This window comes from Actinopolyspora sp. BKK2 (assembly GCF_011291845.1).
Classification (GTDB): Bacteria; Actinomycetota; Actinomycetes; order Mycobacteriales; family Pseudonocardiaceae; genus Actinopolyspora; species Actinopolyspora saharensis.
Map to the genome: position 1 here is coordinate 115,343 of NZ_JAANTE010000011.1, position 57,271 is coordinate 172,613.

General features: G+C 69.5%; 51 protein-coding genes, 5 tRNA genes and 1 other RNA gene (2 of these 57 cut by a window edge). 25 read left to right on the plus strand and 32 right to left on the minus strand.

The genetic code is table 11. From position 1 onward, the window contains the following. The 6 genes from G9Q41_RS19490 to G9Q41_RS19515 all read right to left on the minus strand — a co-directional run. Positions 1 to 1,305 carry the 5' portion of a catalase gene (locus G9Q41_RS19490; RefSeq protein ID WP_092524772.1) on the minus strand. The gene continues 141 nt to the left of window position 1, outside the view, so the window shows 1,305 of its 1,446 coding nt (coding positions 1-1,305); the start codon lies at positions 1,303 to 1,305; its stop codon lies beyond the left edge, outside the window. Positions 1,306 to 1,341: 36 nt separating this feature from the next. Continuing rightward, positions 1,342 to 1,797, minus strand: a complete 456-nt coding sequence (locus G9Q41_RS19495) for a Fur family transcriptional regulator (protein WP_092524774.1) — start codon at positions 1,795 to 1,797, stop codon at positions 1,342 to 1,344. A gap of 278 nt (positions 1,798 to 2,075) precedes the next feature. After that, complete coding sequence (locus G9Q41_RS19500; protein WP_165633759.1) at positions 2,076 to 3,476, minus strand: gluconate:H+ symporter; 1,401 nt, start codon at positions 3,474 to 3,476, stop codon at positions 2,076 to 2,078. 316 nt (positions 3,477 to 3,792) lie between these two features. Continuing rightward, complete coding sequence (locus G9Q41_RS19505; RefSeq protein WP_165633731.1) at positions 3,793 to 5,286, minus strand: gluconokinase; 1,494 nt, start codon at positions 5,284 to 5,286, stop codon at positions 3,793 to 3,795. 307 nt (positions 5,287 to 5,593) lie between these two features. After that, positions 5,594 to 6,673 (minus strand): aspartate-semialdehyde dehydrogenase, encoded by a 1,080-nt coding sequence (locus G9Q41_RS19510; RefSeq protein WP_092524780.1) that lies wholly within the window; start codon positions 6,671 to 6,673, stop codon positions 5,594 to 5,596. Beyond that, complete coding sequence (locus G9Q41_RS19515; protein ID WP_092524783.1) at positions 6,674 to 7,939, minus strand: aspartate kinase; 1,266 nt, start codon at positions 7,937 to 7,939, stop codon at positions 6,674 to 6,676. Positions 7,940 to 8,243: 304 nt separating this feature from the next. On the opposite strand from G9Q41_RS19515, the gene G9Q41_RS19520 reads away from it, so the two are divergent. Both G9Q41_RS19520 and G9Q41_RS19525 read left to right on the plus strand, forming a co-directional pair. Further along, positions 8,244 to 9,485, plus strand: coding sequence for a hypothetical protein (locus G9Q41_RS19520; RefSeq protein ID WP_242687678.1), 1,242 nt, complete (start codon positions 8,244 to 8,246; stop codon positions 9,483 to 9,485). A 581-nt stretch (positions 9,486 to 10,066) separates the two neighbouring features. Continuing rightward, positions 10,067 to 10,654, plus strand: coding sequence for a nitroreductase family protein (locus tag G9Q41_RS19525; RefSeq protein ID WP_165633732.1), 588 nt, complete (start codon positions 10,067 to 10,069; stop codon positions 10,652 to 10,654). A gap of 99 nt (positions 10,655 to 10,753) precedes the next feature. On the opposite strand, the gene G9Q41_RS19530 is transcribed toward G9Q41_RS19525, so the two are convergent. After that, positions 10,754 to 11,149 carry a hypothetical protein gene (locus G9Q41_RS19530; RefSeq protein WP_092524787.1) on the minus strand — a complete coding sequence of 132 codons (396 nt, stop codon included), beginning with the start codon at positions 11,147 to 11,149 and terminating at the stop codon, positions 10,754 to 10,756. A 414-nt stretch (positions 11,150 to 11,563) separates the two neighbouring features. Further along, positions 11,564 to 11,851 carry a hypothetical protein gene (locus G9Q41_RS19535; RefSeq protein WP_092524789.1) on the minus strand — a complete coding sequence of 96 codons (288 nt, stop codon included), beginning with the start codon at positions 11,849 to 11,851 and terminating at the stop codon, positions 11,564 to 11,566. A gap of 271 nt (positions 11,852 to 12,122) precedes the next feature. Between G9Q41_RS19535 and leuA the strand changes: the two genes are divergently transcribed. Beyond that, a complete protein-coding gene (gene leuA / locus G9Q41_RS19540) occupies positions 12,123 to 13,946 on the plus strand; it encodes a 2-isopropylmalate synthase (RefSeq protein ID WP_165633761.1) in 1,824 nt (607 codons plus the stop codon). A 249-nt stretch (positions 13,947 to 14,195) separates the two neighbouring features. Beyond that, positions 14,196 to 14,429, plus strand: a complete 234-nt coding sequence (locus G9Q41_RS19545) for a hypothetical protein (protein WP_092524791.1) — start codon at positions 14,196 to 14,198, stop codon at positions 14,427 to 14,429. A gap of 27 nt (positions 14,430 to 14,456) precedes the next feature. Here G9Q41_RS19545 and G9Q41_RS19550 read toward each other — a convergent pair whose 3' ends face one another. From G9Q41_RS19550 to ffs, 10 genes are all read right to left on the minus strand, one after another. Further along, entirely contained in the window at positions 14,457 to 15,557 is a 1,101-nt protein-coding gene (locus G9Q41_RS19550; RefSeq protein ID WP_242687679.1) for an ABC transporter ATP-binding protein, read from the minus strand. Continuing rightward, positions 15,550 to 16,551: an ABC transporter ATP-binding protein gene (locus G9Q41_RS19555; RefSeq protein WP_165633762.1), complete on the minus strand. Its 1,002-nt coding sequence runs from the start codon at positions 16,549 to 16,551 to the stop codon at positions 15,550 to 15,552. Before G9Q41_RS19555 ends, G9Q41_RS19550 begins: the two co-directional genes overlap by 8 nt. 5 nt (positions 16,552 to 16,556) lie before the next feature. Further along, positions 16,557 to 17,510, minus strand: a complete 954-nt coding sequence (locus G9Q41_RS19560; RefSeq protein WP_092524793.1) for an ABC transporter permease — start codon at positions 17,508 to 17,510, stop codon at positions 16,557 to 16,559. Positions 17,511 to 17,627: 117 nt separating this feature from the next. Further along, positions 17,628 to 18,638 carry an ABC transporter permease gene (locus G9Q41_RS19565; protein WP_092524795.1) on the minus strand — a complete coding sequence of 337 codons (1,011 nt, stop codon included), beginning with the start codon at positions 18,636 to 18,638 and terminating at the stop codon, positions 17,628 to 17,630. 51 nt (positions 18,639 to 18,689) lie between these two features. After that, positions 18,690 to 20,375 (minus strand): ABC transporter substrate-binding protein, encoded by a 1,686-nt coding sequence (locus tag G9Q41_RS19570; protein WP_092524797.1) that lies wholly within the window; start codon positions 20,373 to 20,375, stop codon positions 18,690 to 18,692. A gap of 507 nt (positions 20,376 to 20,882) precedes the next feature. Continuing rightward, positions 20,883 to 21,464, minus strand: a complete 582-nt coding sequence (locus tag G9Q41_RS19575) for a hypothetical protein (protein WP_207631493.1) — start codon at positions 21,462 to 21,464, stop codon at positions 20,883 to 20,885. A 143-nt stretch (positions 21,465 to 21,607) separates the two neighbouring features. Then, the gene (gene recR, locus G9Q41_RS19580; protein WP_092524799.1) at positions 21,608 to 22,204 is read right to left on the minus strand and encodes a recombination mediator RecR; all 597 of its coding nucleotides are present in this window, start codon (positions 22,202 to 22,204) and stop codon (positions 21,608 to 21,610) included. 10 nt (positions 22,205 to 22,214) lie between these two features. After that, positions 22,215 to 22,547 carry a YbaB/EbfC family nucleoid-associated protein gene (locus G9Q41_RS19585; protein WP_092524801.1) on the minus strand — a complete coding sequence of 111 codons (333 nt, stop codon included), beginning with the start codon at positions 22,545 to 22,547 and terminating at the stop codon, positions 22,215 to 22,217. 168 nt (positions 22,548 to 22,715) lie between these two features. Further along, a complete protein-coding gene (locus tag G9Q41_RS19590) occupies positions 22,716 to 25,079 on the minus strand; it encodes a DNA polymerase III subunit gamma and tau (RefSeq protein ID WP_165633733.1) in 2,364 nt (787 codons plus the stop codon). A gap of 132 nt (positions 25,080 to 25,211) precedes the next feature. After that, positions 25,212 to 25,308, minus strand: an RNA gene (gene ffs, locus G9Q41_RS19595) — signal recognition particle sRNA small type. Positions 25,309 to 25,497: 189 nt separating this feature from the next. Here ffs and G9Q41_RS19600 point away from each other — a divergent pair. From G9Q41_RS19600 to G9Q41_RS19610, 3 genes are all read left to right on the plus strand, one after another. After that, positions 25,498 to 25,583: transfer RNA gene (locus G9Q41_RS19600), tRNA-Ser, on the plus strand. 379 nt (positions 25,584 to 25,962) lie between these two features. Beyond that, on the plus strand, positions 25,963 to 26,427 hold the full coding sequence (locus G9Q41_RS19605) for a hypothetical protein (RefSeq protein WP_165633734.1): 465 nt from the start codon (positions 25,963 to 25,965) through the stop codon (positions 26,425 to 26,427). A 17-nt stretch (positions 26,428 to 26,444) separates the two neighbouring features. Then, on the plus strand, positions 26,445 to 27,038 hold the full coding sequence (locus G9Q41_RS19610) for a hypothetical protein (protein ID WP_092524808.1): 594 nt from the start codon (positions 26,445 to 26,447) through the stop codon (positions 27,036 to 27,038). Between the two features lie 66 nt (positions 27,039 to 27,104). On the opposite strand, the gene G9Q41_RS19615 is transcribed toward G9Q41_RS19610, so the two are convergent. The 4 genes from G9Q41_RS19615 to G9Q41_RS19630 form a co-directional block, all read right to left on the minus strand. Then, a tRNA-Ser gene (locus tag G9Q41_RS19615) sits at positions 27,105 to 27,189 on the minus strand. Positions 27,190 to 27,310: 121 nt separating this feature from the next. Next, positions 27,311 to 27,562, minus strand: coding sequence for a CsbD family protein (locus G9Q41_RS19620; RefSeq protein ID WP_092524810.1), 252 nt, complete (start codon positions 27,560 to 27,562; stop codon positions 27,311 to 27,313). 72 nt (positions 27,563 to 27,634) lie between these two features. Beyond that, complete coding sequence (locus G9Q41_RS19625) at positions 27,635 to 28,072, minus strand: nucleoside deaminase (RefSeq protein WP_207631562.1); 438 nt, start codon at positions 28,070 to 28,072, stop codon at positions 27,635 to 27,637. Positions 28,073 to 28,158: 86 nt separating this feature from the next. Further along, a complete protein-coding gene (locus tag G9Q41_RS19630; protein WP_092524812.1) occupies positions 28,159 to 28,641 on the minus strand; it encodes a tRNA adenosine deaminase-associated protein in 483 nt (160 codons plus the stop codon). A 129-nt stretch (positions 28,642 to 28,770) separates the two neighbouring features. Here G9Q41_RS19630 and G9Q41_RS19635 point away from each other — a divergent pair, with 129 nt between their 5' ends. From G9Q41_RS19635 to G9Q41_RS19675, 9 genes are all read left to right on the plus strand, one after another. Further along, positions 28,771 to 29,748, plus strand: coding sequence for a prephenate dehydrogenase (locus G9Q41_RS19635; protein WP_165633735.1), 978 nt, complete (start codon positions 28,771 to 28,773; stop codon positions 29,746 to 29,748). Between the two features lie 129 nt (positions 29,749 to 29,877). Continuing rightward, a complete protein-coding gene (locus tag G9Q41_RS19640; RefSeq protein ID WP_165633736.1) occupies positions 29,878 to 31,077 on the plus strand; it encodes a thiolase family protein in 1,200 nt (399 codons plus the stop codon). Positions 31,078 to 31,358: 281 nt separating this feature from the next. Next, complete coding sequence (locus tag G9Q41_RS19645) at positions 31,359 to 31,613, plus strand: hypothetical protein (protein ID WP_165633737.1); 255 nt, start codon at positions 31,359 to 31,361, stop codon at positions 31,611 to 31,613. 543 nt (positions 31,614 to 32,156) lie between these two features. Continuing rightward, the gene (locus G9Q41_RS19650; RefSeq protein WP_092524820.1) at positions 32,157 to 32,972 is read left to right on the plus strand and encodes a hypothetical protein; all 816 of its coding nucleotides are present in this window, start codon (positions 32,157 to 32,159) and stop codon (positions 32,970 to 32,972) included. A gap of 284 nt (positions 32,973 to 33,256) precedes the next feature. Next, on the plus strand, positions 33,257 to 34,471 hold the full coding sequence (locus G9Q41_RS19655; protein ID WP_207631497.1) for a helix-turn-helix domain-containing protein: 1,215 nt from the start codon (positions 33,257 to 33,259) through the stop codon (positions 34,469 to 34,471). A gap of 275 nt (positions 34,472 to 34,746) precedes the next feature. Next, a complete protein-coding gene (locus G9Q41_RS19660; protein WP_092524824.1) occupies positions 34,747 to 34,974 on the plus strand; it encodes a hypothetical protein in 228 nt (75 codons plus the stop codon). Positions 34,975 to 35,260: 286 nt separating this feature from the next. Then, positions 35,261 to 35,548 (plus strand): putative ATP-grasp-modified RiPP, encoded by a 288-nt coding sequence (gene tgmA / locus G9Q41_RS22105; RefSeq protein ID WP_165633738.1) that lies wholly within the window; start codon positions 35,261 to 35,263, stop codon positions 35,546 to 35,548. Position 35,549: 1 nt separating this feature from the next. Then, the gene (gene tgmB / locus G9Q41_RS19670; protein WP_165633739.1) at positions 35,550 to 36,515 is read left to right on the plus strand and encodes an ATP-grasp ribosomal peptide maturase; all 966 of its coding nucleotides are present in this window, start codon (positions 35,550 to 35,552) and stop codon (positions 36,513 to 36,515) included. After that, complete coding sequence (locus G9Q41_RS19675; RefSeq protein WP_165633740.1) at positions 36,512 to 37,639, plus strand: methyltransferase domain-containing protein; 1,128 nt, start codon at positions 36,512 to 36,514, stop codon at positions 37,637 to 37,639. The genes tgmB and G9Q41_RS19675 overlap by 4 nt, the downstream gene beginning before the upstream one ends. Positions 37,640 to 37,972: 333 nt before the next feature. Here the strand turns inward: G9Q41_RS19675 and G9Q41_RS19680 are convergent. The 4 genes from G9Q41_RS19680 to G9Q41_RS19695 form a co-directional block, all read right to left on the minus strand. Continuing rightward, positions 37,973 to 38,045 (minus strand) — tRNA-Arg (locus G9Q41_RS19680). A gap of 39 nt (positions 38,046 to 38,084) precedes the next feature. Beyond that, positions 38,085 to 38,172, minus strand: a tRNA-Ser gene (locus tag G9Q41_RS19685). A gap of 113 nt (positions 38,173 to 38,285) precedes the next feature. Then, positions 38,286 to 40,280: an acetoacetate--CoA ligase gene (locus G9Q41_RS19690; protein ID WP_165633741.1), complete on the minus strand. Its 1,995-nt coding sequence runs from the start codon at positions 40,278 to 40,280 to the stop codon at positions 38,286 to 38,288. Between the two features lie 162 nt (positions 40,281 to 40,442). Beyond that, positions 40,443 to 41,147: a dienelactone hydrolase family protein gene (locus G9Q41_RS19695; RefSeq protein ID WP_092524834.1), complete on the minus strand. Its 705-nt coding sequence runs from the start codon at positions 41,145 to 41,147 to the stop codon at positions 40,443 to 40,445. A 308-nt stretch (positions 41,148 to 41,455) separates the two neighbouring features. On the opposite strand from G9Q41_RS19695, the gene hisC reads away from it, so the two are divergent. Continuing rightward, the gene (gene hisC, locus G9Q41_RS19700; protein WP_092524836.1) at positions 41,456 to 42,508 is read left to right on the plus strand and encodes a histidinol-phosphate transaminase; all 1,053 of its coding nucleotides are present in this window, start codon (positions 41,456 to 41,458) and stop codon (positions 42,506 to 42,508) included. Positions 42,509 to 42,524: 16 nt separating this feature from the next. On the opposite strand, the gene G9Q41_RS19705 is transcribed toward hisC, so the two are convergent. The 5 genes from G9Q41_RS19705 to G9Q41_RS19725 all read right to left on the minus strand — a co-directional run bounded on the left by G9Q41_RS19705 (position 42,525) and on the right by G9Q41_RS19725 (position 46,510). Beyond that, positions 42,525 to 43,361, minus strand: a complete 837-nt coding sequence (locus G9Q41_RS19705; RefSeq protein ID WP_207631500.1) for a methyl-accepting chemotaxis protein — start codon at positions 43,359 to 43,361, stop codon at positions 42,525 to 42,527. Positions 43,362 to 43,591: 230 nt separating this feature from the next. Then, positions 43,592 to 44,101, minus strand: a complete 510-nt coding sequence (locus G9Q41_RS19710) for a hypothetical protein (protein ID WP_347567618.1) — start codon at positions 44,099 to 44,101, stop codon at positions 43,592 to 43,594. A gap of 73 nt (positions 44,102 to 44,174) precedes the next feature. After that, the gene (locus G9Q41_RS19715; RefSeq protein WP_165633742.1) at positions 44,175 to 45,014 is read right to left on the minus strand and encodes a L,D-transpeptidase; all 840 of its coding nucleotides are present in this window, start codon (positions 45,012 to 45,014) and stop codon (positions 44,175 to 44,177) included. Between the two features lie 507 nt (positions 45,015 to 45,521). After that, positions 45,522 to 46,139, minus strand: coding sequence for an NPCBM/NEW2 domain-containing protein (locus G9Q41_RS22780; protein WP_165638176.1), 618 nt, complete (start codon positions 46,137 to 46,139; stop codon positions 45,522 to 45,524). A 286-nt stretch (positions 46,140 to 46,425) separates the two neighbouring features. Further along, positions 46,426 to 46,510 (minus strand) — tRNA-Ser (locus G9Q41_RS19725). A 318-nt stretch (positions 46,511 to 46,828) separates the two neighbouring features. On the opposite strand from G9Q41_RS19725, the gene G9Q41_RS19730 reads away from it, so the two are divergent. Together G9Q41_RS19730 and G9Q41_RS19735 are read left to right on the plus strand one after the other, a co-directional pair. Next, positions 46,829 to 47,812: an ABC transporter ATP-binding protein gene (locus tag G9Q41_RS19730; protein ID WP_092524844.1), complete on the plus strand. Its 984-nt coding sequence runs from the start codon at positions 46,829 to 46,831 to the stop codon at positions 47,810 to 47,812. Then, positions 47,809 to 48,591 carry an ABC transporter permease gene (locus G9Q41_RS19735; protein WP_092524846.1) on the plus strand — a complete coding sequence of 261 codons (783 nt, stop codon included), beginning with the start codon at positions 47,809 to 47,811 and terminating at the stop codon, positions 48,589 to 48,591. The genes G9Q41_RS19730 and G9Q41_RS19735 overlap by 4 nt, the downstream gene beginning before the upstream one ends. A 293-nt stretch (positions 48,592 to 48,884) precedes the next feature. On the opposite strand, the gene G9Q41_RS19740 is transcribed toward G9Q41_RS19735, so the two are convergent. Beyond that, entirely contained in the window at positions 48,885 to 50,411 is a 1,527-nt protein-coding gene (locus G9Q41_RS19740; protein WP_165633744.1) for a M28 family metallopeptidase, read from the minus strand. 292 nt (positions 50,412 to 50,703) lie between these two features. Between G9Q41_RS19740 and G9Q41_RS19745 the strand changes: the two genes are divergently transcribed. From G9Q41_RS19745 to G9Q41_RS19770, 6 genes are all read left to right on the plus strand, one after another. After that, on the plus strand, positions 50,704 to 51,684 hold the full coding sequence (locus tag G9Q41_RS19745; protein WP_092524851.1) for an NAD(P)H-quinone oxidoreductase: 981 nt from the start codon (positions 50,704 to 50,706) through the stop codon (positions 51,682 to 51,684). A gap of 388 nt (positions 51,685 to 52,072) precedes the next feature. After that, positions 52,073 to 52,654 carry a bacterial proteasome activator family protein gene (locus G9Q41_RS19750; RefSeq protein ID WP_165633745.1) on the plus strand — a complete coding sequence of 194 codons (582 nt, stop codon included), beginning with the start codon at positions 52,073 to 52,075 and terminating at the stop codon, positions 52,652 to 52,654. A 150-nt stretch (positions 52,655 to 52,804) separates the two neighbouring features. After that, on the plus strand, positions 52,805 to 53,656 hold the full coding sequence (locus G9Q41_RS19755; RefSeq protein ID WP_092524855.1) for an ABC transporter permease: 852 nt from the start codon (positions 52,805 to 52,807) through the stop codon (positions 53,654 to 53,656). A 15-nt stretch (positions 53,657 to 53,671) separates the two neighbouring features. After that, positions 53,672 to 54,499 (plus strand): ABC transporter ATP-binding protein, encoded by an 828-nt coding sequence (locus G9Q41_RS19760; protein ID WP_092524857.1) that lies wholly within the window; start codon positions 53,672 to 53,674, stop codon positions 54,497 to 54,499. After that, positions 54,499 to 55,428: a glycosyltransferase family 2 protein gene (locus tag G9Q41_RS19765; RefSeq protein ID WP_092524859.1), complete on the plus strand. Its 930-nt coding sequence runs from the start codon at positions 54,499 to 54,501 to the stop codon at positions 55,426 to 55,428. Before G9Q41_RS19760 ends, G9Q41_RS19765 begins: the two co-directional genes overlap by 1 nt. Before the next feature lie 588 nt (positions 55,429 to 56,016). Further along, positions 56,017 to 57,271, plus strand: partial view of an arabinosyltransferase domain-containing protein gene (locus tag G9Q41_RS19770; RefSeq protein WP_242687680.1) — the 5' portion only. 1,958 nt of this gene lie beyond the right edge of the window; 1,255 of the gene's 3,213 nt are visible here — the first part of the coding sequence; the start codon lies at positions 56,017 to 56,019; its stop codon lies off the right edge, out of view.

The window sequence follows — 57,271 nt, forward strand, 5'->3', positions numbered from 1 at the left end:
CTCCTCGCTGAAGACCTCGCGGACCATGGTCCCGGCCTGGCCGAAGTCGTCGTCCTCGGCGTGCTTCTCGTAGGCCGTGCGGACGACCTCCTGCTCGAGCCCCTGAGCGGAGTCCTCGCTGCCGTTGCGCGTGTCGGCGTGCGGGCCTCCGTAGGAGTTCGGCGCGTACACCGGGTCCTGCCCGTAGCTGTACCGCATCGGGCCGTCCTTGGCGTAGGAGTTCACCTGTGCGGTGGGCCGGTTGACCGGCAGGTCCATGTAGTTCGGGCCGATGCGGTAGCGGTGGGCGTCCGGGTAGGAGAACAGCCGACCCTGCAGCATCTTGTCCGGCGAGGTGCCGGTGCCCGGGACCAGGTTGGACGGCTCGAAGGCGGCCTGCTCGATCTGCGCGAAGTAGTTCTCCGGGTTGCGGTTGAGCACGAACCGGCCGACCTTGATCAGCGGGTAGTCGCCGTGCGGCCACACCTTGGTCAGGTCGAACGGGTTGAACCGGTACTCAGCGGCCTCCTCGAGCGGCATGACCTGCACGTACAGCGTCCAGCTCGGGTTGTTGCCGGACTTGATGCTGGACCACAGGTCACGGATGTGGGCGTCGCTGTCCTCACCGGCCAGCCGGTCGGCCTCCTCCTGGGTGAGGAAGTCGTGCCCCTGGTCGGTCTTGAAGTGGTACTTGACCCAGAACTTCTCGCCCTTGGCGTTCTCCCACAGGTAGGTGTGGGAGCCGTAGAGGTTCATGTTCCGCCAGGTCTTCGGGATGCCCCGGTCACCCATCAGCCAGGTGACCTGGTGGGCCGACTCGGGGCACTGGCTCCAGAAGTCCCACTGCATGTCGTGGTCGCGCAGGTGGTTGTCCGCGCGGCGCTTCTGGGAGCGGATGAAGTCGGGGAACTTGATCGCGTCCCTGATGAAGAACACCGGGGTGTTGTTGCCCACGAGGTCGAAGTTGCCCTCGGAGGTGTAGAACTTGATGGCCGTGCCGCGCGGGTCGCGCCAGGTGTCGGGGGACCCCAGCTCACCCGCGACCGAGGAGAACCGGATCAGCGTCTCGGTCTTGACGCCGGGCTGGAACAGCGCAGCCTTGGTGTACTGGCTCACGTCCTCGGTGGTCTCGAAGAAGCCGAATGCGCCACCACCCTTGGCGTGCACCACGCGCTCGGGAACCCGCTCCCGGTTGAACTGCGCGTTCTTCTCGATCATGTAGTGGTCCTGCAGCAGCACCGGACCGTTGGGACCTGCCGTCAGCGAGTGGTCGTCGCTGGCCACCGGAATGCCGGCGTTGGTCGTCGTGGGTCGTGGCGAACTCACGATCGTTCCTCCTCGTGGTGGTTTGGCGTCCGTCGATCACTCCGCGGCGGACTTGCAATCGGGGCACTGACCCCAGAACACGATCTCCGCTTCGTCGATGGAGTACCCGGAGGTCGACGAAGGCGTCAGGCACGGCGCCGCGCCCTGGACGCAGTCGACGTCCTCGGTCCTACCGCAAGCACGACACACCAGGTGATGATGGTTGTCGGCTGTGCGGGACTCGAAACGCGCCGGATGACCGGCCGGTTCGATCCTGCGCAACAACCCTGCGGCCGTGCACGCGTGCAGCACGTCGTAAACGGCCTGGGTGGACACCGAGCCGAGGTGCTGTCGCACGGCATCGGCCACCTGGTCGGCGGTCGAGTGCGGGTTGTCCGACAGCCAGTCGAGCACGGCCGTGCGCGGCGCGGTCGCCCGCAGTCCGGACGCACGCAACCTCTCACGTGCGCTGCTCGCTGCGGAATGACCGCTGGATCTCGTGCTGGGTGCCATAGCTCTGCCAGTATGCCACGCACAGATTGGAATAAGTCAAGAAAACACGCGAGAGGTCCACTCGGACGTGATCGATGCTTCGCGCGGAGCACTCCGCCGAGTGAGCGAGTTCACCCGGACCCGGCGCGCGGAGCGCGGCGACCGCGCCGCATCGGGATCACGCGGCCCCGCCGGCACCGAAACGACGGGCGCGCCGCGGTGCTCACCGCGACGCGCCCGTGAAGTGATCCTCCCGACTCCGGCCCGCTTCCGGGAGGAGCCCCGGAAGCGGGCGAGCCTCACAGAACCAGGGACAGCCCCCAGGAGATCAGGAACCCGACCACACCGATCAACGTCTCCATGACGGTCCAGGTCTTGAGCGTGGTCGGCACGTCCATGCCGAGCAGCCTGCCCACCAGCCAGAAGCCGGAGTCGTTGACGTGGGACAGCACCGTCGACCCCGAGGCGATGGCGATGACGATCAGGCACAGGTCGACCGAGGTCACCCCGGAGGCCGCGGTCACGGCGGGAGCGATGAAACCGGCGGAGGTGGTCAGCGCGACGGTCGCCGAACCCTGCGCCACGCGCATCACCACGGCGATCAGGAAGGCGGCGACGATCAGCGGAATCCCCGCGTCGTTGAGCCCCTCGGCCAGCGCGTTGCCCACGCCGGCCTCGCCCAGCACGGCGCCGAACATGCCACCGGCACCGGTGATCAGGATGACGGCGGCGATCGTCGAGAGACTGGACGTGAGCTCGCTCTCGATCTCCTTGCCGCTCATGCCGCGCTTGAGGCCGAGCACGACCGAGGCGGCCAGCACCGCGATGGCCAGGGCCACCGGGCTCTGCCCGATGAGGATTGCGGCCTGCACCGCCTGGGACCCGGAGTCGACCACGTCCTCGGAGACCAGCGTGTCGAGGCCGGTGCGCAGGAAGATCAGCACCAGCGGCAGCAGGAGCAGGCCGATGACGGTCTTCATGCTCGGCCTGGGCTTGTCCGAGGCGGCGTCCTGCCCCGAGGCGGTGGAGTCCTCCGGGATGGACAGGAAGACCCGACTGCCGTTCCAGACGCCGAAGAGGTAACCGGAGATGAACCAGGTCGGGATACCGACGACGAGTCCGACCAGCAGCAGCAGACCGGTGTTGGCCCCGATCAGCCCCGCGGCCGAGACCGGACCGGGGTGCGGAGGGACGAAGGCGTGCATGACGGCGAAGGCACCGACCACCGGCAGCGCGTAGCGCAGCACCGAGCCGCCGAGCCTGCGGGCGACCGTGAACACGATCGGCAGGAAGATGACCACGCCGGCGTCGAGGAAGATCGGGAAGCCGAACAGCAGCGCGGCGATCCCGAGCGCGAGCGGTGCCCGCCGTTCACCGAACCGGCGTACCAGCGCCTCGGCCAGCACCGAGGCGCCGCCGGATATCTCCAGCATCCGACCGAGCATCGCGCCGAAGCCGACTATCAGGGCGACTTCGGCGAGCGTCCCCCCGAGCCCGTCGTTGAGGGTGCTCATCACCTGGTCGAGCGGGATCCCCAGCACCAGCGCCGTGGCGATGCTGACAGCCAGCAACGCGATCATCGGCTGCATCTTGAGGAAGACGATCATCAGCAACAGCACCGCGACGGCCCCCGCCGCCACGGCGAGCGTGACTCCCGCCCCCAACGTGGACTCGGCGGCAGGCTCGGCCGCCGCGATCACTCCTTGCAAGAATCTGCCCCTCTATCACCACCGGGCATCACCCAAATGGATGCCGAACACGGGGGATCCTCACAAGGCGAACCCATTGACCGCCAGAGCTCTGTATCGCTTCAGTCATACTTTTTTTCATTGACGTTCACATTGTTGACACAGAGCACTGCCAGTTGCTACCCGAGAGTAATCACATGCCCGGGAAACCGGGACTCCCGCCGGATCGCCGAAGACGCCCCCGACGCGACGGAGCTTGGCGCCCGGACGGGGGGTTCGACGCCACGCGCCGGAACACCCCCACCCCGAGGCCACCCGCCCGGAGGGGTCAGTCGGCGCGCGGGGCCAGCTCGCTCACCGCACGGTGCAGCCGCTCGAGCCCACCGCGCTGCTTCCGCAGCATCCGCGCCGCCTCGTGATCCGGGGGAACCGTCCGGCTGGGGCGCACCAGATCCGCCGCCTCCTCCAGCGAGTCCAACTCACCGAGAGCACGCCAGGCCACCAGCACGGCCCCCAGCGCGGAGCCCCCGCTGTCGTCGGCCAGCTCGAGCTCGATCCCCAGCGCGGCGGCTATGGCCTCGGCCCAGACCCGGCTGCGGAAACCACCGCCGGTGGCCCGGACCGCGCGAACCTCGGCTCCGGTCTCGACCACCGCGTCCCGCACGAGCGCGAGCTGCTGGGCAACTCCCTCCAGCAGGGCACGAGTGATGTCGGCCCGGCCGTGCACGCGGCGCAGCCCGATCAGCGAACCGGTCAGTCCCGGCTCCCACCACGGGGCCCGCTCGCCCATCAGATAAGGCAGCGCCACCAGCCCGCGCGCCCCGGCGGGGACCTGCAGGGCCTCGTCCATCAGGTCGGCCACGTCCACGCCGAACGCCTCTGAGGCCCACTGGCCGACGACGGCACCGTTGCTCACGGCACCTCCCGAGACCCACAGACCGTCCGCCAGGTAGTAGCAGAACGTGCGGCAGCGCTCGTCCACTCCCGGGGAGTCCCGCACCACGCGCAACGCCCCGCTGGTCCCGAGGGACAAACCGGCCACCCCGGTGTTGACCGCGCCGACCCCGAGATTGCCCAGCGGTCCGTCCCCCGCGCCGAGCACCACCGGAAGCCCCTCCGGCAGACCGGTGGCGCGGGCGGCCTCCGCCGCCAGGGGCAGGACATCGGTCGGGGCCTTGATCTCCGGGAGCTGCTGCCTGCTCACCCCGGCCGTGGACAACGCCTCGTCGTGCCAGTCCAGCGTGGCCATCTCCTGCAGCCCGCTGCCCGAGGCCAGGGACTGGTCCGTGACGAACTCGCCGGTGAACGCGGTGAACACGAAGTCCTTCAGCGCGCACCAGCTCGCCACCGGTTCGACGAGGTCACGACGCTGCTGCGTCAACCACGCCAGCTTGACCATGACCGACTGGGGGTGCACCGGCGTTCCGGTGGCGTGGTGCAGCCGGGCGGCGCGCTCCCAGTCACCGCGCAGCTTCTCGGCGACGTCCGCGCACCGACTGTCGGACAGGTGAAAAGCCGGAGTCACCGGCTCGCCCTCCGCGTCGAGACCGAGCAGCGAGTGCATGGCGGTGCTGAACGACAACGCCCGCACTCGGTAACCGGCCTGCTGCGTCCAACTCACACACTCGGTCAACGCGGCGAACGCGGAATCCCGCACCGCCGCGGCGTCCTGGACGGCCTCCCCCGGCTCCTCGGTGCGCATTCCGTTCTCGCGTTCGGTCAGATGCAACACCGTTCCGGCCCGATCGGCGGCTACGGCCTTGGTGGCCGTCGAACCGAGGTCCAGGCCGAGGACGACCTCCTGAGTTCCGGATGCGCTCATGCCCCTAACCTATCCGCCAGCGCGCGCTGGTCCCGATGGACGAGACACATGCCATCCACGCGGGGGTGAGGCACCGGGCGAGCACGGCCGTCCGAACCGCGCTCTCAGCCCGCATCACCACCGCGCCGCGCGAACACGTCGAGATCGACCACCCAGCGGCAGGAGATGCCCGCCCCGGCTTGCTCGTGGCGATCCGTCCGCGCGGAATCCGGCGAAACCACCGCCACGGCAGGCGGAAAGTCCGGGGCCCGGAGGGCGCACCGCGGTGCGCCCTCCGGGCCCCGGAAAGTGGATCAGCCCTGCTGCCTCAGGAAGCCTCGACCAGGGTCTCGGCGATCTCGTAGGTGTTCAGCGCGGCGCCCTTGCGCAGGTTGTCCCCGCAGACGAAGAAGTCGAGGGTCTCCGGGAAGTCCAGCGCCTGCCGGATCCTGCCGACGTAGGTCGGCTCCGCACCGACGACCCCGGCGGGCGTCGGGAAGTCCGGCCCGTCCGGATCGTCCTGCAGCACGATCGACGGGGCCTGCTCGAAGGAACGCCGGGCCTGCTCCACGGTGACCTCGCGCTCGAACTTCGCGTGCACCGCCAGCGAGTGGGTGGTCAGCACCGGGACCCGCACGCAGGTGGCCGAAACCCTCAGGTCCGGCAGCCCCAGGATCTTGCGCGACTCGTTGCGGACCTTCAGCTCCTCGGAGGTCCAGCCGTCCTCCTTGCGGGAACCGCACCACGGCACGACGTTCAGCGCCAGCGGAGCCTTGAACGGGGAGTCCTCCGACAGCCCCGCGGCAGTGATCGCCTCGGACACGTCACCGGCGCGCTCGCCCACCTGCTTGCCCGCGACCGCGTCGAGCTCGGCGCGCAGCCGGTCCACGCCTTCCTGACCGGACCCGGACGCGGCCTGGTAGGAGGAAACCACCAGCTCGCGGAGGCCGAACTGCTCGTGCAGCCTTCCGAGCGCGGCCATCATGGACAGGGTGGTGCAGTTGGGGTTGGCGACGATCCCCTTGGGACGGCGGGTGGCCGCGGAACCGTTCACCTCGGGAACGACCAGCGGCACCTCGGGGTCCATCCGGAAGGCGCCGGAGTTGTCCACCGCGATGGCCCCGCGCTCGACCGCGACCGGCGCCCACTCCGCGGAGAGCTCGTCGGGCACGTCGAACATGGCGATGTCGACGCCGTCGAAGGCCTCCGGCGAAAGGGCGACCACGGTGTGCTCGACCCCGCGGACCGTGATGGTGCTGCCCGCGGAGCGCGGCGAGGCGATGAGCCTGATCTCACCCCACGGGACGGACTCCCTGGCGTTCATGATCTCGATCATGACCGAGCCGACCGCACCGGTGGCTCCGACGATGGCGACCGTGGGGCCGCTTCCCGATTCCTGCGAAGACATTCAGCGACCACTCCCCGCGTAAACCACGGCGTCTTCCTCCCCGCCGAGTTCGAACGCGGAGTGCAGCGTGCTGACCGCGTCCTCGAGCTGGGATTCCCGCACCAGTACCGAGATCCGGATCTCGGAGGTGTTGATGATCTCGATGTTCACTCCGGAGTCGGACAGCGCCTCGCAGAAGGCCGCGGTCACACCGGGGTGGGAGCGCATCCCCGCGCCGACCAGCGAGACCTTGCCGACGTCGTCGTCGTAGACGACCTCCTGGAAGCCGACCTCGTCCTTGATCTTCTCCAGCTCGGCCACCGCCTCGGCGCCGTTGCTCTTCGCCACGGTGAACGTCACGTCGGTACGCCCGGAGGCCACCCCGGAGACGTTCTGCAGCACCATGTCGATGTCGATCTCGGCATCGGCGACGGCGCGGAAGATCCTGCCCGCGACCCCCCTGCTGTCCGGGACACCGCGCACGGTCACCTTGGCTTCCGACCGGTCGTGCGCCACGCCGGTAATCATGGCCTGTTCCACGGAAAGGTCCTCCACTGATCCGGACACGATCGTGCCGGGCTTGGACGAGTACGACGAGCGGACGTGCAGCGGAACCGCATACCTGCGGGCGTATTCCACGGCGCGCAGGTGCAGCACCTTGGCCCCCGTGGCCGCGAGTTCGAGCATCTCCTCGTAGGTGACGCGGTCCAGGTGCTTGGCGTCCTTCGCGATGCGCGGGTCGGCCGTGTAGACGCCGTCGACGTCGGTGTAGATCTCGCACACGTCCGCGCCCATCGCGGCCGCGACCGCCACGGCCGTGGTGTCCGAGCCACCGCGTCCCAGGGTCGTGATGTCCTTGCTCTCCTGGCTGACCCCCTGGAACCCGGCGACCATCACGACCTGGCCCTCGTCCAGGGCCTCCCGAACCCTGTCCGGGGTGACGTCCATGATCCGCGCGTTCTGGTGCGCCGACGTGGTGATCACGCCCGCCTGGGAACCCGAGAGGGATCGCGCCTGCTCACCGAGGGACTCGATGGCCATGGCCACGAGCGCGTTGGAGATGCGCTCACCCGCGGTCAGCAGCATGTCGAGCTCGCGCTCCGGGGGTTCCGGATTCACCTGCCGAGCCATGTCGAGCAGCTCGTCGGTGGTGTCGCCCATGGCCGAGCAGACCACCACGACATCGTTTCCGGCCCTGCGGGTCTCGACGATCCGCTCGGCGACCCGCTTGATCCGATCGGCACTCTCGAGTGAGGAACCGCCGTACTTCTGGACGACGAGCGCCACCTGAAACAAACCTCCTCGCGCCGCGCGGACGCCCCGCGTGCGAGACGCCTCGCACTGACACCGGGTTGACGAAGTCGCCGGCCGGAGGCCTCTCCGCCGGAGGAGTGGGGCACGCACCGACGACCGAGGACCGCACCGACGGACTCCGCGGCCGGGCGACCGAGCAGCGTCACCCCGGACCGCTCCGCTGTCAGCCCAGCCTACCGAACGAGCACCGTTTTCGAGGACACCCGTTTGCCGCGGATAGCCTGGTCGCGCGTGTCGAGCACGCTCATCCGCCGCCGAGGAGGGAAGGCACTCAAGGTTGTCCGCGACCGACGAAACGCTCAGCCCGACCTCTCCCTCGCACGCGGAAACCACCGGTGACCAGCGGATAAGTTCACCCTCGTCCGGCGGGCCGACCGGAACCCCCCTCTCGGGGGAGCTGCGGACGCGACTCCGGAAGGCCGCTCCCGCAGTGCTGTACATCACCGTCCGCATCCTGGGATTGCTGGTGCTGGCCGCCGTCTCGGCGGCCCGGGGCGAGCACTTCACGAACCAGCTGTACTCGTGGGACGCCGAGTGGTACCTGGAGATCGCGGCGAACGGGTACTCCGGTGTCGATCCCACGATGGTGGACGGCAACGGCAACCGGACGGAGGAGACCCCGCTGGCCTTCTTCCCGGGGCTGCCCCTGATGATCCGCCTGCTCGCGACGCTGCCCGGGCTGGGCGCGTCCCAGGCGGGGATCCTGGTGAGTCTGGTTGCCGGGATCGTGTGCGCCTACGGGCTGGCCAGGCTGGGACGGCTGATCGGCGGTTCGGAGCGCGTCGGGCTGCTGCTGGTCGTCCTGTTCGCCGCGGCACCGATGTCGATCGTGCTGTCCATGCCCTACACTGAGGTCCTGTTCTGCGCCGCGGCCGCGTGGGGCCTGCTCGGCGTGCTGGAACGCCGCTGGTTGCTGGCCGGGCTGTGCTGCTTGGCGGCCGGGCTGATCCGGCCGACCGGGGCGGTGCTGATCGCCGTGGTCATGCTGGCCGCGCTGGTGGCGATCGCGCGTGGGCGGGACGGCAGGCGGCCGTGGGCGGCCCTGCTGCTCGCTCCGGCCGGGATGCTCGGCTACCTCGCCTGGGTGGGGGTGCGCACCGGGGAGCCGGGCGGTTACTTCGAGGTGCAGCAGCGCGGTTGGTCGTCCTCCTTCGACGGGGGTGCGGCCACCTCGCGGTTCGTCGGCGAGACGCTGACCGAGAACGAGGGCGCCTTCGTCACGCTCACGGCGTTGCTCGTGGTCTGCGCGGTGGTGCTGCTGATCCTGTGCCTGAGCATGCGGTTGGCCTGGCCGATCGTGCTGTTCGCGGCCCTGACGCTGGCGCTCGACCTCGGCTCGGACGGGCTGATGTACTCCAAGGTCAGGTTGATGCTGCCCGCGTTCCCGCTGCTGCTGCCCATCGCGATCGGGCTGGCCGGGCGACGCACTTCCACGGCGGTGGTCTCGCTGGCGTTGTTCCTCGGTTTCGGCTCGTGGTTCAGCGCCTACGCGCTGGCCGTCTGGCCCTACGCGATCTGACCGAGCTCCGCCGAGCGCGCGCCGCAACACCACCCGAGCAACCCACGACGATCGCATCGCCGCACCCCTCACCGGTAACTTCGGATCAAGGCCCTCACCCCAACGCAGGTGCTCTGAGCCTAAGCAGGACGAGAACATCCGGTGCACCCGAGCAACCGCGGCACCGCCGGACAGGCGCTCCTGACCAGGGCGTCACCCCAACGCAAGCGCTCTGAGCCCGAGCAACCGGCACCGCCGCGGGTTCTCAGTCGAGTGCCCGGCGAGGACAGCCTCGACGTTGTGTAGGTCGCTACCCGATGTCGAGGATCCCGCAGCCGGGCGCCGACTGAGGTTCCGCCACGCAACCACCCACGACGATCGCATCGCCGCACCCCTCACCGGTAACTTCGGATCAAGGCCCTCACCCCAACGCAGGTGCTCTGAGCCTAAGCAGGACGAGAACATCCGGTGCGTGAGTCGGATGCATTGCAAGGCCGGGCCGCTCGCCGCGTAGGTCGCTACTCAAGAGCGGCCCAACACAGCAAGGCGCCGACTCACGTGCCGGCTAACCGAGTGCACGATCAACCGTTCCAGGAGAGCTTTTGAAACCTGCTGATTCCGCTGTTCCGCTCCACCCACTCCTCGCCGAACGCTGGAGCCCGCGCGCGCTGGACCCGGGCACGGAGCTGACCGACAAGCAGTTCCTGGCGTTGTTCGAGGCGGCGCGGTGGGCCCCTTCCTGGGGCAACACCCAGCCCGCGCGCTTCGTGGCAGGCCGTCGGGGTGACGAGACCTTCGAGAAGCTGCGCGGCGCGCTGTCCCGGGGTAACCACGGTTGGGCCGGAAACGCCGGTGCTCTGGTCCTCGGGGTCGCCAGGCGGGTCAACGACGAGGGCGAGCAGCTGCCCTACGGGGAGTACGGGCTGGGGCTGGCCGTCGAGAACCTGGTGCTGCAGGCCGGGGCGGAAGGGCTCGTGGCTCACCAGATGGCCGGTTTCGACGGGCAGGCCGCCCGGGAGGCGTTCGACGTCCCGGAGGACTACGAACCGCTGGTGATGATCGCGGTGGGGGCGCAGGGCGACGCCGCGGAACTGCCCGATCGGCTGGCGGAGAAGGAGAACGCTCCGCGTTCCCGGATGGAACTCGACCGGATCGTGTTCAGCGGCTCCTGGAACGAACCCACGTTCTGACGGGGCTCGCCTCGTTCGTCTCGCGAAGCGTCCACCGGCTCGTCGGAGGCCGGTGGGCGCGCGAGACCCGACGCGGGAAGCACCGACCGAGCGGTCCGGTCAGCCGGAGCGACCTCCCAGCGCGTGGAGGATCCGCGCCGACATGCCGGAGACGAGCAGCCAGAACAGCGCCGCCGAGCCGTAGTTCAGCAGCACTTCGAGCTCGGGCTCGGCCGGTTTGAGGAAGAGGTCCTGGAATCCGAGGGCGACCGTCTCCGCCCAGTGGGACACGAAGCGGGTGAGCGCGTTGTCCGGGTTCGCCCCGCCGAGGGTGAACACCACGTGCGCGGCGGACAGCGCAGCGGCCAGGGTGCAGCCCCAGCGCACGACGGTGGCGAGCACTCCGAAGAAGCGTGCGCGGGCCGCCGCGAAGTCGAAGCTCCCGCGGCGACGGTGCCCACCGGGAGAGCTCTCCGTTTTCCCGCTGCGCGTCGAACTCGCCACCTCTTCGGACATACCGGCAGTGTGACACGAAACACGATCACTTTACCAATGGGTAGCCCCGTGATCCTCCCCTCACCCGCGGCACCGCCGCGAGCAAAACCGAGCCGACGGAACCCCCGGACAGGAGCTCCCGACAGAAGAGCGCTGTCCAACGAGAGCGCTGTGAGCCCGAGCAGTCGGCACCGCCGCGAGCAAACCGAGTCCCCGGAAAGTCCGGACAGAAATTCCCGATCAAGGGGATCCACTCAACGCAAGCGCTTACGAGCCTACGCACTCCGACCGACCGCGGGTTCTCAGTCGAGTGCCCGGCGAGGACGGCCCCGACGTTGTGTAGGTCGCTACCCGATGTCGGGGCACCCGCAGCCGGGCGCCGACTGAGGTTCCGCCACGCAACCCACCAAGCAAAAGGACCCGCCGACCCAAACTTCACCCGAAGATGCGCCCGAGCACACCTCCCACCAACATCCAGAACAACGCGGCGAGCCCGTAGTCCAGCAGCACCTGCGCTTCGGGGGCGGGCGCGTCGATCAGTCCCGGGAAGAACAGCGCGAGCGGCTCCGCCGCACGGGCCACCGACTGCGCCAGCTGTCCCTCCGGTTGGAACTCGAACAGCACGAACACCGTGTGCGCCACCAGTATCACGGCCAGCAGGAACCCCAGCCCCTGGAAGAGAGTGCCCAGGGGCGATCCGGAGTTGGTCTTGTTCGACGCCATACGACAAGCCTGCCGCACGACTCGTGATCTGACGATCGAACCGGATCATCCGACCCGGCGACTTCCTCGCCGAGCACTTCGGAGGGGTCCAACATCCGGAACAGGCGGTTGCGTTTTGGACACGTGGTGCGGTTAGGCTGTCGTCGTGGCTTTCAACCTCCTGCTTCGACGCCGCGACGGGGTCAGTTAGACCGGCCCCTCGTCGCGGAGTTCAAGCGTGCCGGTCGCCAAGAGCAGCCAAGCCGAGCACGAACAGCAGGAGTCTCCCGGAATGAACGAGCAGTTCGCCGCCACGAACCAGTCTGACGCGGTCAGCACTTCCGAGCAGGTGCTGCGCACTCCGTCCCGCCCCGCGCCCACCGACCAGGCTCCCTGGAATCCGCAGCGCGGCAGTTCGATGCCCTTCCACCGCTACCGCCCCTTCCACGAGCTGGTCGAGGACGTGGCGCTGACGGACCGGACGTGGCCCGACCAGCGGATCACGCGCGCACCGCTGTGGTCCGCCGTGGACCTGCGCGACGGCAACCAGGCACTGATCGACCCGATGTCTCCCGCCCGCAAGCGGCGGATGTTCGAGCTGCTGGTCGGGATGGGCTTCAAGGAGCTCGAGGTCGGTTTCCCGGCGGCCAGCCAAACCGACTTCGACTTCGTCCGCGAGATCATCGAGGACGGCGCCATCCCGAGCGACGTGCGCATCCAGGTGCTGACCCCGGCACGGCCCGACCTGATCGAACGCACTTTCGCCGCGCTGGAGGGGGCGCACTCGGCGATCGTCCACCTCTACAACTCGACCTCGATCCTGCAGCGCAGGGTCGTTTTCGGCGAGGAGCGGGAAGGCATCGAGAAGATCGCCACGCAGGGCGCCGAGGTCGTGAAGGAGTGCGCGGCGAAGTACCCCGACACCGACTTCCGGTTCCAGTACTCGCCCGAGTCGTTCACCGGCACCGAGCTGTCCCACGCGGTCGAGGTTTGCGACGCGGTCACCGAGATCTGGCAGCCCACTCCGGAGCGCCCGGTCATCCTCAATCTCCCCGCCACCGTCGAGATGGCCACCCCGAACGTCTACGCGGACTCGATCGAGTGGATGCACCGCACGCTGGCCAGGCGTGATTCGGTGATCCTCTCGCTGCACCCGCACAACGACAGGGGCAGCGCCGTCGCGGCCGCCGAGCTCGGTTACCAGGCCGGGGCCGACCGGATCGAGGGCTGCCTGTTCGGCAACGGCGAGCGGACCGGCAACGTGGACCTGGTCGCGCTGGCCATGAACCTGTTCAGCCAGGGCGTGGACCCGCAGCTGGACATATCCGACATCGACTACATCAAGCGCACCGTGGAGCACTGCAACCAGCTGCCCGTTCCGGAGCGGCAGCCCTGGGGCGGCGAGCTCGTCTACACGGCCTTCTCCGGAAGCCACCAGGACGCGATCAACAAGGGGTTGCGCGCTCACCGCGAGGCGGCCGAGCGCGCCGGGGTTCCCGAGGACGAGCACCCCTGGGAGGTCCCCTACCTGCCGATCGACCCGAAGGACGTCGGCCGCAGCTACGAGGCCGTGATCCGGGTCAATTCGCAGTCCGGCAAGGGCGGCGTCGCCTACGTGATGAAGACCGAGCACCAGCTCGACCTGCCGCGCAAGATGCAGATCGAGCTGTCCAAGCTGATCCAGCAGCGCACCGATTCGGACGGCGGTGAGGTCGATCCCCAGGAGATGTGGGACGTCTTCGCCAACGAGTACCTGGGGTCGACGGCTCCGCTGGAGCTGGTTCGCCAGCGGATCGGCGGCGAGTCCGGTAACGAGACGGTCGAGGCGACGGTGCGCGTGGAGGGCACCGAGCACTCGATCACCGGCACCGGAAACGGCCCCATCGCCGCGTTCGTGGACGCCTTGAGCACCGTCGGATACGACGTCCGGGTGCTGGACTACCACGAGCACGCCATGACCGCGGGCGACGACGCCAAGGCCGCCGCTTACCTGGAGTGCTCCCTGGACAGCCACTCCGGCGAGCCCAGGGTGCTCTGGGGTGCCTCCATCGACACCTCGACCGTCACGGCCTCGCTGAACGCGGTCGTCTCGGCGGTGAACCGCGCCAACCGCTGATCCTGAGCGTCCGCGCGACTCGGTTCGCGCAATGATCCCGTGGGAGACCTCGGGCGGGGCCGGTTGCGCAGGTGGCGGAGAGCGGCTCGCCGCTGCCTGACGACCGGCCCCACCAACCGGGGAACGCACGATCCGGTGAAAGCTGTCGCGGTGGGAACGGTGCGGTTTGCCACGATGTCGGACACCGGTTTGACTGGACCACCGGTTTGACCGGTCCGACATCGACCGAACCGAACGGAGGTATCCGCGGTGGACAGCCACGCCCCTGGCGAGCAGCTCGATCCGAACGGCCTGAGCTGGAGCGTTCCGTGCTACGACTCGGTGGACGCCCAGCACGAGGCCGAAACGGCGAAGGTCCTCGTGCTGGGCGACCGGATCGCGCTCGTGCTGCCACCGGGGGAAACCCTGGTGTTCACCCCCGAGGAGGCCGGGGAGTTCGCCGAGCTGCTCGGCACGGCCGCAGGCGACACCACGCACGCCTGATCCCCACCGGTGGACCACCTCCCGCGCTCACCCCGCGGAGGCGGCGGGACCGCCGGGGAGCGTGCCGTCCCTGATCCGCTCGGCGTAGTGGCACGCCACCCGGTGCCCCTCGCCCACCTCGCGCGGCTCGGGCCGTTCGACGTCGCACACCCCCGGCTGACGCCACGGGCACCTGGTTTGGAAGAGGCAACCGCTCGGCGGGTCCGCGGGCGAGGGCAGGTCCCCCGACAGCAGGATCCGCTCCCTGCTGTCCTCCACCTCCGGCTCCGGAACCGGGACCGCGGACAGCAGTGCCCTCGTGTAGGGGTGCAGCGGCTGCTCGTACAACTCGTCCGAGTCGGACTCCTCCACCAAACCGCCCAGGTACATCACACCGACGCGGTCGGCCACGTGCCGCACCACCGCGAGGTCGTGGGCGATCACCAGGTACGTCAGCCCGTACTCGTCCTGCAGGTCCCGCAGCACGTTGAGCACCTGCGCCTGCACGGACACGTCCAGCGCGGAAACCGGCTCGTCGGCGACGACGAGCTCCGGCTCGACCGCCAGCGCGCGGGCTATGCCGACGCGCTGGCGCTGTCCCCCGGAGAACTCGTGCGGGTACCGCCGCAGAGCGGAGGCGGGCAGTCCCACGGCCGAGAGCAGCTCGCGCAACCTCCGCTCGGTCCTGCCCCCGCCCTCGTCCATGCCGTGGGCACGCAGCCCCTCGACCAGCAGGGACTCCACGGACTGCCTGGGGTCCAGGGAGGAGAGGGTGTCCTGGAAGACCATCTGCATCCGGCGACGCATCCTCCGCAACGGCTCCCCGGACATCCGGGACATGTCGATCCCGTCGAGAACGACCGACCCGCTGCTCGGCTTCTCCAGGCGCAGCACGGTCTTGCCCAGCGTCGACTTCCCGCAGCCCGACTCGCCGACCAGTCCGTAGGTGCTGCCCCGCTCGATCCGCAGCGAGACCCCGTCCACCGCGTGGACCCACCCCACCGTCCGGTCCAGCAGGACACCGCGCTTGATCGGGAAGTGCACGCGCAGGTCCCGCAGCTCCACCAGGGGGCGATCCGCGGGCTCCGGCGGACCGCCACCGTCGAGCACCGCGGGGTCGGTGTTCGGGGGTCCGGTCGGTTCAGTCATGGGGACGCTCCGTGTTCCGGGCATGTTCCTCGAGCGGGTTGTGGCAGCGCAGCCACCTCCCCGCTTCGGCGGTCTCGATCTCCGGCGTGCGCTCGGCGCACCTCGGCAGCGCTCGCGAGCAGCGCGGACTGAAAGCGCACCCGTCCTCCCAGGCGACGTTGTCCTCCACCGAGCCGCTGATCGGCTCCAGCCTGTTCCCGCGCGGGGTGTCCAGCCGGGGGACCGAATCCATCAGCCCCGCGGTGTACGGGTGGCGCGGCCCGGCGAACAGCTCGTGCCGCTCGGTCCGCTCCACGATCCGGCCCGCGTAGAGCACGTTCACCTCGTCGCACGTTCCCGCTACCACCCCGAGGTCGTGGGTGATCATGATCAGGGCGGTCCCGGTCTCCGCCACGAGCTCCCGGAGCAGGTTCAGGATCTGGGCCTGAATGGTCACGTCGAGCGCCGTGGTGGGCTCGTCGGCGACGAGCACGCGGGGTTCGCAGGCCAGCGCCATCGCGATCAGCGCGCGCTGGCGCATCCCCCCGGAGAGCTGGTGGGAGTACTCCTTCAACCGGCGCGCCGGGTCGGGTATCCCGACGCGTTCCAGCAGCTCCGCGGCCCGCCCGCGCGCGACGCGACGGGAGAGTCCGCGGTGCCGCTCCACGACCTCGGCGATCTGCACCCCGATGGGCACGACCGGGTTCAGCGAGGTCAGCGGGTCCTGGAAGACCATGCTCATGTCTCTGCCGCGCCTGCGGTCGAGTTCCCGGCGCGGCATCCGCAGCAGCTCGTCACCGTCCAACCGCACCGAACCGGACACCTCGGTCCCCCGCTCGGGAAGCAGTCCCATGATCGCCAGCGAGGTCACCGACTTGCCGCAGCCGGACTCGCCGACCAGTCCCACCGTCTGTCCTGCCCGGACGTCGAAGGACACCCCGTCCACCGCGGGAACGGTCGGTTCCTGCTTGCGCACGAACCGCACGGAGAGGTCGCGTACCTGCAGCAGCGCCATGGCGCTCACCGCCGTTTCTTCGGGTCGAGGGCGTCCCGCAACGACTCGCCGACGAGCGTGAAACCGAGCGCGACGACGATGATGCAGCCCGCGGGCCAGAAGGCCAGGTGCGGATGGGTGTCGAAGAAGTTCTGCGCCGAACCGAGCATCTGCCCCCACTCGGGGGTGGAGGTGTCGGCCGCCCCCAGCCCGAGGAAGGACAGCGCGGCCGCGTCGATGATGGCCACGGCGAGCATCAGGGTGGCCTGGACTATCACCGGCCCCAGCGCGTTGGGCAGCATGTGCCGGAAGACCACCGAGCGCTGCTTGACCCCGAGCGCCCGCGCCGCGAGCACGTGGTCGCTGGCTCGCTGCGCGAGCATGGTCCCGCGCAGCAGCCGCCCGAATATCGGGACCTGCACGGTCGCGACCGCGATGATCACCGTGAACCGGGACTGCTGCTGGAACAGCGCCCCGATGGACACGGCCAGCAGCAGCGAGGGCACCGAGAGCAGCACGTCGACCACGCGCATGACCACCGTGTCCACCCAGCCGCCGAAGGCCCCGGCCAGGATCCCCAGGGCCAGTCCCCCGCCGAGCCCGAGCACCGTGGCGGTCAGCGCCACGAGCAGGGTCTGCTGGGAGCCCAGCAGCAACCTGGACAGCAGCGGCCTGCCGTACTGGTCCCCGCCCAGCGGAAATCCCTCCTGCGGTGCGGGGATGCTGTTGTCCGCGCGGGAGACCTGGTCCTCGAGCAGGCGCAGCGCCGGATCGTGCTGGGCGAGCAGCGGGGAGACCAGCGCCAGCAGCACGAAGACCACTATGATCCCCGCCCCCACCAGGAAGGTGGGGCTGCGCCGCAGTCGGCGCCACGCCGAGGCGGCGAGGCTGACTCCGGCGGAACCGTCCGAATCGGACTCGGTCGAACCGGAATCGGCCAGCTCGTCGATGCGTTTCCCGCGTTGCGTCCCCGGAACCATCAGCGATCTCCCCTCGAAGTGCTTCCGAACGGCCCGGCGAACCCGGCCCGAACCCGCCGGGCAGCCGGGTCGTCCGGCCGAAGCGGCACTGCTCGTCGATCCGGTCGGGACACTCGTTCAGCGCTCCCGCAGTCTCGGGTCGATCGCCGCGTAGGTGAGGTCGACGACGAGGTTGACCAGCACGTAGACCATCGCCGTCGCCAGGATCACCACCTGCAGCACCGCGTAGTCCTGCCGTTGGAAACCGAGCGAGAGCGCCTGGCCGATACCGGTTATGTTGAACACCTGCTCGGTCAGCACCGCCCCGGACAGCAGCGCACCGGTCTGCAGCCCGATGGTGGTCACCACGGGCAGCATCGCGTTGCGCAGGATGTGCCTGCCGCGCACCACCCGTGCGCTGAGCCCCTTGGACCGCGCGGTGCGCACGAAGTCCTCCTCGAGGACGTCGAGCACCGAGGCCCTGGTGATCCGGAAGATCACCGCGAAGGGGATCGTGGAAAGCGCCACGGCGGGGAGCAGCAGGTGCAGGAAGGCGTTCCAGGCCGCGTCCCACTCCCCGGTCAACATCCCGTCGAGCACGTAGAACCCGGTCGCGTGCGTGGCGTTGATGCTCACCTCCTGCCTTCCCGAGGCGGGCAGCGCGCCGAGCTCGATCGCGAAGACGTACTTCAGCAGGAAGGCCAGGAAGAAGACCGGCACCGCCACCCCGATCAGCGACCAGGTGATGCTCAGGTTGTCCAGCCAACCGCCCTGGCGGCGCCCCGCGAAGTAGCCGAGCGGCACGCCCACCGCGACCGCGAGCAGCAGCGCCAGCACCGAGAGCTCGAGCGTGGCGGGCATCCGCTGCAGGAACACCTCCAGCGCAGGAGTGCCCGGCTGCACCCCGGTGGAGACCCCGAAGTCCCCTGTCGCCGCGCGCTGCACGAACTTCCAGTACTGCACGTGCAGCGGCTGGTTCAGCCCGAGCTGCTCGACGAGCTGCGCACGGGACTCCTCCGTGGCACGTTCGCCGAGCAGCGCGGAGACCGGTCCACCCGGAAGGGCGCGCAGCCATCCGAACAGCAGGATCGACAGCACGACCGCGACGATCACGAGTTGTCCGAGTCGCCGGACGGTGTAGCGAAGCAAATCCGACTCCTTGCACGTCGAACGGCACGGCGGGCTCCGGGGGCTCGTGGCTCACTGCCGCAGGCTCACCGGGGCGAAGCGCTCGGCGGTCAACGGCGAGGTGACCAGCCCTTCGACCTCGGAGGAGGTGACGATGGCCGGTGGCGAGTGCGCCAGTGGGACCGCTGGCAGGTACTCGGACTTCAGGCTCCGGTTGATCTCGGTGTACATCTCCTCGCGAGCGGCCGGGTCCGCCTCCCTGTCGGCCGCCTCGAGCCGATCGGCGAGCTCACCGCCCCAGGGGGCCGGTTCGGTGTAGAACTGGTTCTGCGTGCTCCCGAAGAAGGTCCCGATGAAGTTGTCCGGCGAGTTGTAGTCCCCGGTCCAGCCGAGCAGGAAGACCTCGGCCTTGCCCTGGTTCACGTCCGAGATGTAGCCGCCGTTCCACGGTTTGCTGACCGGTTCGACGTTGATGCCCGCTTCCTCCAGATCCCCCGACAGGGAGTTGAAGATCCCGCGCGGATCGGGCATGTACGGGCGGGTCACCTGGGTCGGCCACCAGAACTCGATCGTGAGGTCCTGGTGTCCCGCTTCGCGGAGCAGCTGCTTCGCCCGCTGCGGGTCGTGCGGGTACTTCTTCACGTCCTCGGGGTAGCCGTCCACCGAGTCCGGGTAGAACAGCTCGGCCGGTTCGGCCCCGTCCGGCATGTTGGCCTCGACCAGGTTCTCCCTGTCGACGGCGTAGGCCAGCGCCTTGCGCACCCGCAGGTCCCGCAGCGCCGGGTTGCTCCGCTGCGAGATCCCCAGGTAGAGGATGTTGAACGGGTCGCGCACCTGGACGTTGAACCCCTGGTCCCGCAGTCCGGAGATGTCGGCGGGGTTGGGGAAGTCGTAACCGTCGATGCCCCCGGAGAGCAGTTCCTGCTTGCGCACGGACTCGTCCGGGATGATCTTGAAGACGAGCCGGTCGAGCTTGGCCTTCTCGCCCCAGTAGTTCTCGTTGCGGCGGAGCACGATGGACTGGTTGCTCTCGTCGTAGGAGTCGAACTCGAACGGGCCCGTGCCGGTGGGGTGCTGCTTGGCGTACTCGGAGTACTCGAAGCTCGACCCCCTGGCGGTCACCTCGTCGGCCCCGTACTTCTCCATCGCCGTGGGCGACTGGATGCTGAACGAGTCCAGCCCCAGCGCATCGGGGAACTTGGAGCTGGAGCGGGTGAGTTTCAGCACCGCTGTGCTGGAATCGGGGGCCTCGCACGAGGAGTACAGGGAGGGCTCGTCGTCGGAGGCGAAGCCTCCGAAGGTCTCGATCCAGTAGTAGGACAGCGCCGCGTTCTGCCCCGGGCCGGTCTGGTTGTACCAGCGCTCGAAGTTGGCGCAGACCGCATCGGCGTTGAACTCGGTGCCATCGTGGAACTCGACGCCCTCGCGGAGGTGGAAGGTCCACTCGGTGCCGTCCGCGGAGGACTCCCAGTCCTCGGCCAGGGCCGGTTCGACCTCGGCGGTGCCCGGTTTGAACCCGACCAGCCCTTCCATCATCTGCCGGGTGACCCGGAACGTTTCCCCGTCGGAGGCGTAGAAGGGGTCGAACAGCGCCGGGGCTCCCGCGGCTCCGAACACCATGCTCCGCCCCCCGCCACCTTCCCGCTGGGACTGCACGCAGGCGGCCAGCGAGGTGGCGAGCAGGGCGGCCAATCCCGCGGCCGCGATCCTGCGTCCAGCTCTCGACGCCCGTAATCCTGGTGGTCTGCCTACGCCCATCACTCACCTCGGTGTGCCGCATCTCTCAGAGTGAGGGAGACGGTAACCCGGTGAGTGCGTCCCGATCAGGACCGCGAAATTACGATTCTGCTACAACGACCGCCCCGGAAAACGGGGAAAACGGGAAAAACCACCCCGTAACTCCCAGCGCGGGGCTTACGAGCTCTTTCCGTCCAGAGTGGATTAATCAGGCGCGCGGGCCGGGTCGCGCGAGCCAGGAGGCGCATTCCTCGATCGGAGCAACCGTCGAACGACCGGCGCGGCGAGGCGCCGACCGAGGCTCCCCCACCCGCACCGCTACGCCAAGCCAGTCCCCGGAAAGCCTGTCACCCCAACGCGAGCGCTGTGAGCCCGAGCCGTCGGCACCACCGCGGGTTCTCTCGTGGTGCTCTCGCGAGGAAGGCCCGACGTTGTGTAGGTGCCTACCCGATGTCGGGCCTCCCGGAGCGAGAGCCCGCGAGAGGTTCCGCCACCGGCACCGCCACGCAGAGCGAGCCACACATCCTTCTAATCAGAGTGGAGGGAGAAATGGGCCCGCTCCCTCGCCCGATCCGACTCGAACCAGTCGCGCTCGAACTCCTGCCAACGAACGAGCTCGGCCCGCGCGGCCTCCCCGTCCCTGGCCACGGCACGTTCCAGCCGCGTGGCCGGGTCGGGGCCCCGCATCCAGACCGCGACGCCGATCCGGTCCGCGATCGAGCGCCTCCCGGAGGAGACTCCCTCCAGCACCAGCACCTCGGGCACGGCGACCTCGACCACCGCTCCGTCCACCGGAACGCCGTCCGGCCACTCGACGCGTCGATAGCGCCCCGGAACTCCCCTGCTCAGCGGTTCGAGCACTCCGGTGTTGAGCCGGGGCCACCACTGCACCGGCTGTTCCCAGGTGGCGAAGTCGTCGGTACGCACCAGCCGCGCGTCCACCCCGGCGGCACGAGCCCGCGCGAGCACGAGGTCGGCGAAGGTGGACTTGCCCGCCCCGGAGGGGCCGTCCACGGTGATCAGCCGGACCGCCCCCAGACCTGGAGGTCCGCGCAGCGCTTCACGCACCACCTGGTCGGCCGTGGCCCCGTCCGCGCGAGATCGCCGCATGAACCTTCCCTGGAACGGGTGACTGACGCCTTCCTGCCGTGCCGTGAACCGGCGTGGTGCTTCCGGCGCAGCCCGCACCGAAAGCACCACCCGAGCTCCTCACCGATCGGGGGCTGCCCCTCCGGGCGGAGAATCCCGGTGGTTCACACCGAACGCCTGCCGGAAAGGGCCCTGCCGAGGGTGAGCTCGTCCGCGAACTCCAGATCACCGCCCATGGGGAGCCCGGAGGCCAACCGCGTGACGTTGAGCCCGGGGAAGTCCTGCAGCAGCCGGACCAGGTAGGTCGCCGTGGCCTCACCCTCGGTGTTCGGATCGGTGGCGATGATGATCTCGCTCACCTCGTCCGTGCCGATCCTGTTGACGAGGTCCCGAATGCGCAGCTGGTCGGGCCCCACCCCGGAAAGCGGGTCGAGCGCACCGCCGAGCACGTGGTAGCGCCCGCGGAACTCCCGGGTGCGTTCGACCGCCAACACGTCCTTGGACTCCTCGACCACGCACACCAGCCGGGGATCGCGCCGCGTGTCCTGGCAGATCCGGCACCTGGTCTGCTCGGAGACGTTCCCGCAGACCTCGCAGAAGATCACGCCCTCCTTCACGCGCTGCAGCGCGTCCTGCAGCCGTGTGACATCGGCGGGTTCCGCGGACAGCAGGTGAAACGCGATGCGTTGCGCGCCCTTCGGACCGATTCCCGGCAGCCTGCCGAGCTCGTCGATCAGATCCTGAACTGGCCCTTCGTACAAGCCACTACCGTCACATCCCGGGCAGACCGAGTCCGCCCATGTCCATTCCGCCCTGGCCGCCGAGCGCGTTGGTCAGCGGCCCCATCTTCTCGCTCTGCAGCTCCTGGGCAGCGCGGTTCGCGTCCCGGACCGCGGCGACGACCATGTCGGAAAGCGTCTCGGTGTCGGAGGGGTCGACCACCTTCGGGTCGATGTTCATGGACTGCAGCTCGCCACTACCGGTGACCGTGGCGGTGACCATGCCGCCACCTGCCGTGCCGGTCACCTCGGTCTCGGCGAGTTCCTGCTGCGCAGTCATCAGCTGCTGCTGCATCTCCTGCGCCTGCTTCATGATCTCTTGCATGTTCGGCTGCTGGCCACCAGGTTGCACCGTGGCTCCTCCCGGTCCGGCTGGACTGACCTGTTCGAACGAGGTATCTCGCTTCCTCCAGCGTAGTCGTCGATTCCTCGCCGCGTGGGGCTGCCCGCTCCCCGGAGCTCCAGCCGCCCCGGGACGTCCCGGGGCGGGGCGCTACCTGTCGATCCTGCGCGCTCCGAGTTCGCTGACGAACAGCTCCACGGCCACTTCGTCGGGGTCCTGCTGCTCGACCGGCGACTCGGTCGACGACTGGGCCGTTGGGGCCGGTTCGGGAGCAGGCGTCTGGGACGGCGCGGGCGCAGGGGCAGGTGCCGGCTCTGGCGGCGGTGCGGGAGCCGCGGCGGGTGCGGAGTCCTTCCCCGGAGGCTCGGGGGGCGGCTCTTCCCGCGACGTCTCCCCGGTGGGCGGCCCCGCGTCCGCTTCTTCCTCCTCCGGAGGAGGCTCTTCCGGCGGGGGCGGCTCCTCCGGGGGTGGTGGCTCCGGAGGAGTCTCCGCGGGGGCCCCTGCGGTGGGTGTGCTCGGTTCCGCTGCTCGCGAGGCCTCGCGCTCGGCCGGCTCCGCCGGTGCAGGGGGCTCCGGTGCGGCCTGCTCCGGCTTCGGGGCCTGCTCCGGTGCCGGGGCCGCGGCCTCCGCAGGCCGCTCGGACGGACGAGCCCGCCCGTTCGGCTCCGCGGGCGCCTCCGCGACCGGAGCCTGCGCGGAACCGGCGTTCGACTCCGCGGGGCGCTCCCGCGCGGCGGGGGGAGCGCTCGCGGAGGCCCCGGGGGACTGCTCCGGCTGCTGGGCTGCGGGAGCGGGCTGTTCCCCCGCGACGACGCACTCGACCGCCCACTCGCCGCCGAGCACCTCGCGCATGGCCTCCCGCACGTGTTCGATCCGGTTCGCCCGGTGGAACTGCTTGCGCAGTCCCTCGGTCGGCATCGAGATGACCAGCGTGTCCGCGCGCAGTTCCTGCACGCTCGCGTTGAGCAGCAGAGCCTGGGTGGGTCGGTTGCGCTCGGACACCGCGCGCAGCAGTTCGCTCCACGTCTGGCGCAGCTCCGCCGTCGCCGTTCCGCTCCGGGACTCCTCCTGCGGCGCGGAACCACCGGCGCCGCGGTCGCTCGTCTCCCGTGCAGGGGCGGCGGAACCACCGGCGGGGGAGGTCTCCGCGCGGACGTTCCCGTCCGACCGGGCCGTCGTTTCGGCGGTGCGCTCCCGCACCGGCTCCCGGGGCTCGGCCGCCGGTTCGGCGTTCCCGCCGGTGGGCTGCGGCTGCTCCCCGGCAGGTGCGGCGGGAGGGGCGGAAGCGGCGGGGGCCGAGCCTGCCGCGCCGCCGTCGGTTCCGGAGGCAGCGGCCTGCGCCGCGGGCGGCGCGACCGTCATCCGCCGCTCCACCCGTTCCAACCGCTGGAGCAGCGCCGCCTCGGAGGAGGACGCGGTGGGAAGCATCATCCGCGAGCACAGCAGTTCCAGCAGCAGCCTGGGGGCCGTGGCACCCCGCATCTCGGACAGCCCGGCGTGGACTATCTCGGCGAACCGGGTGAGGGTCGCGACGCCGAGCTGCTCCGCCTGACGAGACATCTTCTCCGCCGCGTCGCCCACGTTCTCGATCAGACCGCGCTCGGTCGCGTCGGGCACCGAGTGCAGCAGCACGAGGTCACGCAACCGGTCCAGCAGGTCGGAGGCGAAGCGACGCGGGTCGTGCCCGGCCTCGACCACCCGGTTGACCGTGTCGTAGACGGCCGCCGAGTCCCCGGCGGCCAGCCCGTCGACCATGGAGTCGATCAGCGCCGCATCGGTCACCCCGAGCAGCGCGACGGCACGCTCGTAGGTGATCCCCTCGTCACCCGCACCGGCCAGCAGCTGGTCGAGCACGCTCAACGCGTCCCGCGCCGAACCACCGCCCGCGCGGATGGCCAGCGGGTACACCGCGGGATCGACCCGCACGCCCTCCTCGGCGCAGATCCGCTCCAGCAGCTCGCGCAGCTCCCCCGGCGGGATCAGCCGGAAGGGGTAGTGGTGTGTGCGGGAGCGGATCGTGGTCAGCACCTTGTCCGGCTCGGTGGTCGCGAACACGAACACGAGGTGGTCGGGAGGCTCCTCGACAATCTTCAACAGGGCGTTGAACCCCTGTTGGGTGACCATGTGGGCCTCGTCGATGACGAAGATCCGATAACGCGACTGGGCCGGGGCGAAGACCGCGCGATCGCGGAGCTCGCGGGCGTCGTCCACACCGCCGTGGCTGGCGGCGTCCATCTCCACCACGTCCACGCTGCCCGAACCGTCCGGTCCCAGGGCGACGCAGGAGTCACAGCTGCCGCACGGCTCGTCCGTGGGGCCCTCGACGCAGTTCAGCGAGCGGGCCAGGATTCGCGCGCTGGATGTCTTGCCGCAACCACGCGGTCCGGAGAACAGGTAGGCGTGGTTGATCCGCCGCGCGGCCAGCGCGGTGCGCAGTGGTTCGGTGACGTGTGACTGTCCCACGACCTCGCCGAAGGTCGCCGGTCGATACTTGCGATAGAGCGCGAGCGCCACACCGGCAACGATACGTGCCACCGCCGACGAGGCGGCAACGGGAGACGCGGGCGGCGGCGAACGGGCGGGAAACGCCACTCGCCGGGGCGACGGGCTGCCCGCACGTCCCACGACTGGAGGAACCCCTCGACAAAAAAGGGGACCCCGCGCACCCGTCAGAGCCCGCTTACCCTTGCTGCCTTCCGGCCCTGGGGGAGTTCACAGGGTGGACGCCGCGCGGAGTCCTCGTACAGTGTATATCCCGCGAAGCGCGGGGTTCCACCCCCCTCCAGGACTTCCGAGCGGGGCCGTCCGACCGCGGTGACCGCCCCGCGCCCTCCGCACCGGCGAGCCGCGGCGACCGCCCGAGCAACCCCTGGTGAGGAGAAAACCGAGGGGGGTCGCAGAAGCGACGATCCCGTCGCGTACACTTTTTTGCGGAGGATTGGCCGAGCGGCCTAAGGCGCACGACTGGAATTCGTGTTGGGTTAACAGCCCTCGCGGGTTCGAATCCCGCATCCTCCGCTCTCGGGGCCGGGCACGGTGAACACCGCGCCCGGCCCTTTTCGTGTTTCACCCCGCGGAGAGCTCGATCCCTCCCCGAGCCATGCGTCCGAACCGGGACGGGGCCGCCCCGAACCGAGTGCGAGCTTCCCGCCGGACCTCCGCACGTCCGCAGAGGCCCCGGAAACCGCCGAACGGTCGCACCTCCCGCGAAAGCGCACTGCTGCGTTTCGCGCAATTCGTCGAACGGCTCTGGACCTGCGAGATCAACTGCCCGATAGTGCTCGTTGCACCCACTAAACCGATTCCGAGAGGTGCGACCCCACCTCCGGGAGAGGAGCGGAAATTGGTCAGAGCCGGCGGAACGAGGATCCGTTCCCGAGGCCGAAGACATCTCGCGGTGTCCGCGATCCTGTCCGCAGCCGCCGTGTTCACGGCGGGTTCGGCGCAGGCGGCCCAGGCGGACCGGGGAGCGGACGAGAACGCCCGGCAGCACTGCGTGCTCGACATCGCTTCCCAGCAACGAACCTGCTACGACGAGCTCTCCGCGGCCACGGGAGCTGGGCAGCGGATCGCGGACACCAGCGGCTCCGTCATCGGCGCCACGGTGTTCGAGGACGCCGAGTACGGCGGCGCTTCGCTGACGATCACGGTCCCGGAACCGTGCCCGAAGAACGACGAGGTCGACTTCTCGCTCGACCTCGACGACCACTGGAAGAACCAGATCTCCTCGGTCCAGGCGTGGTCGACCTGCTGGGTCTGGCTCTACCCGGACTCGGGCGATCGCGCGGGCCCGTACAAGGACAAGGCACCGCGCCTGAGCAGCGGCATCAACGATCGAACAGTGACCGTCGGACTGAGCTGAAGCGAGGAGACAGCGGGATGAGGTTGCGCAAGAGGGCGGCCACGGTGCTCGGCGCCTCCGCCGTGGTGCTGGCCGGGCTGGTCACCCCGGGCACGGCAGCGGCGGCGGACGAACCGACCGTGCGACAACTGCTCGAGCAGTGCGAACAGGGCAACACGGACCTCTGCGAGTTCCACCCCTCGGGTCAGCCGGAGAGCTACCGGGGTGCCGACGAGCTCGTGGGCGGTGCGGCGAACTGCTCGGAGGGGACCTCGACGAGGATCATCAGCTGGGAGTCGACGCAGACGACGACCAACAGCGTCGGGGTCACCATCAGCGCCAGCTCGACGCTCGGCGAGGTGTTCGAGGTCGGCTTCGAAACCAGTTACCAGCGCGAGTGGAGCTGGAGCAAGAGCAAGTCCGACGAGATCCGGCACGAGCTCGGCCCCGGCCAGGCGGTCGAGATCTACGCCTCCCCGATGCGGGAGAAGGTGACCGGCACGTACGAGATGCACTTCGGTGATCCCTACTACGGGCACTACTACTGGTACGTCAACAACGTCACCGTCGACGGGCCCGCGCAGGACGAAGCCTGGTTCACCAGGGTGGAGGAAGTCGACGCGAACTGCTGAAGCAGCGCGCCCCGATGAACGAAGCGGCGCCGGCCTCCATCTCGGAGGCCGGCGCCGCCGCTCGTGCGGTAGCGGTGGGATTCGAACCCACGGAGGCTCTCACCTCACGCGATTTCGAGTCGCGCTCCTTAGGCCGCTCGGACACGCTACCGCAAACAAGCGTAACGAACGGCTCACGCGCGTGAGCAACGGGGGGTCCGCACGCGGAAGGCGCCGCTCACGAGCCCTTCCTTCCTCGAACGCCGGGGCGGACCCCACCGGACGGGGTGGGCTCAGCGCTGTTCGTTCTCGCCGCCCTTGCCCTGGTCGCCCTTGTCCTGGCCGCGCAGTTTGTCCTTGGCGTCCTGGACGGTGCCTTCGGCGCGGTCCTTGAGGTCCTGGCCGCGCTCCTTGGCCTCGCCCTCCAGGCGATCCCGCTTACCGGCGTTCTCCGTCTCCTGACTACCGGTCACACGGCCGGTCGCTTCCTTGGCCTTGCCCGCCAGCTGCTGGGCCTGCTGCTTGACCTTGTCGAAAGTACTCATCACGACCTCCTGTTACCGAGCACCCGGAGAGATACCCGGAAACGGATTCGAATCACCGGTCTGTGACTCAACTCACATTCGATGCTCGTCGAAGAAGCCCTCCAGCAGCGTGGCGCACTCCCCCGCGAAAACCCCACCGACCACTTCGGGGCGGTGGTTGACCCTGCGGTCCCGGACCACGTCCCACAGGGAGCCGACCGCTCCGGTGCGGGGCTCCCACACCCCGAACACGACTCGCGAAACCCGCGCCAGCACCAGGGCTCCGGCGCACATCGTGCACGGCTCGACGGTCACGGCCAGCGTGCACCCGGACAGCCGCCACCCGTCCCCGTGCTCGGCGGCTGCGGCCCGCAGCACCTGGATCTCGGCGTGGGCGGTGGGGTCGGACAGCTCCTCCCGCTGGTTGTGCCCGCTGGCCAGCACCCGCCCGTCGGGCGCGGCGACCACGGCACCTATCGGGACGTCGCCGCCCGCCAGCGCGGCGGGAGCCGCCGCGAGCGCGGAGCGCATCAACTCCCGGTCGGCCGGGGAGGCGGCCACTCCCCCCGTGCCGCGCCGGGACGTGTCCTGTCCGCTTTCCATTCCTTCCTCGGCCGTCACAGCCGTTCGAGCAGCCCGGAGAAGTGCTCTCCGAAGCCGCAGCGCTGGGCGATCATCTCGAGCTGTTCGTCCGGGTAGAGATCGACTTCCTCGTTGATCAGGAGCAGCTCGTCCTCGGGCAGTCCGAGATCGGACAGCAGGGCGAGATTGCCCTCCGGCCAGATCTCGTCGTCGTCCTCGTCGGGAGGATCGACCCGCAACAGATCCAACACGTCGGCGGCGATGTCGTAGTCCAGCGCGGCCGCCGCGTCGGACAGCGCGAGCTCCACACCCCCGGGGACGGGGCGGACCAGCACGAAGAACTCGTCGTCCACATTGCACATGCCAACCACGGCGCCGGTGGACCGCAGTTCTCTCAGAGCCGTTATTACCGCGTCGAGCCCGGTCAGCACCGAGCTGTCGAGCACGTTGCAACGCCACCGCCCGTCCTCTCGAACCGCGGCGACGGCAAAACCCGCGATCGGTGTCTGGACCGTCATGACGCCACGGTAAAGCGTGCGGACGCCACCCGAAAGCACTATTGCACGGACGTCACTCTCCAGGTCAATGATCCGACTCGGTCGGCGACCGAGCGAACACCGAGCGTCCCCGTCGGGCAGTATTGAGTCATGCGAGCCGTGTGTGTGATCGGACTGGGACTGATCGGTGGGTCGGTGCTGCGGGCGGCGCTGCGCGCGGGCCGCGCCGGCTGGGGAGCCACGACCTCGGAGGAGGACGCCGCCGCGGCCCGCGCCGCCGGCTACGACGTGGCCCCGAGCACCGAGGAGGCGCTGCGCCGGGCAGCCGAGCAGGATGCGCTCGTCGTGCTCGCCACTCCGCTGCCCGCCGTCGGCGGAGTGCTGCGCCGGATCGCGCGACACGCCCCGGAGACGTACCTGACCGATGTGGTCGGTGTGCAGGAGCCGGTGCACGAGCTGGTGCGCGAGCTGGCTCCCGGCACCCGCTACGCGGGCGGGCACCCGATGTCCGGAACGACCGACTCCGGCTGGTCGGCGGGGCGCGCCGAGCTGTTCGACCGCGCTCTCTGGGCCGTGACCACCGACGAGGACACCCGGCTCGACTCCTGGGTGGAAGCGGCGGCGCTGGCCGTGGACTGCGGATCGCGAGTGGTTCCGGCCGGCCCCGGCGAGCACGACGCGGCGGTGGCGCGGATCTCCCACCTGCCCCACGTGCTCTCCGCGGTGCTCGCCTCGGTCGGGGCGGACGGAGGTCCGCTCGCCCTGTCCCTGGCAGCCGGTTCCTTCCGGGACGGCACCCGGGTGGCCGGCAGCGACCCCGATCTGGTGCGCGCCATGACCGAGGGCAACCGGGCGGCGCTGCTGGACGCGCTGGACGACGCCCTGGGGCGGCTCGGGGCCGCCCGCGGGGCGCTCGCCACGACCGGCTCGCTGAATTCCACGGTGCGCTCCGGGCACGAGGCCAACGGGAGCCTGCGGGAGCAGCACGCGGCGGAGCGGGTGAGCAGCACCGTGCCGCTGAACGCGGGGCACGCGCTGCGCAGGCTGCGCGAGGTCGGCCAGCGGGGCGGCTGGGTCGTCTCCCTGGACGCGGAGTCGGCCACGGTCGAGCTACCCGCCACCGAGTGAGCGCCAGCGTCCTCCGCCGGAGTGACGGGGCTCCACGCCGGCTCCTCCCGGATTCGCGGGAGCCTCCGCTCGTCAGAACCACTCGAGCAACCGGCACCGCCGAACTCCCTTTTCGGGCAGGATGGAACCATGCCACGCGCGCTCCTGCTCGACGCCGCACGAACTCCGTTCGGAAGCTACCGGGGTGGGCTGTCCGGGGTCCGGGTCGACGACCTGGCGGCGATGCCGATCACCGAGCTGCTCCGGCGCGGACGGACCCGGTCGGATTCCGCCCTCGACCCGAGCACGATCGACGAGGTCGTCTACGGCAACACCAACGGCGCGGGCGAGGAGAACCGCAACGTGGCGCGGATGGCCGGGTTGCTAGCGGGACTTCCGAGCACCGTTCCCGGCATGACGGTCAACAGGCTGTGCGGTTCGAGCGGTGAGGCCCTGGTCCAGGCGGCCAGGGCGATCCGGTCCGAGGAGGCTGAGCTGGTCCTGGCGGGCGGGGTCGAGGGGATGAGTCGTGCTCCGTTCGTGATGCCGCGTTCCGAGCGCGTGCTTCCGGATCGGCTCGACGTGGTCTCCACGGCCGCGGGCTGGCGCCTGGTCAACCCGCGCATGAGTCCGGAGTGGACCGTCCCGCTCGGTTCGGCGGCCGAGCGCGCGGCGGAGGAGCTGGGCATCGGCCGGACCGAGATGGACGAGTACGCGCTGCGCTCCCACCGGCGCGCGGCCGCGGCCTGGGACGCCGGGGTGCACGACGATTTCGTGTTCCCGCTGCACGACCCGAGGGGGATCACGGTGCGCGGCGACGAGTCGGTGCGCACCGACACCGGGATGACCAAGCTGGGGGGACTTCCCCCGGCGTTCTCCGCCGACGGCCCGGTCACCGTGGGCAACTCGGCTCCGCTGGGGGACGGGGCCGTCGCCGCGCTGGTCGGTTCGCAGCAGCAGGCCGACCGCATGGGGGTCACGCCGCTGGGGGAGCTGCTCACCGGGGTGACCGTGGCCTGCGAACCGCACCGCTTCGCGCTGGCTCCGGTGACGGCGATCCGCAAGCTGCTCGGCAGGCTGAACGTCGACCTGGCCGAGGTCGATCTCTGGGAGATCAACGAGGCTTTCGCCGCGCTGGTGCTCAGCGTGCTGCGGCACTTACCGGACATCCCGCTCGAGCGAGTGAACGTTCACGGTGGAGCCCTGGCTTACGGGCACCCGCTCGGCGCGTCCTTCGCCCGGGTGGTGATCGACCTCTGCAGGCACTTGCGGCAGCGCGGTGGCGGACTGGGGGTGGCCAGTGCCGGCATCGGAGTGGGGCAGGCCATGGCCGTGGCGGTGCGGGTCTGACCCGGGAGAAAATCCCGAACGCAATTCGCAGCGGAAGGCTCGCACCGAACGAGCCAAAACACTTTACTACATCGAGAATCATCTCGAATCTCCCAACCACGAACGTGTGATCACTTTCGCACGAAAACGGGACAGAAGAATCACCACTCCACGCCACACAATAAGGTGAATCAATCGTGAACCACGAGGCGAACTCCACCGAACTCCGGTAGACATGAAGTGTCGGCTGCCGACACGGTGCGGCCGACGTACGAAACCCACTCAAAACGAAAGGCACCAACATGCGTTCGTTCAAGCGTGCAGCCGTTGTCAGCGCCATGGCCCTCCCGCTCGCCCTGGGCAGCGCCGGGATCGCCTCGGCCGACTCCCCGAAGGGCCACAAGGACCACGAGGGCGACAAGTGCGTGCACAAGTCCTGCCAGATCGACGTGGAAAAGCACGAGAAGAACGAGAAGAACAACAACTGGCTCTGGAACTGGACGAACTACACCGCGAAGTACGACACCAGCATCATCAACGCCGGAATCATCGGCTGAGAATTATTTTCGAGTCGGAACTCCCGACTTCCGCCGCAGCCTCCCGGTGATCTTTTCCCGACGTGTTGACGACCGGCGTGGCAGCTCGGCGCGAGCAGCGTCGAAACGGCCACGCTGCCCGGACGAGCAGCCACGGATCCGTCCGTGTCGCGCCCCCACGAGGACGTCCTGAGGTGTGTGCACGGCGGCGCTGTCCGCTGTCAGGACGATCGCGTGCGGGCGGGAACTTCGTCCCGGAGCTCCCACGGCGACCGAGCCGGAAAACTTCACCGAGGCGGTGGCGTACTGGCGCCCCGGGCCCTGTGCCACTGCGGGCAGGGCCCGGGAACCAGCTCCTCGCGGATCTTCACACCTCGGCCGGCACGCGGCGGTCCGATACGCGCATCCCGGTACGCGGCAGCCCAGTAAGCGACAGCCCAGTACGCGGCGATCCGGTACGCGCAGCAGAGCGCACCGCATAATTGAAAATAGTTCCCATTATCGATGGTGTGCGTGTTGCTCGCATCCCGCGAGCCACGAAGCGCGATCGATCCGGTGGGAGACATGACGCTGACAGCGACGAGGGAGCACCTTCGGACCAGCGAGCACGCGGTGGCGATGGGGGTGCTCGGCGTGTTCGTGGTGGCGTGCTTCGCCGCCGAGGCGGCCGGGCTGGGGAAGCTGCTGATCATCGCCGTGGTGTCCTGCCTGGCCATGGTCGCGGGGGCGGTGCTCGCACTGCGGAGGATCGTGAGCAGCAGCGCGCTGACCTGGGCGTACGGTCTCGCCGCCGGGGCGATGGTGGCCAGCGCGTGCGCTTTCCTGCTTCCCACGGCGATCGAGCGGAACGCGACGCTGGGAGGTTTCGGCATCGCGGCCGGCGTGCTCGCCGGGTTCACGCTCCACCTCGCCGGTGCGGGCTTCGAGTTCCGCACGGCGCTGCTGGACGACTACGTGGTCCGGCTGACCGTGCACTCCGTGGCCGCCGGGTTCGTCATCGGGGCCATCTACGCCAGCATGCCGGGCATCGGACTGCTGCTGGGGCTCTCGATCATCTCGCACAAGGGACCTGCCGGATACGCGGCGGCGCGCTCGCTGCACGGTTCCGGGCGTTCGATCGTGCCGGTGGTGCTCCCCTCCTGCGGGATCGGCATCGCAGCGATCGCGGTCGGCCTGCTGGGGTGGCCCCTCTCCCCCGCGGTGACCGCACCGGTGTTCGGCGTGGCAGCGGGCCTCTTCCTGCACGTGGCGCTGGACTTCCTGGCACACCTGGAAAAGAACCGTGCCACGGGAAGTCCCCGACTGGCGGCGCACGCCACCACGAGCGCGCTCGCCGGAGCCGCGGCCGTCGTGGGCGCCTGGGCGATCACCGGAGGCTGACCGGCCCGGTGGAAGCACTGGCGCTGGAGGTCCACACGGCCCCCGCGCCGAAGGTCACAACCGAACAGCGCGACCGTGAAAACCGCAGGACAGCAAGGACAGGCCCCGTACAAGCGGGTACCCCTGCGCAACGCCTCGGTCGCACCCCTGGCGATGCGGTTCCCGAAGTCTCGTCACCTGATCGCGTTCCGGCTATCCTCGGTAACGACCTCTTCGCGCGGAGTCGCCACCCGGCGCCCCGGGAACTCGCGAAGAGGCAGGCTTCCGCTAAGAGGTGGTTCAGCGTGAGTGCTGATGTGGGCTACCGGATCAAGAAAGCTCGTCAGCGGGCCGGCATGTCGAGGCCGGTACTCGCCGGGCTGGTCGGACGCTCAGCCGAGTGGTTGAAGGCGATCGAGAACGGGCGGTTGCAGGTTCCGCGACTGCCGATGCTGGTCAAGCTCGCGCGGGCACTGGAGATCTCGGATCTGGCCGAGCTGACCGGGAACGGCGAAGCCGTCCCGGTGCAGACCTTCGCCGGAGGCGCGGAACACGCCGCATTGAGCGCAGTCCGAACCGCGCTCACCGAGTACCGACTCGGCGAACAGCACCGACGGCCCAGCATCGTGCACCTGGCCGAACGACTGCGGGCGGCCTGGCAGCTCCGGCACTCCTCTCCCGACCACCGAAGTCAGATAGGTGCACTGCTGCCCGATCTCATCCGGGACTCGCAGAGCGCTGTGCGCACCTACTCCGGCGAACAGGCCCGGGAGGCTCGTCGTGTGCTGGCTGGAGTGTATCGACTGAGTCAGTTCTACACCGCCTACCAGCCGGCCCCGGAGTTGGTGTGGCTGGTGGCCGACCGCGCGATGAGTGAAGCGCAGAACGCGGACGATCCTTACGCGATCGCTTCGGGCGCGTGGGGGTTGGTGCAGACGCTACGTGAATCCGGGCGCTGGGACGAGGCGTTGCAAGTGGCCGAGGACGGACGTAAACAGCTCACTCCCCACCTGTCCGAGGACAGCCCCGTGGACTGGCGCGGCTTGTACGGCGCGTTGTTCGCCGAGTCCGCACTCACGCACGCACGCGCGGGCAGGCACGGCCCGGCCTGGCGGGAGTGGGAGCGCGCATACGACGTCGCTCGCGAACTCGGCCCCGCGTACCGACACATCCAGTCCTCGTTCAGCCTGCCCGTGATGAGCGCGCACGCCGTCAGCATCGCGGTCGACCTGCAACGGCCCGGCGAAGCGTTCCAGGCGCACACGATCACCCCGGAAGAGATCACCTCGGTGCCACGCCGCTCACGGCATCTGATCGAACTCGCCCGAGCTCACCACAAGGACGGGAACCGCGCCGCCACGCTGGCCACCCTGCGGTGGGCCGAACGGACGGCACCGGAGACAGCCGCCTACAACGGGTTCGCCCGTGACCTCACTGCCGGGTTGGTCGAGGCTCCTCCCGACGGTCAGCGCGAAGAAGCACGCACACTGGCCGACCGGTTGGGGCTGTTGGTCCGATAGGTGACAGGTACAGTTCGTCCCTCTTCCGAAGCCGCAGTGGCCGATGCTTCGGGTATGGCAACGAGCTCAACCGATACCGGACGCGTTCAGGTGCGCTGCACCACCGTGGAATCCGACGGACGGGAATCATTCGTGCTGCGCCCCGCGGGCGAGCAACTCCGCATCGACACACCCACGGTGTTCCACCGAACGAGGTGGACACCCGAACAAGCCCGCCGACTGCGAGACGCACTGACCACACTGCTCGACCGGCTCACCCCAGGCGGTGAAACCCGATGAGCCGGCCGCACACGCAGTTGGCAACACTGCTGCGCCGGGCGCAGTGGATGCTGGACGAAGCCGCCTACAAACTCGGCGGCAAGCAGCTCCCGGACACCGACCGGCACGCCCTGGCCGAAGCCCTGGACGAGCTGGCCGCCGCACTGCGCGAGCACGCCGACGAACCCGCCGAACTCGCAGCCGGACAGCACGAGCCGCCCGCGATCGTGGAGCCCCAGCGGTGAGCGCTCGCCGCCCCCGCCCCTGTCTCGGAGGACACGGGGACCGACGACCGTGCCGACTGCCCGGCCACCGGCTCGCCCGCACCGGAACGCTGCCGCCTGCCGCCCCTCGCGAGAACCGGCGGCCGGAACCACCGCGGTGGGCCGAACCGAACCCGACGCTGCTGACCCGCGTGCTGGACGGGCTGCGTGCCCTGCAGCCCGCGACGCGGAGCCGCACCCCTGGTTCTTCCCGGCTCGGACCGAACGAGCCGGGGACGAGAAGAGGAAGCACGGAAAGGAGCTGACTGTGACCGACACTCCCGAAACCAACCTGTTCCCCTCCCGCACACCGGCGGAAGGCCTGTCCACGGACGTGCCCAGCGGAACAGCCCTGCGTCCCTTCGGGCTGACTCGCGGCACCGCCCTGGCCGACGGGGAAGCGATGACCGACCTGAGCGAGCTGAGCTACGACCCCGAGCGACAGATCAACGTGGACTCAGCGGGTGATCCGGTCGTGGCGAATCCGCTGTCCCAGCGAATGACCACGCACACCGACACCCGGTACGACATGCAGTGGTTCGTGGACAAGGACTGACATGCCAGCGCCTTCCGTTGTCGTCGTCACCCGCGAGCAGGACATCACCGCCGACTTGGTGGTGCGCGAGCTGCACGAGCGCGGCGTCGGTGTGGCGCGGTTCGACCTGTCCGACTTCCCGGAGCGGATGCGCCAGGCCGCCTATCTGGTACCCGGTCGGGATCGCTGGACCGGAGCGCTACGCGGAACGCACCGAGATGTGGACCTCTCGGCCGTGCGCGGGGTGTGGTACCGCAAACCTGCCCCCACCTCGCCACATCCGAGTCTGACCGCAACGGAGTGCAACTGGGTGGCCGCCGAGGCCCGCACAGGTCTCGGCGGTCTGCTCGCAGCGCTCCCGGCCCGGTGGATCAACCGGCCCGACGCGGCAGCGCTCGCCAGTCAGAAACCCGCACAACTCCGAACCGCGGTGGCGTGCGGGCTCGACGTCCCCGAATCACTGCTGACCAACGACCCCGAACGCGCACGTGAGTTCTGCGCGGGCGGTCCGGTGATCTACAAACCGCTGGGTGGAGGGCCGAGCAGCGAGAACGGCCATCGCGTGGCACTGCGGACCACCACCGTGACCGCGGAGGAGATCACCGACGGGGTCGCCCGCACCACGCATCTGTTCCAACGACGGGTCGAGTGCGCCTACGCGGTGCGCTGCACCGTGGTCGGCGACCTCGTGTTCGCCGCACGGTTGGAGCTCCCGGCAGGAGTGGACACGGTGGACTGGCGGGACTGCCACGACGAGCTCACCATCACCCCGATCGAAGTACCCAGTGCCGTCGGCGCGGGACTGCGGGCACTCATGACCCGGCTGGGTCTGGTGTTCGCCGCTCCCGACTTCGTGGTCGACCCCGACGGCCGCTGGTACTTCATCGGCGATCTCAACCCGAACGGCCAGTGGGCCTGGATCGAACACCTCCGCGAACCGATCACCCGCGCCCTCGCCGACGAACTCACCGCATCGGAGACCGCATGACCCTCATCGACGACACCGCCCGGTACCGCGCGGCGCTCGCCGAGCAGCTGACCGAACAGCTGAACCTGTCGAGCACGTGGCGCGACGCCTTCCGGGCGGTGCCGCGTCACCTGTTCGCCCCCCGGTTCACCCTGTTCCACCCGCCCAGCGGGAGTTACACCGGCTACGACACCACCGACCCGGCGCAGCGCACCGCGGCGTTGTCCGCGGCCTACAGCGACGACACGCTGATCACCCGGTTCGACGAGAGCGGAAACGGCATCAGCTCCTCCACGGAACCGAGCCTGATGGCGACGATGCTGGAGGCGCTTGAGCTCGACCCGTCCCACCGGGTGCTCGAAGTCGGCACCGGCACCGGCTACAACGCCGCGCTGCTGTGCGAGGTCGTGGGCAGCTCGCGCGTCACCACCGTCGACGTGGACCCCGAGCTGATCGGCGACGCCCGCACGGCACTGGACACCGCCGGATACGCACCGAGCGTGCGCTGCGGGGACGGTGCGGACGGACTCGCCGAACGGGCACCGTTCGACCGGATCATCGCGACCTGCGGAGCCGACCGGGTGCCGACCGCGTGGCTCGACCAGCTCTCCGCCGACGGGGCTGTGCTGGTCAACCTTTCCAGGGGGATCGCACTGCTGCGGCGCACCCGCCCCGGCAGCGTGTCCGGACGGTTCCTCGACCGCGCCGGGTTCATGCCGCTGCGCTCGCCCTCCGAGTCGGCCCAGCCGCCGGCCGGACGCGTGGTCTCCGAGACCAGCGGGGCCGCGGAGACGACCCGCCCGACCACCCTCCCGGAGAGTGTGGACTTCTCCACGATGTCGCTGTTCACGTCCCTGATCGCCGCCAGGAGCAGGCTCGTGCGCACTGCCCGGGACGATCAGGTCACCACTTGGCGGTGGGTCCACCCCGCGTCCGGTTCGTGGGCGCGCGTCGAGCCGGTCAACCAACGGGTCCACCAGGCGGGGCCCCGACGGTTGTGGGACGAGCTGGAACCGGTGCTGACCTCGTGGCAGCGGGCGAACCGGCCGGGCCTCGAACGGTACGGCATCACCGCCCACCAGGACGGCACGCACGAGCTGTGGCTCGACACCCCGGAGGGGCTGATCACGGAGCTGCCGAGCTGAGCAGTCCCGAAGAGCAGCCGCCGGGACCACGACCTCGCCGCGTTGTCGTCGACCAGAGCCATCCCGTCATCCACTGCAGTCAATCACTGCGCCGACGACAGCGCGGGAGACACCGAACACCGACGCGGTCACAACCGCGACCACATGGGGACGAGGCCGGACCTCCCGCGTGAGCGGTGCTGCCCTGAACTCGGTGGTCGACGGGGGTCGACGGGGGCTCGTGAAAGTTGGCAGCAAATTGGCGACCGTCTCCGTGACCCCCACGGAGCCATCGTCCCCGAACAGCAAAAAACCCCCAGCGAACCGGGGGTTTCAAGCTGTCTCGACCAGACGTGCGCCCGTAGGGATTCGAACCCCAAACCTTCTGATCCGTAGTCAGACGCTCTATCCGTTGAGCTACGGGCGCATGTTCAGTTGTGAACTCCCACTGACGTGGGAGTCCCAGCGGAGGCTCCGGGATTCGAACCCGGGAGGGGGGTTACCCCTACCGCATTAGCAGTGCGGCGCCATAGACCAGACTAGGCGAAGCCTCCGGGTGTTTCCTCTTTGCCACTGATGAGAACTATACACACCGCCGTCGCGGCGTTTTCAACGGGGGGTCACCTTTCGCGCACGAGCCCGGCAGGCGACCCGCCCGCCACCTGGATCAGCCGGTTTTTTCGCCGCTCATGCGGATGAAGGGAGCCAGCGAGTCCGGATTGCGCAAGGCGTCGGTGCTCACCGCCCGCTCGGGAGCGCCCCCCGCGAGGATCTTCTTCACCGGAACCTCGAGCTTCTTCCCGTTCAGGGTGTACGGCACCTCGTCCACCGGGACGAACCTGTTCGGCACGTGCCTGGGGGACAGCTCGCCGCGCAGCCCCTCCTTGAGGCGGGGAGTCAGCGCGGACAGCTCCGCGCCCTCGGCCAGCACCAGGAAGCACAGCAGCTCCCCGTCGGTCTCCCCCGCTCCGGAGGTGTCGATGACCAGCGAGTCCAGCACCTCCTCGAAGCTCTCGACCACGCGGTAGAACTCGGCCGTGCCCATCCGGATACCACCGCGATTGAGCGTGGAGTCGCTCCTGCCGTAGATCACCAGCGAACCGCGCTCGGTGACGCGCACCCAGTCCCCGTGCCGCCAGATCCCGGGGAACGTGTCGAAGTAGGCCTCCAGCATCCGACTGCCGTCGGGATCGTTCCAGAAGTACACCGGCATGCACGGCATCGGCTTGGTCAGCACCAGCTCACCGACCTCCTCGAGCACCTCTCCGCCCCGCTCGTCGTAGGCGGCCACCGCGGCCCCGAGCATCGGGCAGGAGATCTCGCCCAACCACACCGGAACATCGGGCGAAGCCCCCACGAAAGCGGTGCACAGGTCCGTGCCCCCGGACACGCTCGCGATCTGCACGTCGCGGCCCACCGCCTCGGCGATCCACCGGAACCCGTCCCCGGTGAGCGGGGCCCCAGTCGAGCCCACGGTGCGCAGCGCGGACAGGTCGTAGTCCTGCCCGGGGATCAACCCGCGTTTGCGGCACGTCTGGATGAACGGCGCTGACGTGCCGAAGTAGTTGACCCCGCACCGGGCCACGACCTCCCAGAGGCCGTGCGTGCCCGGATACATCGGGCTCCCGTCGTACAGCACCACCGTCGCGCCGGTCAGCAGGCCACCGACGAGGAAGTTCCACATCATCCAGCCGGTGGTGGTGTACCAGAAGAACACGTCACCCGGCCCGAGGTCGCAGTGCAGCCCGACGACCTTGAGGTGCTCCAGCACCATCCCGCCGTGCCCGTGGACGATCCCCTTCGGAAGTCCGGTGGTGCCGGAGGAGTACAGCACCCAGAGCGGGTGGTCGAAGGCGACCCGCTCGAAGGAGAGCTCGGCACCGGCGTGCCGTTCGAGCAGCTCGGACCAGTCCGCGGTCCCCGGCAGCTCCGCGGCGTCGTCGAGGTAGTCGACCAGCACGGTGGCCGCCAGCCCCGGAAGCTGCTCCTCCAGCTGCCGGACGGTCTCGGTCACGTCGAACCGGCGACCTCCGTACAGATAACCGTTCGTGGCGATCAGGACCTTCGGCTCGATCTGCACGAAGCGGTCCGCCACCGCGCGCACCCCGAAGTCCGGGGAGCAGGACGACCACACGGCACCGAGGCTGGCCGTCGCGAGGAAGGCCACCAGCGTCTCGGGACTGTTCGGGGCCAAGGCGGCCACCCGATCACCCCGGCGCACCCCGAGTTCGACCAGCCCCGCCCTGGCCGCGGCCACGGCGGCGCGCAGCCGACCGAAGGTGAGCTCCTCCCGGCGCCCGTCCTCCCGCTCGAAGACCACGGCCGTGTCCTGCGCGTCCTTGCCGGGGCCCGCCGACAGCGCGTGCTCGGCGTAGTTCAACCGCGCCCCCGGGAACCACTCCGCTCCCGGCATGGTCTCCGCGTTCAGCACGCGCTGCCCGCGATCGGAGAAGGCCACCCCGAAGAAGTCGGCCACCGCCGACCAGAAGCCCTCCAGATCGTCGACCGACCACCGCCACAGCGAGCGGTAGTCGGGCAGGTCGAGCTCCCGCTGCTCACGCAGCCACCCCCGGAAGCGGGCCATGCCGGTCTCGCTCACCCGCTCGGGCGAGGGCTGCCAGAGCAGTTCGGGAGTGCTGTCCGCGGAAGTGCTTGAAGTCATAACAGCTTCCTAACCCACCACCACCCGGTTGAGCTATAGGTAACGCCCGGGCAATTCGGAGTTCACTCCGCACGACTCCGGTCGACGGCCCGGCGAATCCCGCTCCGGGAGCGCCCCGCCGGTGCGGCGGGCAGGACCTCGCGGGACCGACTAGCCTCGGGGTCACCTCAGGTGCAGATCGAACCAGTTGCGGGCGCGGCGCCAGGCCTCCTCCGCCGATTCGGGATCGGTGTCGAAGCGGTGATCGGCGCGCGAGTAGCGCACCACATCGGTGATCACACCGGCCCCCGAGGCGGCCGAGCGGAGCTTGTCGATCTCCTCCGGAGGGATGTGCGAGTCCATCTCGCCGTACATCCCCAGCCACGGGCAGCTGACCTCCTCCGCGATCTCGACCAGCGGGGGCAGCCCCACCGAGAGCGGGGTGACGATCCCGCCGCCGCCCACGGTCACGGCAGCGCCGAGCCTCCTGCTCGCGGCGACGACCAGAGCAGCCGTCCCCCCGATGTCGAAGCCCATGATCCCCTGGTGCTCACCGGAAACTCCCCGGTCGGCCAACCAGACGAAGGCCGCGTCGGTGTCGGCCAGCACCGACTCCCCGGAAAGCCCCCGCACGCGCTCGGCCACCCACGGTTCCGCGGTCTCCGATTCGGAGGTCTCGCTGCCTTCCCCGTGGTAGAGGTGCGGGGCCACCGTGAGCCAGCCCTCCTCCGCCAGGGCGGCCAGGATGATCCTTATCCGCTCGGTCACCCCTTTGTCCTCGTGCAGGACCACGATCCCACCACGTACTACGTTTTCCGGTTCGGCGACGGTCAGCCGGAGTTGCGTGCCGTCGGTGAGCGCGATGGTGTCGGTCCTGGTTTCGATCATACTGCGCAGGGAACCATGCCGGGGTAAGCACACGTCAACGCTGTGTGACGAAATGGAGTGACTGAATGGTGTGCGCAGCCGATTTTTTCCCCCTTTCGGTCTAGGACGCTGCGCGGACCGGTTCACGCGAACGCCCGCTCCACGCCCCGCGCCGCCATCTCGCGAGCGACCCCACCTCCCGGGCTGCTCGCCACCGGGAAATCCGCGGAGAGCGCGAGCGCTCCCATTGGTTCCGGACGCGTCCGGCGGAGGGGATAGTCTCGGGCCGCGGCCGGAGAGGCCGTCGCGGAACGATCAAGGAGTGGTCAATGAGCGTGCGCGTCCGTGCCGACCTCGACAGCCTCCCCGCCTACGTGGCGGGCAGGACCGTGCCGGGTTCCACGAAGCTGGCCAGCAACGAGGTCTCCCGGGGACCGCTGCCGAGCGTGGTGGAAGCCATCACGCACGCGGCTCACGAGGTGCACCGCTACCCCGACATGGCCGCGACCGAGCTCGTGGACGCGCTGGCCGAGCGCCTCGACGTGCCCACCGAGCGACTCGCCGTCGGCTGCGGCTCCGTGGCGCTGTGCCAGCAGATCGTGCAGGCCATGTGCGCGCCCGGCGAGGAGGTCGTCTTCCCGTGGCGCTCCTTCGAGGCCTACCCGATCCTGACGAAGGTCGCCGGGGCCGAGGAGGTGCGGGTCCCGCTGACCGCGGACAACGCCCTGGATCTGGACGCGCTGGCTGCGGCGATCACCGAATCCACGCGCGTGGTCTTCGTCTGCACGCCCAACAACCCGACCGGAACGGCGCTGCGCGAGGAAGAGCTGGTGGCGTTCCTCGAGCGGGTTCCGTCCGACGTGCTCGTGGTCCTCGACGAGGCCTACCGGGAGTTCGTCGACGACCCGCAGGCGCCCGACGGGGTGGAACTCACCCGCCGGTGGGACAACGTCGTCTCCCTGCGCACCTTCTCCAAGGCCTACGGCCTGGCCGGACTGCGCGTCGGGTACGCGGTAGCACCTCCCCAGGTCGCCGAGGCGCTGCGCAAGGTCTACATCCCGTTCAGCGTCAACGCGGTCGCCCAGGCCGCGGCGGTGGCCTCGCTGGGCGCCCGCGAGGAGCTCGCGCAGCGCTGCGCCGAAGTGGTCGCGGAGCGGAAACGCGTTCGGGACCGGCTGCTGGAGCTCGGCTACCGAGTTCCGCCGACCCAGGCCAACTTCGTGTGGCTCCCCCTCGGGCAGCGGACTCAGGCCTTCAACGAGCACTGCCTGGAAAACCGCGTGGTGGTTCGCGCCTTCACCGGCGACGGGGCGCGCGTCACGGTCGGCACTCCCCCGGAGAACGACGCCCTGCTGGAGGCTGCCGCTTCCTTCGCGGGATGACGCCGCCCAACGCCGCTCAGCGCTCGGGCGCCTGCTCCGTCGTGCTCCCGTGAGGGGTTTCCTCGGCGGGACGGGCGTCCTCCGCTGCCGGACGTCGCTCCTCGGCGGGGAGTTCCGACTCCCGCGAGGTGCTTCCCTCTCCCGGGAGGGGGTGTTCGGCCACGTCGGCTTCCCCGGAGTCGGACAACCGCTGCTGACCGCGCCTGCGGAAGTAGCGGAAACCGGGTATTCCCACGATGGCCCTGCGCACGTCGTACGAGACCTCCAGCAGCTCGTGGATCTCCGGCCCGACGCGGTCCAGAGTGCGCAGAATCGGGAGGATGTCCGACAGGACGTGCTCGGTCAGCACCGGCAACTCGTCGACCAGCCTGATGGCCGCGTCTACCTCCTTCTGCGAGAGCTCGGCGACGAACTTCTCCACCATGGGGGCGGCCCGGTGCGCGGTGGGTTCGTAGGCGGCGAGCAGCCCGTCCACCGTTTCGGTCGTGCGTTCGGCGCGCTCCACGGTCTCCGCCGCGCGGGCGGAGACGCTCTCGGCCTTGGCGACGACCGCGCCCGCCGAGGTCGAGATGTGCTCGGCCGCCGACACCGTCTCCTCGGCCGCAGCGGCCACCTGACTGCTGTGGCGGACGATCCCCTCGGCCTCGTCCACCGTTCCCGCCACGCGCTCGACGATTCCGTCCGCGCGTTCGACGATTTCACCTACCCGTTCGACCAGCCGCTCGGCCTCGTCGATCAGACCGACCACCCTGCCGGGGACCGCGGCCGCCGTTCCGGCCACGTTCACGGCACGCCCTACGGTCGCCCTGGCCATCCCGGCGACCTCGCCCGGCGTTGGAATAGCGATCATCATGCACCCACTGTGCCCGCGCGGGAGCAGGGAGCACCACCGAACGGCGGAAACCGTGTCTCCGACTGCCGGGGCGAGGAGGCGGAGCGGCGCCGTGCCCCGTTCGTCGACGGAGCACGGCGCCCGGTCCGGATGCGCGCGCAGGGCTGACCTCACGAGCGAACGGAGCAGGCCGGCGCACCCGAGGCCGCTCCGGGCATCCGCACCCGCGGATCGCGAAATCCGCCGGGCTGTCAGCCGGTCACGGCCGCGTGCCCCTCGGGACTCTCCGGGGTGGGAGCGCTGGGCAGCTCCTCCTCGCCACCCGGCTGCTTCGGCTCGTCGGGCTGCTTCGGCTCGTCCGGATCGCCCGGCTTCTCGGGCTCATCGGGCTTGTCCGGCTGATCCGGCTCATCAGGCTTGTCCGGCTCATCCGGCTTGTCGGGATCATCCGGCTTGTCCGGGTCGTCAGGTTTGTCGGGATCGTCCGGGTCGTGCGGCTTGTCCTCGTCCCCGCCGGTCGAGGGGTGGTCCACCACGGGGGCGTTGACGCACTCCGCGGACTCCGGCGACAGCACGGAAGCGACGGCACCGAGCACCGCGATGTCGTTGCCGCAGAGCTGGATCGGCGCAACGCTGGCGTTGTTGCCGTTACCGACGTTGATCCCGTCGTTGTCGGCGCTGTCGGCGAAGGACGGAGTGCCCGCGAGCAGGAGACCCGCGGTCGCGGCCACGCTCCCCGCCAAGTATGTCTTCTTACCCACTCTTACACTTCCTTTTCGGATTCTTGCGGATTCCCTACTCGACGAGTCACTCAGCGGCTCGTCATCCGCCCACTCAGCGCAGCCGGACCAACGTTCCCAGCGGCAACGACCGCAGCAGGGACAGCGCGTCCGCGGGAACGCGGACACAACCGTCGCTGCTCGCGGAACCGAAGACGCCCGGATCCGGCCAACCGTGCAACGCCACTGTTCCGGGACCACCTCCGTAGGTCTTGAAGGTCTCGGAATGCGTGCCCAGCGGCAGAACGATCGGACTGTAATCGTTCACCGTTTCCCGGATGGAGGCGAGGATGAAGGTGCGGCCCCTCGGGGTCGGGCTCGCCTTCTTGCCCACGCCCACTTCCCAGGAACCGATCTCGCGACCGTTCTTGAGCACCACCAGTCGGCGAGCGTCCACGTCGACGTTCACGACGTGTCGGGAACGCGCCTTGTGCACTTTGTCGCTCTCCGACCGGACCCAGCCGGTCGAACCGTTCGGCCGCGAAGGCAGCAGGACCCGCGCCCAATCACCGCGTTCGGCGACGATCGGGACCCAGGTGGGGGACTTGAACTGGCGAGCGGGCAATCGGGCGATCGCCTTGCCACGTACCGAGTCGTACACCGCCGTGTCCTGCTCGACACGCAGCACCACGCCGTTCGTCCCCTCGTTCGGAGCGGGATCGGACGGCGCGTCGGGGGTAGTGCCGAAGGTGGTCGCCTTCGGAAGCGCGGACAGGTCCACTGTGGATCGAGTAGTGGATGGAGTGGCCGCGTCCACCGGAGCCGGCTCGGACGGGGCGTCCGAGCAACCGCCCAACAGCAGCACGAGGAGAACAGCGGAAACCGCCACCAACCGACGTACCGGGGAAACTCCCCCGAATACGGAACCGGGGGAGCCGATTCTCGCGAACTCCATCGAAAACGTCCTCGTGACTGCGCCTGCCTTCGCGGTACGCACCGGCCCCTCCCGAGCAGGGTCATCGCCCCTCGAGTCCGACCGGTGCCGGAAAACCGACCGCAAGAACGATCGGATTCCGAGCGAAGATTAACCGATCATCGCTGCCGAGCAACCGGGGACACGCCCACCCCTCCCCGAGGCGGAGATCCCCGGCGCTGCGTTGTTGACCAGCGCAAAAATCAACTTCTCGCCACGCGTGAAGATCAACAGGGAAAGCTTTTCGGGTAATCGCCCGCAAAAATTCACCCTATCGAGCTATAAAACCACACGCCTCCACAGAAAGGGCTAATCACCCAGGAAAGTCGACCGCGCAACACTCCTCACTCGACCGAGCGAAAAATAAGGCACTCCCATTCACGCGGTGTCACCCACGACACCGCAGCGCCGCGTTCTTCCCGAGCCGTGCGAGCCGCCGGACGACCGGGCACCGGGCACCGGACACCGGGCACCGGGCACCGGGCGGTTTCAGGGAAGCAGCACCGGGTCGATCAACACCGCGTCCCCGACGCACTCCCGCGGATCCGCGCGGACCGAGACCCGAAATCCCCCGCTGACGTCCGCGCTCAGCTCGGCCACCTCGCCGACCCGGACCGTCACGGGAGCTCCCGCGGGATCCCCGTCGACGCGCACCGCGAACGTGACCGCGGTACCGGAATCCTCGTGGTCGGCCAGGCCGACCTCGGCGCGGAAAGTGCTCATGTTCCGGTCGATGTTGTACCCGACGGGGTAACCGTCCGAGCAGCTGCTGTCCATCGTCAGCGCACGCGGGCGTTTCCGCTTGCCCACGGTGACCTCGCCGCGCTCCCAGTACATCTTTCCGTCGTCCGGTTGCCGGTCGGCAAGGTGAACCGCCTCCGCGGGGGAAGCCGCATCCGACTCCGGCTCCTCGTCCGCACCTCCGGAACCCGGCTGCCCGCGGGTCCGCGTAACGGTCTCCGTGACCGTGCTGGGCGTCGTGCTCGCCGAGGCCTCCGACTGCTTCTGCTCGGCACGCGTGGTGAAGTAGACAGTGACGGAACTGGTGACCAGCGTGACCAACGCGGTGATCACCGCGGCGACGACGGCTCCGCGACGACTGATCACGGCAGCCCGGACCGTGGCGTGCTCGTCCACTCGCCCGGGGCCCGCAGTCCCGCTGCTCCGCGACGGCCGGTACGTCGACCGCCTCCCCTTTCGGAACCCCACGAGTCGTGAGAGTACTGGGCGCGCGATCTCCCGTGTCCGAAATCGTCGAAAAATCCGGGAGCCGGACGCGCCGGCCACACCGCCACACGTCCGGTGGAACCACGTCGCCCGAGACGAGTCGCCGGGAGCCGGCGGGAAGCCCCGGCGAGCTGAGCGCACCACCGGGGTTCTCCGATCACAGCGGCGGAAGCGGCGGGATTCGAACCCGCGGGCCCTCTCGGACCGCTCGCTTTCAAGGCGAGTGCATTAGGCCGCTCTGCCACGCTTCCGGGGCCGTAGCGTAGCGGCCCACGCCCACCCGCACCAATGCCGGGGGCCGTGGTCGCGCGAACCAACCACCTCCGCGCGCCACCTCCGCGCCGATCAGGAGGCCGCTCCCCGCGGCGGTCCCGGGCACGAGCGGGGCGGGACCAGCGCCGGGCGGGGCGGAACCGACTTTCGAACCAGGCCGCGCACGTATACTTTCGGCGGAGCGCACCTGCCACGTTCGCCGCGGGGCCCGCGCGGATCGGGCGAGCACCCGCTCGGGCGGGACGGTTGCGGGACGAGCGGACCAACCCGCGCACTCTCCAGGGGGGGGAAGGCCGGTGACAACTGCCGTCGACGTGGCCGATCTGGTGAAGCGCTACCCCAAGAGCAGGAACAACGCCGTGGACGGGCTGAGCTTCCGGGTGCGCCGCGGCGAGATCTTCGGCCTGCTCGGCCCCAACGGAGCGGGCAAAACCACGACGGTGGGGGTGCTGACCACGCGCATCGTCCCCACCTCGGGCAAGGTCGAGATCGGCGGGATCGACGTCGGCCGCAACCCGGTCGCGGCCAAGACCAAGGTCGCGGTCGTCCCCCAGCGGGTCAACCTCGACCGCTCCCTGAACGCGCGGCAGAACCTGCTGTTCCACGCCACCTACCACGGGGTCGGACGTTCCACGCGGCACGCGCTCGCCGACGAGCTGCTCGACAGGATGGGCCTGGCCGGCAAGGCCAAGGCCCGGGTGGACGACCTCTCCGGTGGGCAGTCCCAACGCCTGATGATCGCCAGGGCGCTGATCCACCACCCCGAGGTCCTCTTCCTCGACGAGCCCGCCACCGGGTTGGATCCGCAGGCCAGGCTGTTCCTGCACGACAGGATCGCGGACCTGCGCTCCGAAGGAATCACCGTCGTGCTGACCACCCACGACATGGACGAGGCCGAGAAGCTCTCGGACCGGGTGGGCATCGTCGACCACGGCAGGATGCTCACCGTGGACACCCCCTCCGAACTGATCAGATCGCTGCCCGGCAGCGGGACCATGGACGTCACGGTCCGCCCGAGCGGCCGAACCCCCGAGGCCACGAGCGACGCGCTCGCCGGGATCCCCGGGATCCGGCACGTCGAACGCCTCGAGCACCCGAGCGGCGCGGGCGCCCCGGACGAGACCAGGCTGCGGCTGTACGTCGCCGGGGAGACGACCGAACTGCTCGGGCCAGTGGCCGCGCGGCTGCACGAACGCGCCGTGACCGTCACCGACCTCGCTCTCGGCTCGGCGAGCCTGGAGGACGTCTTCATCGACCTGACGGGCAGGGACATGCGGTGAGCACGACGACGACATCCCTTCGCGCGTTCACGGCCGTGCTGGGGCGGGACGTGTTCGTCACCGGGCGCGAACTCCCGAGCTTTCTGGCCCAGGTCCTGGTGCAGCCGGTGGCGCTGCTGTTCATCTTCGGCAAGGTCCTGGGCCAGCTCGGCTACACCCAACCCGGCTACGCCCAGATCCTGCTGCCCGGGATGATCGCGCTCAACGCGTTCCTGGTGGCGCTGCAGAACACCTCCTTCCCGCTCGTGCTGGACTTCTCCTACTCGCGGGAGATCGAGGACAGACTGCTCGCACCGCTGCCGATCAGCTGGGTGGCCGTGGAGAAGATGCTGTTCGGGGCGCTGCGCGGCCTGTTCGCCGCCCTGCTCATGTTCCCGATCGGCCTGCTGATGCTGGGCCGGGTCAGCTGGGACCTGTCCGGGCTGCCCTTCGCCGTGCTGTGCATGGTGCTGGGCTCGCTGGCGGGCGGGACCGTCGGGCTGACCGTCGGAGCGGCCGTGCCGCCCCGCAGGATCAACATCATGTTCGCCGTCATCCTGGCCCCGCTCATCTTCACCGGAGCCAGCCAGTTCCCCTGGGCGCAGCTCCACGACCTGCGCTGGTTCCAGATCGTGTGCGCCTTCAACCCGCTGACCTACGTCAGCGAGGGCATGCGGGGCGCCCTGCTGCCGGAAGTCCCGCACATGGCCCCGTGGGTGTGCGTGCTGGCCCTGCTGCTGGCCTGCTTGGTGTTCGGGGCGGCCGGGATCAAGTTCTTCCTGCGGCGCGCTCTGGACTGAGGTGAACGTTCGGCGGCGCGGTTTGCCCGGATGGTTACTTGGCGGAACCTCTCGTGGGCTCTCGCTTCGGGTGCCCGACATCGGGCAACCACGCTCCCCTTCGCCGGGAGTGCCCGTCCGGGAAGGTGGTGGGGCGGAGAGCACCTGGTGCGGGCCCACGGCTCGCCGGGAGAAAGCCACGGGGCGGGACGCTGGGAATCCCGCCCCGTGGCCGTCCGCGCCGAACCGTGCGGCTCGGCTCCCGCTCACTCCACCGCTTCGGCGGAGAACGGGTCACTTCGGCGCGAACCGGGTCACTTCAACGGCAGCTGGCAGGAGTGCCCGTGCGACTCCCGCGCCTCGTTCAGCCCCATCGGTTCGGCCATGGCAGCGCGCCGCAGCTCAGCCCGCTGCTGCCTGCTCCGCATGCCGTTGACCTCCTCGGTGGTCTGCGCGTAGTGCCCCACGACCTCGGACATCGCCCGCGTGTTGCGGATCAGCGCCCGGCGGTCGACGTTGTCGAGGTCGTCACCGGCCGCGTGGTAGTTGGGGTCGTAGGCCACTCCGGCCTCGCCGCCCCACTTGGCGGCCTGCTTCTCGGTCTTGACTCCCTCGGCTCCGGTGAACAGTCCGCCTGCGGGGATGCCCTTGGCGATGAACTCCCCGTAGTCGGAGCGACCGTTGAAGTCGGTGCCCTCGATCTCGACTCCCTGGCGCTTCATCGCCGCGGTGAAGTCCTGCTCGATCTGGCCCGAGCCGTGCGGCCCCGGGCCCGCGCCGACGCCGTCCGAGTCGTCCCCGTCGTAGCTGAAGTAGCCCGCGTTCGGCGAGCCGATCATGTCGAAGTTCAGGTACATCGCGATGTCGAGCTGCTGCTGGAAGCTCAACCCGTCGACGTACTCGGTGGAGCCGATCAGCCCGGACTCCTCGGCGCCCCACCAGGCGAACCGGACCGCGTTGTTCACATCGGGCTCGCCGCCCAGCTCCAGCGCGGTCTCCAGCAGCCCGGCGCTTCCGGTGCCGTTGTCGTTGATGCCCGCGCCCACGTCCACGCTGTCCAGGTGCGCCCCGGCCATGACGACGTTGTCCTCACGTCCGGTGCGGGTCTCGGCGATCACGTTCTCGGTGGTGATCTCCTCGAACTTCGCCCGCAGGTCCAGCTTCGCGGTGGCCCCCGCCTGCTCGACCAGCTCGGCACCGGTCTGCTCGTCGACTCCCGCCGTGGGGATGACCCCGGCGTCGGCTCCGCCCAGCGTGCCGTTGACCGGCCCCTCGGCGTTGTTGTAGATGATCGCCGCGCTGGCGCCCTGCTCGGAGGCGATGCGTTGCTTCTCGGCGAAGGTGCAGGCTCCGCGCTTGATCAGCGTGATCTTGCCGCTCACGTCGGCGCCTTCGTAGTCGGCGGCCTGGCAACCGGTGGAATCGTCGACCGGGGTCACCGCCAGCGGGGCCTGGATCCCGCCGTCCGGGGTGGCGGGGGAATACTCCAGGGCGTCCGCCTCGACCGGGTTACCGGCGACGTCGAGGGAGATCGAGTCGAGCTGGTACTTGGTGTACTCGAATTCCGGAGTGGACACCTCGTATCCGGCTCGCCGAAGAGCCGTGGAAACGTAGTCCACACTGGCCTGGTACCCGGGTGTTCCCGAGGCCCGCGTCCCGTCGTTTCGGTCGGCGATGCGTTGCAGGGCGACCAGGTGGCGGTTCACGTCGTTGACGGTCGGTCCGCCCTGCGCCCCCGCGTTGTGCTGCGGCAGGGCTGCGGCGGGCACGGCCGCGGCCGCCGCGACGGCACCGGCGGTGAACAGCGCCGGAACCAGCCGTCCTGATCGGAGTTTGCGCACTCTCATCATGCTCCCCGGTTCGGGTGATATGTGTTGAACGAGAGTCCACGAGGAATCCCCGGGCGAGTCAAGACTCCACCTCCCCCCGACGGGCACCGAAAGAGGCGGGATCTCTCCTTTCGGCACTGCCCACCGGACCACGTGAGAACATTTCCCGTTTTTCCCACGAGAAGACGAGAAACAGTGTCGAAACGATACGATCACACGGATTTCTCGAAAGCGGAGCTCCGACACGCCGAACCGCTAGCACTGCTTCGTACATAGCGGGGGTCGCCGGCGCTACGGTCGGGGCATGCACGCGATCACGATCCGCGAACCCGGCGGCCCCGAGGTACTGGAATGGCGCGAGTGGCCCGCTCCCGAGCCCGGACCGGGAGAAGTGGCCGTCGACGTGGCGGCGGCGGGGATCAACCGGGCCGATCTGGCCCAACGCCAGGGCGTCTACCCCCCGCCCGCTGGAGCGAGCGAACTGCCCGGGCTGGAGTGCTCCGGGACCGTGGCCGCGCTCGGCAGGGGAGTCACCGGCTGGGAGGTCGGTGACCAGGTTTGTGCCCTGCTCGCGGGCGGCGGGTACGCCGAGCGGGCGGTCGTGCCCGCCACCCAGCTGCTGCCCGTCCCGGTGGGCGTGAGCACCGTGGACGCGGCGGCGCTTCCCGAGGTCGTCTGCACCGTCTGGTCGAACGTCGTGCAGGAGGCCGGGCTGTCCCGCGAACAGGTCCTGCTGGTGCACGGCGGCTCGGGCGGCATCGGAACCTGCGCGATCCAGATCGGGCGCGCGCTGGGCGCCAGGGTCGCCGCCACGGCGGGCTCGGAGGCAGCGCTGAACCTGTGCGCCGAGCTCGGGGCCGAGCGGACGATCAACTACCGCGACGGCGACTTCGTCTCCGAGGTCAAGGAGATGGGCGGGGCCGACGTGGTCCTGGACAACATGGGCGCCTCCTACCTGGACCGCAACCTCAGCGCGCTGACCACGGACGGGCACCTGGCCGTGATCGGGCTGCAGGGCGGCAGGAAGGCCGAGCTGGACCTGGGCAAGATGCTGGTCAAACGGATACGCGTGTCGGTGCTCGGACTGCGCGGACGTCCCCTGGACGGGCCGAACGGCAAGGCCGACGTCGTGGCCGACGTCCGGCAGCGCGCCTGGCCGATGGTGGAACGCGGCGAGCTGCGCCCCCTGGTGCACAGCAGGTTCCCCATGTCCGAGGCCTCCCGCGCCCACGAGCTGCTGGAGGGTGGCGGAGTGCACGGCAAGGTGCTGCTGGAAGCCCGCTGAGCGAGTCGCTCGGCTGACGTAGGTGGTTGCTTGGCGGAACCTCTCGCGGGCTCTCGCTGCGGCCAGGCCCGACAGAGTTATCGGGATGGAGGCTCGGGCCGGTTCCCCTGCGGCACAGCTGCGCCGCCCCGGTCAGGAGCTCCCAGCGCGAGGCTCCCGTTCGACGCAGGTGCTCTGAGCCCGGGCAGTCGGCACCGCCGCGGGTTCTCAGTCGAGTGCCCGGCGAGGACAGTGCGCCCGTGGCGTAGGTGGCTACTCGATGGGCGCGCTCCCGCAGCCGGGCGCCGACTGAGGTTCCGCCACGCAACCACCCACGCAACCCGACCCGCAAACCAAGCAACCGGCACCGCCGAAAACCATAACCTGACCGACCGGTCACCATTGGGGAATGCACGGCAAGGACATCGACCCCGGACGGATGTTCGTGGTCGGCGACGAGAACACACCGGTCGGCGCCGGAGCGGTCCCCCGCACGGGAGACGAGTCCTCCGCGGCCGAGGCGGCCGCGGAGGTCGCGGGCGAACACCCGAACAGTGATCAGGATCTCGGTGAGCTCGTCGAGCAGCCCACCAAGGTGATGCGCATCGGGACGATGATCAAGCAGCTTCTCGAGGAGGTGCGCTCGGCCTCGCTCGACGAGGCCGGCCGCAACAGGCTCAAGGAGATCCACCGCTCCTCCGTGCAAGAGCTCAAGCAGGGGCTGGCTCCGGAGCTGATCGAGGAGCTGGAGCGGCTGTCCCTGCCCTTCACCGGGGAGGAGACCCCCTCCGACTCCGAGCTGCGCATCGCGCAGGCCCAGCTCGTCGGCTGGCTGGAGGGGCTCTTCCACGGCCTGCAGACCGCCCTGTACGCCCAGCAGCTCGCCGCGCGGACCCAGCTGGAGAAGATGCGCCAGGGCGCCCTGCCCGCGGGCGAGGAAGGCAGCACCGGTGAACCCGCCTACGGTGGTTCGCCGGGGCAGTACCTCTGAGGCTCTCGGCTGCGTCTCCAGCCGGGACGCAGCCGGTTCGCTGCGAACACGCCCCCCAGCCGCTTCACACGTTCGGACGTATCGGACGGGGAGTCACCGGAGGCGAAGCCCACGACAAGTACACGCACCCCGGTCGGTACTCTGCACAGTGTGCAGGCGAGCAGCACGCAGAATCAGTCTACGGTCCCGCCCGAAGCGCGCACCCGGAGCTGGCGAAAAGTCTTCGACGACATTTCCAGCGCAGCCCGGCAACGACAGCTCTGGGCGCACCTGGGATGGCAGGACATCAAGCAGCGCTACCGTCGATCGGTTCTGGGCCCGCTGTGGATCACCATCAGCATGGGGGTCACCGCCGCCGGCCTCGGCCTGATGTACTCCACCATCTTCGGCCAGGATCCCAGCGACTACGTGCCGTACATGACGGTCGGCTTCATCATCTGGTACTTCATCTCCGGATGCCTCACCGCGGGAACCGAGGTGTTCATCCAGAACGAAGGGATGATCAAGCAGCTGCCCGCGCCGATCAGCATCTACGTGTTCCGCACGGTCTGGCGCGAGTTCCTGCTCTCCCTGCACAACCTGGTCATCTACCTGGCGATCCTGGCCATCTTCACCCCGCCGGTGGGCCTGGACGTACTCGCCGCGGTGCCCGCGCTGCTGCTGTTGCTCGTCAACGGAGGCTGGGTCGTCCTCCTCTTCGGCATCACGAGCACGAGGTTCCGGGACATCCCGCCGGTGGTTACCAGCTTCATGCAGCTGGTCTTCTTCATGTCACCCATCGTGTGGCCGATCGAAGCCCTGCGCGAGAACGCGGGGCCACGTGCCTGGTTGGCGCAGCTGAACCCCGTCTACCATTATGTGGACATCGTTCGTGCGCCCCTGCTCGGAGAACCCCAGGATCTGCATCACTGGTTGATCGTGCTCGCCATCACGGTCGTCGGGTGGGCACTTGCCCTGCTCATGATGCGTAACTATCGGGCTCGTGTTTCGTACTGGGTCTAAGGAGGTCGGCAAACCGTGGTCAGCATCGATGTGTGGAACGCAGCTGTCGACTTCCCGATCTTCGACGCGAAGTCGCGCTCGTTGAAGAAGGCCATGCTCGGCAAGACCGGCGGCAAGATCGGCACCGAGAGCAAGGTGCCGATCATCGAGGCGCTGCGTGACATCAACCTCTCCCTGAGGTACGGGGACAAAGTAGCCCTGGTGGGACACAACGGCGCGGGCAAGTCGACCCTGCTGCGGCTGCTCTCGGGCATCTACGAACCGACCAGGGGCAGCGCGCGCATCGAGGGCAAGGTCGCCCCGGTGTTCGACCTCGGCGTGGGGATGGACCCGGAGATATCCGGGCGCGAGAACATCATCATCCGCGGCCTCTTCCTCGGCATGAGCCGCAAGCAGATGGAGAAGCGCATCGACGACATCGCGGAGTTCACCGAGCTGGGGAACTACCTGTCGATGCCACTGCGCACCTACTCCACCGGTATGCGGGTGCGGCTGGCGCTCGGTGTGGTCACCTCGATCGACCCCGAGATCCTCGTGCTCGACGAAGGGATCGGCGCGGTCGACGCCGACTTCCTCGAGAAGGCCAAGAGCAGGCTCAACGACCTGGTCAAGCGGTCCGGCATGCTGGTGTTCGCCTCGCACTCCGACGAGTTCCTCGCCGAGCTGTGCAATTCCGCGATCTGGATGGAGAAGGGCCGGATCCAGGAGCAGGGCTCGCTGCGCGAGGTCCTGACGCACTACAAGGGCAAGGACCCCTTCGAGAACCTCAGCCCGCGCGCGCTGGCGCGGATGCAGGGCGACGAATCCGACCCGACCGCCACCATCGGAAGCAACGAGGGCTGATGACGGCATCCGAACAATCCGCGCGGCTGCCCCGCGGAGCTGTGGTGACGGTGATCGTCACCAGGAACCGCGCGGAACAGCTGGCCGAGTCGCTGAAGGTCATCGCGAACCAGACCCGCGTCCCGGACCACCTGATCGTGGTGGACAACGGCCCGGAGCAGCCCGCTTCCGCGGTGGTGGAGGAGTGCCCCATCCCCTCCACCTACCTCCCGTCCAACCGCAACCTCGGCGGGGCGGGCGGGTTCGCCCTGGGAATGCTGCACGCGCTGGCCCTGGGTGCGGAATGGGTCTGGCTCGGTGACGACGACGGCAGGCCCGCCGACGACCACGCGCTGCGCACCCTGCTGGACGAGGCGGAGGGCCGCGGGCTGGCCGCGGTCTCGCCGGTCGTGGTCGACATCGACCGCCCGGACACGCTCGCCTTCCCGCTGCGGCGCGGGCTGACCTGGAAGCGACACCCCGAGCAGCTGCGCGACGGCGGATCCGACGAGGAGTTCCTCGGCGGGATCGCCTCGCTGTTCAACGGGGCGCTGTTCCGCGCCGCGACGCTGGACGTGGTCGGGGTGCCGGACTACCGGCTCTTCTTCCGCGGCGACGAGGTGGAGGTGCACCGCAGGCTCGTGCGCTCCGGGCTGCCGTTCGGCACGACGTTGCGCACGCGTTTTCTGCACCCGAACGGCTCCGCCGAGTTCAAGCCGATGCTCGGCGGGAAGTTCCACGCCCAGGACCCCGAGGACGCCACCAAGCGGTACTACACCTACCGCAACCGCGGCTACCTGCTCGCCCAGCCGGGAATGCGCAGGATCGGGGCCCTCGAGGTGATCCGATTCGGACTCTACTTCGTGGGGCAGCGCAAGAGTCCGCGAACCTTCCTCGAGTGGTTGCGGCTGCTCCGACTGGGCCGCCGGGAGCGCTTCTTCCGGCGGTGATCGGCCCGGTCGGCTCGTGGCGGAACCTCGCGCAGCTGACCGGGTGACCGGCACGTGAGTCCGCTCCTCGCCAGTGTTGGGGATCATGCGAGCAGCGGCGGAGCTGTTCGCGCGGCTCGACCGCTCGACTCACCACCGGCGCGGAGTTCCGCGCCATCCCGGCGAATCGGGCCCGGTGCACGGATCGTCCCGGACGCGAGTCCGGACCGCCGCGAGTCCGGACTCGACACCCGGTGCTCGCGCGGACAGCGCGCACCGGGCGGCACGACCGGAGCAGGCCTCGGCGGAGCCGGTCCCGGATGAGCGGCGCAGCCGCTCGTGACCACCCGCGAGCGGGCCGGTCCGCCGCGCGTTTCCCGCGGGAAGTGTCCGGATCCACAGCACAGTGGTACCGAGGATCAGGCTCGCCGAAGCGGCTACTATTCTCCACACGTGCTTAATGTCGGGCGGGAAGAAGGCGAGCGGCCAGATCCGGGGGAAAATCCCGACAGCGACAACGGCGGCCGTGAGGAACCTTCGCACACCAGAGCGTCGAAACGTCTCCGAATCGTCGCCGCTGTACTGGGACTAGTCGGCACCATACTGTCGTTGTCGGTTCCGTTTCTGCCCGTGCAGCACGACATAACGAGTCTGCGGTGGCCAACCGCGCAGGGAACCGAATCGGTCTCGGCCCCACTGGTGATCTACTCGCCGCTGGACCTGAACTTCACCGCGTCGTGCGCATCCGCGCGGAGCCTGGACAACAGGACCGACGGGGCCGCGACGCTGCTCAGCACCAACCCCCCGTCCTCCGAGTACAGCAACCTGACGGGGATGGTGCTGCGGGTCGAGGACGGGACGCTGACCCTGCTCTCCAAGGGCCGCCAGCTCGGTACGACCTCCCTGCCCAGCAGCGGGGAGTGCACCATCTCGGTCAAGTCCGACGCCTCCCGGACGGTGGCCGAGGTCGGGGACCAGACGCTGGCCAACGTGCAGGGCCAGGACCGCAGGCCCCAGCTGACGGGGATCTTCTCGCAGCTGGACGACCAGCAGGACCCGATGGACGGGGTCTCCTTCCAGGCCCAGGTGGACACCCGCTGGTCCACGACCATCACGGCGCTCAAGCTCACGGTCATCGCGCTGGCCGCGCTGTGCTTCATCGGATGCGTCGTCGTGCTGCGCAAGTTCGACGCGCGCGCCGGTCGCAGAGCGCCGCGCCTGGTGCCCAGCGGCTGGTGGAAGCCGAACTGGCGGGACGTCTCGGTGTTCTCCGCCCTGGTGATCTGGTGGCTGTTCGGGGCGATGACCTCGGACGACGGCTACATCCTCTCGATAGCCAGATCCAGGGACAGCGCGGGCTACATCAGCAACTACTACCGCTGGTTCGGAGCCCCCGAGTCCCCGTTCGGCTGGTTCTACGAGCTCTACTCCCAGTGGGTGCAGATCTCCACGGCGACCCCGTGGGTGCGACTTCCCGCCCTGCTCATGGGGATCGTCAGCTGGCTGCTGATCAGCCGCGAGGTGCTCCCCCGCCTCGGCCAGCAGGTGCGGCGCAGCCGGGCCGCGGGCTGGGCCGCAGCCGCCGTGTTCCTCGCCTTCTGGCTGCCCTACAACAACGGGCTGCGCCCGGAACCGGTCGTGGTGCTGTTCTCGCTGCTGGCCCTGGCCTCCGTTGAGCGCGCCGTGGCCACGCGACGGTTGCTGCCCGCGGCCGTGGGCCTGTTCGGCGCCGCGCTGGCCCTCGGGGCCAACCCGCACGGGCTGATCGCCGTGCTGCCCTACGTCGTGGCCCTGAAGCCGCTGCTGCGGCTGCTGGGTCAGCGGATCCGGCAGTTCGGCTGGGCCCCGGTGCTCGCCCCGATCT

Bases quoted from the DNA above. Each gene is read 5' to 3' on its own strand.
- G9Q41_RS19495 (WP_092524774.1), bottom strand. From the start codon at position 1,797: ATGGCACCCAGCACGAGATCCAGCGGTCATTCCGCAGCGAGCAGCGCA.
- G9Q41_RS19555 (WP_165633762.1), bottom strand. From the start codon at position 16,551: ATGGCGCTGCTGCAGGTACGCGACCTCTCCGTGCGGTTCGTGCGCAAG.
- G9Q41_RS19745 (WP_092524851.1), top strand. From the start codon at position 50,704: ATGCACGCGATCACGATCCGCGAACCCGGCGGCCCCGAGGTACTGGAA.
- leuA (WP_165633761.1), top strand. From the start codon at position 12,123: ATGAACGAGCAGTTCGCCGCCACGAACCAGTCTGACGCGGTCAGCACT.
- G9Q41_RS19585 (WP_092524801.1), bottom strand. From the start codon at position 22,547: ATGCAAGAGATCATGAAGCAGGCGCAGGAGATGCAGCAGCAGCTGATG.
- G9Q41_RS19690 (WP_165633741.1), bottom strand. From the start codon at position 40,280: ATGACTTCAAGCACTTCCGCGGACAGCACTCCCGAACTGCTCTGGCAG.
- hisC (WP_092524836.1), top strand. From the start codon at position 41,456: ATGAGCGTGCGCGTCCGTGCCGACCTCGACAGCCTCCCCGCCTACGTG.
- G9Q41_RS19635 (WP_165633735.1), top strand. From the start codon at position 28,771: ATGCGAGCCGTGTGTGTGATCGGACTGGGACTGATCGGTGGGTCGGTG.
- G9Q41_RS19535 (WP_092524789.1), bottom strand. From the start codon at position 11,851: ATGGCGTCGAACAAGACCAACTCCGGATCGCCCCTGGGCACTCTCTTC.
- G9Q41_RS19560 (WP_092524793.1), bottom strand. From the start codon at position 17,510: ATGGTTCCGGGGACGCAACGCGGGAAACGCATCGACGAGCTGGCCGAT.
- G9Q41_RS19675 (WP_165633740.1), top strand. From the start codon at position 36,512: ATGACCCTCATCGACGACACCGCCCGGTACCGCGCGGCGCTCGCCGAG.
- G9Q41_RS19695 (WP_092524834.1), bottom strand. From the start codon at position 41,147: ATGATCGAAACCAGGACCGACACCATCGCGCTCACCGACGGCACGCAA.
- G9Q41_RS19620 (WP_092524810.1), bottom strand. From the start codon at position 27,562: ATGAGTACTTTCGACAAGGTCAAGCAGCAGGCCCAGCAGCTGGCGGGC.
- G9Q41_RS19610 (WP_092524808.1), top strand. From the start codon at position 26,445: ATGAGGTTGCGCAAGAGGGCGGCCACGGTGCTCGGCGCCTCCGCCGTG.
- G9Q41_RS19575 (WP_207631493.1), bottom strand. From the start codon at position 21,464: ATGCGGCGATCTCGCGCGGACGGGGCCACGGCCGACCAGGTGGTGCGT.
- G9Q41_RS19630 (WP_092524812.1), bottom strand. From the start codon at position 28,641: ATGACGGTCCAGACACCGATCGCGGGTTTTGCCGTCGCCGCGGTTCGA.
- G9Q41_RS19510 (WP_092524780.1), bottom strand. From the start codon at position 6,673: ATGTCTTCGCAGGAATCGGGAAGCGGCCCCACGGTCGCCATCGTCGGA.
- G9Q41_RS19645 (WP_165633737.1), top strand. From the start codon at position 31,359: ATGCGTTCGTTCAAGCGTGCAGCCGTTGTCAGCGCCATGGCCCTCCCG.
- G9Q41_RS19705 (WP_207631500.1), bottom strand. From the start codon at position 43,361: ATGATGATCGCTATTCCAACGCCGGGCGAGGTCGCCGGGATGGCCAGG.
- G9Q41_RS19505 (WP_165633731.1), bottom strand. From the start codon at position 5,286: ATGAGCGCATCCGGAACTCAGGAGGTCGTCCTCGGCCTGGACCTCGGT.
- G9Q41_RS19650 (WP_092524820.1), top strand. From the start codon at position 32,157: ATGACGCTGACAGCGACGAGGGAGCACCTTCGGACCAGCGAGCACGCG.
- G9Q41_RS19570 (WP_092524797.1), bottom strand. From the start codon at position 20,375: ATGGGCGTAGGCAGACCACCAGGATTACGGGCGTCGAGAGCTGGACGC.
- G9Q41_RS19550 (WP_242687679.1), bottom strand. From the start codon at position 15,557: ATGACTGAACCGACCGGACCCCCGAACACCGACCCCGCGGTGCTCGAC.
- tgmB (WP_165633739.1), top strand. From the start codon at position 35,550: ATGCCAGCGCCTTCCGTTGTCGTCGTCACCCGCGAGCAGGACATCACC.
- G9Q41_RS19660 (WP_092524824.1), top strand. From the start codon at position 34,747: ATGAGCCGGCCGCACACGCAGTTGGCAACACTGCTGCGCCGGGCGCAG.
- G9Q41_RS19715 (WP_165633742.1), bottom strand. From the start codon at position 45,014: ATGGAGTTCGCGAGAATCGGCTCCCCCGGTTCCGTATTCGGGGGAGTT.
- G9Q41_RS19640 (WP_165633736.1), top strand. From the start codon at position 29,878: ATGCCACGCGCGCTCCTGCTCGACGCCGCACGAACTCCGTTCGGAAGC.
- G9Q41_RS19625 (WP_207631562.1), bottom strand. From the start codon at position 28,072: ATGCGCTCCGCGCTCGCGGCGGCTCCCGCCGCGCTGGCGGGCGGCGAC.
- G9Q41_RS19530 (WP_092524787.1), bottom strand. From the start codon at position 11,149: ATGTCCGAAGAGGTGGCGAGTTCGACGCGCAGCGGGAAAACGGAGAGC.
- G9Q41_RS19750 (WP_165633745.1), top strand. From the start codon at position 52,073: ATGCACGGCAAGGACATCGACCCCGGACGGATGTTCGTGGTCGGCGAC.
- G9Q41_RS19765 (WP_092524859.1), top strand. From the start codon at position 54,499: ATGACGGCATCCGAACAATCCGCGCGGCTGCCCCGCGGAGCTGTGGTG.